Annotated in this window: 39 protein-coding genes, 1 tRNA gene and 5 pseudogenes (1 of these 45 cut by a window edge); 24 read left to right on the top strand and 21 right to left on the bottom strand. The window is 67.8% G+C overall.

The features are described 5' to 3' along the window. Positions 1 to 93 precede the first annotated feature (93 nt). Both IPL40_14280 and lexA read right to left on the bottom strand, forming a co-directional pair. Complete coding sequence (locus IPL40_14280; GenBank protein MBK8482307.1) at positions 94 to 621, bottom strand: hypothetical protein; 528 nt, start codon at positions 619 to 621, stop codon at positions 94 to 96. A gap of 12 nt (positions 622 to 633) precedes the next feature. Then, positions 634 to 1,349 (bottom strand): annotated as a pseudogene (gene lexA, locus IPL40_14275) (transcriptional repressor LexA). Positions 1,350 to 1,831: 482 nt separating this feature from the next. On the opposite strand from lexA, the gene IPL40_14270 reads away from it, so the two are divergent. The 3 genes and pseudogenes from IPL40_14270 to IPL40_14260 all read left to right on the top strand — a co-directional run bounded on the left by IPL40_14270 (position 1,832) and on the right by IPL40_14260 (position 4,496). After that, the gene (locus IPL40_14270; protein ID MBK8482306.1) at positions 1,832 to 2,380 is read left to right on the top strand and encodes a DUF2924 domain-containing protein; all 549 of its coding nucleotides are present in this window, start codon (positions 1,832 to 1,834) and stop codon (positions 2,378 to 2,380) included. Continuing rightward, positions 2,377 to 4,007, top strand: a pseudogene (locus IPL40_14265) (recombinase family protein). Before IPL40_14270 ends, IPL40_14265 begins: the two are co-directional and overlap by 4 nt. Before the next feature lie 186 nt (positions 4,008 to 4,193). Further along, the gene (locus tag IPL40_14260) at positions 4,194 to 4,496 is read left to right on the top strand and encodes a hypothetical protein (GenBank protein MBK8482305.1); all 303 of its coding nucleotides are present in this window, start codon (positions 4,194 to 4,196) and stop codon (positions 4,494 to 4,496) included. Positions 4,497 to 4,582: 86 nt separating this feature from the next. Here IPL40_14260 and IPL40_14255 read toward each other — a convergent pair whose 3' ends face one another. From IPL40_14255 to IPL40_14200, 12 genes and pseudogenes are all read right to left on the bottom strand, one after another. After that, a complete protein-coding gene (locus IPL40_14255; protein MBK8482304.1) occupies positions 4,583 to 6,001 on the bottom strand; it encodes a hypothetical protein in 1,419 nt (472 codons plus the stop codon). Positions 6,002 to 6,279: 278 nt separating this feature from the next. Continuing rightward, positions 6,280 to 6,969, bottom strand: coding sequence for a DEAD/DEAH box helicase family protein (locus tag IPL40_14250; protein MBK8482303.1), 690 nt, complete (start codon positions 6,967 to 6,969; stop codon positions 6,280 to 6,282). 44 nt (positions 6,970 to 7,013) lie between these two features. Further along, a pseudogene (locus IPL40_14245) lies at positions 7,014 to 10,372 on the bottom strand (DUF499 domain-containing protein). Between the two features lie 12 nt (positions 10,373 to 10,384). Further along, the gene (locus tag IPL40_14240; GenBank protein MBK8482302.1) at positions 10,385 to 10,822 is read right to left on the bottom strand and encodes a DUF488 domain-containing protein; all 438 of its coding nucleotides are present in this window, start codon (positions 10,820 to 10,822) and stop codon (positions 10,385 to 10,387) included. Next, complete coding sequence (locus tag IPL40_14235; protein MBK8482301.1) at positions 10,819 to 11,442, bottom strand: DUF488 family protein; 624 nt, start codon at positions 11,440 to 11,442, stop codon at positions 10,819 to 10,821. The genes IPL40_14240 and IPL40_14235 overlap by 4 nt, the downstream gene beginning before the upstream one ends. Continuing rightward, complete coding sequence (locus IPL40_14230) at positions 11,439 to 12,134, bottom strand: hypothetical protein (protein MBK8482300.1); 696 nt, start codon at positions 12,132 to 12,134, stop codon at positions 11,439 to 11,441. Before IPL40_14230 ends, IPL40_14235 begins: the two co-directional genes overlap by 4 nt. 3 nt (positions 12,135 to 12,137) lie before the next feature. Then, the gene (locus IPL40_14225; GenBank protein MBK8482299.1) at positions 12,138 to 14,957 is read right to left on the bottom strand and encodes a DUF1156 domain-containing protein; all 2,820 of its coding nucleotides are present in this window, start codon (positions 14,955 to 14,957) and stop codon (positions 12,138 to 12,140) included. Continuing rightward, the gene (locus IPL40_14220) at positions 14,954 to 16,303 is read right to left on the bottom strand and encodes a hypothetical protein (protein MBK8482298.1); all 1,350 of its coding nucleotides are present in this window, start codon (positions 16,301 to 16,303) and stop codon (positions 14,954 to 14,956) included. The genes IPL40_14225 and IPL40_14220 overlap by 4 nt, the downstream gene beginning before the upstream one ends. Continuing rightward, positions 16,300 to 17,008: pseudogene (locus IPL40_14215) on the bottom strand (hypothetical protein). Before IPL40_14215 ends, IPL40_14220 begins: the two are co-directional and overlap by 4 nt. Positions 17,009 to 17,514: 506 nt before the next feature. Continuing rightward, on the bottom strand, positions 17,515 to 18,570 hold the full coding sequence (locus tag IPL40_14210) for a hypothetical protein (protein ID MBK8482297.1): 1,056 nt from the start codon (positions 18,568 to 18,570) through the stop codon (positions 17,515 to 17,517). Positions 18,571 to 18,760: 190 nt separating this feature from the next. Beyond that, positions 18,761 to 22,284: pseudogene (locus IPL40_14205) on the bottom strand (DUF3883 domain-containing protein). After that, a complete protein-coding gene (locus tag IPL40_14200; GenBank protein ID MBK8482296.1) occupies positions 22,281 to 22,601 on the bottom strand; it encodes a helix-turn-helix domain-containing protein in 321 nt (106 codons plus the stop codon). Before IPL40_14200 ends, IPL40_14205 begins: the two are co-directional and overlap by 4 nt. Positions 22,602 to 23,051: 450 nt before the next feature. On the opposite strand from IPL40_14200, the gene IPL40_14195 reads away from it, so the two are divergent. After that, on the top strand, positions 23,052 to 25,484 hold the full coding sequence (locus tag IPL40_14195) for a hypothetical protein (GenBank protein ID MBK8482295.1): 2,433 nt from the start codon (positions 23,052 to 23,054) through the stop codon (positions 25,482 to 25,484). 30 nt (positions 25,485 to 25,514) lie between these two features. Here the strand turns inward: IPL40_14195 and IPL40_14190 are convergent. Further along, positions 25,515 to 25,590, bottom strand: a tRNA-Asn gene (locus IPL40_14190). Beyond that, positions 25,581 to 27,554, bottom strand: coding sequence for a TIGR02266 family protein (locus tag IPL40_14185; GenBank protein ID MBK8482294.1), 1,974 nt, complete (start codon positions 27,552 to 27,554; stop codon positions 25,581 to 25,583). The genes IPL40_14190 and IPL40_14185 overlap by 10 nt, the downstream gene beginning before the upstream one ends. Positions 27,555 to 27,640: 86 nt before the next feature. Between IPL40_14185 and IPL40_14180 the strand changes: the two genes are divergently transcribed. The 15 genes from IPL40_14180 (at position 27,641) to IPL40_14110 (ending at position 45,037) form a co-directional block, all read left to right on the top strand. After that, positions 27,641 to 28,420 carry a hypothetical protein gene (locus IPL40_14180; protein ID MBK8482293.1) on the top strand — a complete coding sequence of 260 codons (780 nt, stop codon included), beginning with the start codon at positions 27,641 to 27,643 and terminating at the stop codon, positions 28,418 to 28,420. 88 nt (positions 28,421 to 28,508) lie between these two features. Beyond that, entirely contained in the window at positions 28,509 to 30,098 is a 1,590-nt protein-coding gene (locus tag IPL40_14175; protein ID MBK8482292.1) for an ATP-grasp domain-containing protein, read from the top strand. Between the two features lie 76 nt (positions 30,099 to 30,174). Then, complete coding sequence (locus tag IPL40_14170; GenBank protein MBK8482291.1) at positions 30,175 to 30,993, top strand: NTP transferase domain-containing protein; 819 nt, start codon at positions 30,175 to 30,177, stop codon at positions 30,991 to 30,993. Continuing rightward, positions 30,969 to 32,645 (top strand): CTP synthase, encoded by a 1,677-nt coding sequence (locus tag IPL40_14165; protein ID MBK8482290.1) that lies wholly within the window; start codon positions 30,969 to 30,971, stop codon positions 32,643 to 32,645. Before IPL40_14170 ends, IPL40_14165 begins: the two co-directional genes overlap by 25 nt. A gap of 19 nt (positions 32,646 to 32,664) precedes the next feature. Beyond that, positions 32,665 to 33,675: a hypothetical protein gene (locus IPL40_14160; GenBank protein MBK8482289.1), complete on the top strand. Its 1,011-nt coding sequence runs from the start codon at positions 32,665 to 32,667 to the stop codon at positions 33,673 to 33,675. Between the two features lie 401 nt (positions 33,676 to 34,076). After that, a complete protein-coding gene (locus tag IPL40_14155; protein MBK8482288.1) occupies positions 34,077 to 34,595 on the top strand; it encodes a hypothetical protein in 519 nt (172 codons plus the stop codon). Continuing rightward, a complete protein-coding gene (locus IPL40_14150) occupies positions 34,592 to 35,347 on the top strand; it encodes an ATP-binding cassette domain-containing protein (protein MBK8482287.1) in 756 nt (251 codons plus the stop codon). Before IPL40_14155 ends, IPL40_14150 begins: the two co-directional genes overlap by 4 nt. 8 nt (positions 35,348 to 35,355) lie before the next feature. Continuing rightward, positions 35,356 to 36,840, top strand: coding sequence for an RNA polymerase factor sigma-54 (rpoN, locus tag IPL40_14145; protein MBK8482286.1), 1,485 nt, complete (start codon positions 35,356 to 35,358; stop codon positions 36,838 to 36,840). A 121-nt stretch (positions 36,841 to 36,961) separates the two neighbouring features. After that, positions 36,962 to 37,447, top strand: a complete 486-nt coding sequence (locus IPL40_14140) for a PTS sugar transporter subunit IIA (GenBank protein MBK8482285.1) — start codon at positions 36,962 to 36,964, stop codon at positions 37,445 to 37,447. A gap of 145 nt (positions 37,448 to 37,592) precedes the next feature. Beyond that, positions 37,593 to 38,432 (top strand): RNase adapter RapZ, encoded by an 840-nt coding sequence (gene rapZ / locus IPL40_14135; GenBank protein ID MBK8482284.1) that lies wholly within the window; start codon positions 37,593 to 37,595, stop codon positions 38,430 to 38,432. A 92-nt stretch (positions 38,433 to 38,524) separates the two neighbouring features. Then, positions 38,525 to 38,827: an HPr family phosphocarrier protein gene (locus IPL40_14130; protein MBK8482283.1), complete on the top strand. Its 303-nt coding sequence runs from the start codon at positions 38,525 to 38,527 to the stop codon at positions 38,825 to 38,827. A gap of 54 nt (positions 38,828 to 38,881) precedes the next feature. Beyond that, complete coding sequence (ptsP, locus tag IPL40_14125) at positions 38,882 to 40,648, top strand: phosphoenolpyruvate--protein phosphotransferase (protein MBK8482282.1); 1,767 nt, start codon at positions 38,882 to 38,884, stop codon at positions 40,646 to 40,648. Continuing rightward, positions 40,636 to 41,172 carry a GNAT family N-acetyltransferase gene (locus IPL40_14120; protein ID MBK8482281.1) on the top strand — a complete coding sequence of 179 codons (537 nt, stop codon included), beginning with the start codon at positions 40,636 to 40,638 and terminating at the stop codon, positions 41,170 to 41,172. The genes ptsP and IPL40_14120 overlap by 13 nt, the downstream gene beginning before the upstream one ends. Positions 41,173 to 41,209: 37 nt before the next feature. Next, positions 41,210 to 44,119 (top strand): PD40 domain-containing protein, encoded by a 2,910-nt coding sequence (locus tag IPL40_14115; GenBank protein MBK8482280.1) that lies wholly within the window; start codon positions 41,210 to 41,212, stop codon positions 44,117 to 44,119. A gap of 78 nt (positions 44,120 to 44,197) precedes the next feature. Next, on the top strand, positions 44,198 to 45,037 hold the full coding sequence (locus IPL40_14110; protein MBK8482279.1) for a hypothetical protein: 840 nt from the start codon (positions 44,198 to 44,200) through the stop codon (positions 45,035 to 45,037). Positions 45,038 to 45,072: 35 nt separating this feature from the next. On the opposite strand, the gene IPL40_14105 is transcribed toward IPL40_14110, so the two are convergent. After that, positions 45,073 to 45,630 (bottom strand): TlpA family protein disulfide reductase, encoded by a 558-nt coding sequence (locus IPL40_14105; GenBank protein ID MBK8482278.1) that lies wholly within the window; start codon positions 45,628 to 45,630, stop codon positions 45,073 to 45,075. A gap of 162 nt (positions 45,631 to 45,792) precedes the next feature. Here IPL40_14105 and IPL40_14100 point away from each other — a divergent pair, with 162 nt between their 5' ends. Beyond that, entirely contained in the window at positions 45,793 to 46,227 is a 435-nt protein-coding gene (locus tag IPL40_14100) for a CesT family type III secretion system chaperone (GenBank protein ID MBK8482277.1), read from the top strand. Here IPL40_14100 and IPL40_14095 read toward each other — a convergent pair. The 3 genes from IPL40_14095 to IPL40_14085 all read right to left on the bottom strand — a co-directional run bounded on the left by IPL40_14095 (position 46,204) and on the right by IPL40_14085 (position 50,007). Then, a complete protein-coding gene (locus IPL40_14095) occupies positions 46,204 to 47,466 on the bottom strand; it encodes a HEAT repeat domain-containing protein (GenBank protein MBK8482276.1) in 1,263 nt (420 codons plus the stop codon). The genes IPL40_14100 and IPL40_14095 overlap by 24 nt on opposite strands. Then, positions 47,454 to 49,016: an ATP-dependent helicase gene (locus IPL40_14090; protein ID MBK8482275.1), complete on the bottom strand. Its 1,563-nt coding sequence runs from the start codon at positions 49,014 to 49,016 to the stop codon at positions 47,454 to 47,456. The genes IPL40_14095 and IPL40_14090 overlap by 13 nt, the downstream gene beginning before the upstream one ends. Before the next feature lie 541 nt (positions 49,017 to 49,557). Further along, the gene (locus IPL40_14085) at positions 49,558 to 50,007 is read right to left on the bottom strand and encodes a hypothetical protein (protein ID MBK8482274.1); all 450 of its coding nucleotides are present in this window, start codon (positions 50,005 to 50,007) and stop codon (positions 49,558 to 49,560) included. A gap of 335 nt (positions 50,008 to 50,342) precedes the next feature. Here IPL40_14085 and glnD point away from each other — a divergent pair, with 335 nt between their 5' ends. Genes glnD through guaA form a run of 4 tightly spaced genes read left to right on the top strand, consistent with a single transcriptional unit; the run spans position 50,343 to position 57,392 of the window. Then, the gene (gene glnD / locus IPL40_14080) at positions 50,343 to 53,129 is read left to right on the top strand and encodes a [protein-PII] uridylyltransferase (protein MBK8482273.1); all 2,787 of its coding nucleotides are present in this window, start codon (positions 50,343 to 50,345) and stop codon (positions 53,127 to 53,129) included. A 38-nt stretch (positions 53,130 to 53,167) separates the two neighbouring features. Then, positions 53,168 to 54,385: a hypothetical protein gene (locus IPL40_14075; GenBank protein MBK8482272.1), complete on the top strand. Its 1,218-nt coding sequence runs from the start codon at positions 53,168 to 53,170 to the stop codon at positions 54,383 to 54,385. Further along, positions 54,382 to 55,842, top strand: a complete 1,461-nt coding sequence (gene guaB / locus IPL40_14070) for an IMP dehydrogenase (protein ID MBK8482271.1) — start codon at positions 54,382 to 54,384, stop codon at positions 55,840 to 55,842. Before IPL40_14075 ends, guaB begins: the two co-directional genes overlap by 4 nt. A gap of 5 nt (positions 55,843 to 55,847) precedes the next feature. Next, complete coding sequence (gene guaA, locus IPL40_14065) at positions 55,848 to 57,392, top strand: glutamine-hydrolyzing GMP synthase (GenBank protein MBK8482270.1); 1,545 nt, start codon at positions 55,848 to 55,850, stop codon at positions 57,390 to 57,392. A 98-nt stretch (positions 57,393 to 57,490) separates the two neighbouring features. Here guaA and sppA read toward each other — a convergent pair whose 3' ends face one another. Beyond that, on the bottom strand, positions 57,491 to 57,671 hold the 3' end of the coding sequence (gene sppA, locus IPL40_14060; protein ID MBK8482269.1) for a signal peptide peptidase SppA. It continues 2,375 nt past the right edge of the window; 181 of the gene's 2,556 nt are visible here — the last part of the coding sequence; the start codon falls outside the window, past its right edge; its stop codon occupies positions 57,491 to 57,493.

The following is a 57,671-nucleotide window of genomic DNA, read 5'->3' as shown; positions in this document are numbered from 1 at the left end:
GAGGCGCCCCGCGTTGGGATCGATGTACAGTCGGCTCTTGAAGCTCGTGTGGTCGATGCTCCGGTACTCCTCGGCCGAGGACCGAGAACTTGATCATGTAGAGCCGCTCGACGAAGCGGGTGAAGCACAGCTCGCGGAGCTTCTCGAGGTCGAACACCGCTTGCTCACCGCCTCCTTGGGGATCTTGAGGAACGCGGAGTTGAAGTCGTCCAGTCGCTCGTCGGTGATGCGCCGGCCACCGCCGGTCGTGGTGAAACGAAGGAGCCCGTCCTCGTAGAGGAAGTACCGGACACCGACCGTGTCGACGATGACATCCTGCCAGGTGAACCAGAGCGGTCGCCGCTCGTCGTAGTCGTAGGCGCGGACGGACAGCTCGTCCTGAAGACCGAGGACAACGTGCAGGGCGTCTCTGCCGCCCACGTCGTTGCGCGCGAAGAGGCCAAACCGGATCTGCGGCGTGAGCCACGCGCTCCTCAGCCCGGCGTTCAGCGCCTCGTAGTCGAACGGGATCGTGGTCTGGTACGACTGGATCGTGATCTCCCGCTGGTCCAGGATGCTCTCGGCACGAGGCGCGACCTCCAGATGCTGGATGTGGTCTTTGGGCTCGTACCGAGTGCTCATCGCGTCCCCCCTTTACACCGGCCTCCGAGTCGGCCTGTCCCCTGGCGGCGGTCTCCGAACGGCGACGACCTTGCCTTGGATGTGTAGGTCGTCGTCAGGGCCGATGAGGATCGGCCGGTAGCGCGGGTTTTCGGGGCGCAGCTCGATCCGCTCCTTTGATATCCGCAGCCGCTTCACAGTGGCCTCGTCGCCGAGGAGCGCGACCACGACGTCCCCGTTCTCGGCGACGGGCTGTTGCCGCACGACCACGAGGTCGCCGTCGCCGATGCCCGCGCGCATCATGCTGTCGCCCTGGACCTCCAGGGCAAAGTGTCGTCCACCGCGCACCACGTCATGTTCGACGAGCAGCTCGCCGACGATGTTCTCTTCGGCCAGGGCTGCCCGGCCGCGACCCTGCCGATGATGGGCACGGGATCGAGGCCCGCGACCTCTCGCTCGGGGTCCTCGACCACCTCCAGTGACCGCGCCTTCCTCGCCTCGCGTCGCACGTAGCCCTTGCGCACGAGCTGGCTCACCTGCTCGTACGCGCTGGCCGACGAGATGCCCAGGATGTCGCCGAGCTCCTTCGACGTGGGCGGGAACCCGCGCTTGCTGATGAAGGCTTGAATCGCCCGCAGCGTGCGCCGCTGCGGCTCCGTGATTTCCGTTGAAGCTGGGCGACCGCGCCGCTTCTCGTGCTGCCGGCCCTTGGGTTGTCTCGACACTCTGCTGAACCTCCCGGACGCCATCGAGGGGCCATCTCCCCTGAGGCGGGTGACGAATGGCGTCAGTATATATCCCTGACGTATATCAGGTCAAATAGGGCCTCCGTGAGGTCTAAGTGCCGACACCTCGAGCTTCTCGCCGGTAGGTAACCAGCGACGCGACCAGCGGAGCACGGTGATGAAGAGAGGGCACACGAACGACGAAACGGGATCAGGGGCAGGCGCCGCAGGTAGGGATTGCTGCTGCCCGCGCCGCTCGGGAGGAGGTCACCGACATCCTGGCCGAGGCTTTGTGGACGCTGATCTGCACCGGTGGCGGGCCATCGCCGGCGCCTTCGACCCGCTCCAGAGTGATGTCGCGCTCGGGCGACTCGTCGCGCCGCGAGCGGAACCGTCAACCAGTTGAAAACACTAGGAATTGAGAGTTGCTTTACCCGGCGAACAACGCCTCCATGGCTGATGAGGCCGGGCCCACCGAGCAGCCCGGCGAGCCGAGGAGGATGACGATGAACCCACGAAAGAAGGAAGCGGCGAGCAAGGCGCGCCGGGCCGTGGCCGGCGTCTCCGGGCAGCTCGCCACCCTGCGCGAGATGACAGTGGGCCAGCTCTGCGAGCGGTACCGCGAGGTGTTCGACGAGCCGACCCGCTCGCGCAACAAGGACCACCTGCGCAAGAAGATCGCCTGGCGGATCCAGGAGCTGGCCGAGGGCGGACTCTCGGACCACGCCCGGGCTCGCATCGCTGAGCTGGCGCCCGGCGCCCCGGTCCGATGGCGATCGAGCAACGGTGGCGGGCCGGTCCATCAGGCCCCCGAGCCGGACCAGGTGAAGGACCGCGACCCATGCCTTCCCCCACCAAGCACGGTGCTGGTCCGCGAGCACCAGGGCGTCGAGCACCGGGTCACCGTGCTCGAGGACGGCTTCGAGTACCGTGGCGCCCGCTATCGCAGCCTCTCGAAGATCGCCCAGGAGATCACCGGCACCAGATGGAACGGCTACCTCTTCTTCCGCCTGAAGAATCGGGCAAAGGAGCGCGGCGCCGGAGGTGAGGCATGATCAACGCGAGGCGGCGGCCAGGAGCGCCGAACGGGAAGCAGCCCGAGCCCAAGCGGCGCTGCGCCATCTACACGCGCAAGTCCACCTCCGAAGGGCTTGATCAAAACTTCAACTCGCTGGACGCCCAGCGGAGGCCTGCGAACGCTACATCGCAGCCAGAGCCTACGAGGGCTGGCAACTCCTGCCCGAGCACTACGACGACGGCGGCTTCACGGGTGCGAACATCGATCGCCCAGCCTTCCAGCGCATCCTGGCCGACATGGAGTCCGGCAAGATCGACGTGGTGGTCGTCTACAAGGTCGATCGCCTCTCTCGTTCCCTGCTCGACTTCGCCCAGGTCATGGACCGCTTCAACCGGGCGGGCGCGGCGTTCGTGAGCGTCACCCAGAACTTCTCGACCGCCGATGCCATGGGCCGTCTCACGCTCAACATGCTGATGTCGTTTGCGGAATTTGAGAGATCCATGATCGCGGAGCGGACGCGGGACAAGATCGTCGCCTCACGCCGCAAGGGCAAGTGGACCGGCGGTCCGGTGCCCATCGGCTACGACGTCGTCGATAAGCACCTGGTCATCAACGAGCTCGAGGCTGTGGTGGTGCGCGAGCTGTTCGATCTCTACGAGCAAAACCGCTCGGCGCTCGCCGTGGCCCGCCTCCTCGACAAGGCTGGGCGAACCACGAAGCGCCACCGCGCCAACAACGGCAACGTGCGCGAGGGGAAGCGATGGACCAAGGACGCGGTCCTGCGCGTGCTCCGCAACCCGGTCTTCGCGGGCTACATGCCGTGCCACGGCGAGCTGCACGAGGGGGAGCACGCGGCCATCATCGACCGCGAGCTCTGGCAGCGCGTCGCCGACCAGCTCGACGGTAAGGTGGGGCCTCGGCGACCCGGCTCCCGCAACCCGGCCTACCTGCTCCGGGGCGCGCTGCGCTGCGGCCACTGCGGCATGGCCATGACCCCGGCCTCGACCCGCAAGAAGGACGGGACCGAGTACCGCTACTACCGGTGCGTGACCCGGGACAAGGAGGGCCGTGGCGCCTGCCCGGCGAGACCGCTCCCCGCGGCGGCCATCGAGGGCTTCGTGGTCGAGCGTCTGCGCGAGGCGACCGCGAGCGGGGGGCTGGCCAAGGACGTGCACCGGAAGCTGCTGGGCAAGCTCGATTCCCGGCGCAAGGGCCTACAGACCGAGCGCCGTGACCTGCCGGCCAGGATCGCGAGCCTGTCGGCCGAGGGCCGCAACCTCGTCGAGACGCTTGGCCAGGCCAGGGGCACCGCGCACCGCCTGCTCGAGGAGCGCATCGAGGACATCGGCGGCCAGCTCGCCGCCTGCGAGCTTCGCCTCGCTGAGGTGGAGCGGGCGCTCGCCAACCTGGACCAGACCGAGGTCGAGGTCCGGTGGGTGGCCGAGACGCTCGCCCGCTTCGACGCGGTCTGGGACGTGATGACCCCGGAGAACCAGGCCCGGCTCGTCGCGGCGGTCGTCGAGCGGGTCGAGGTGGACGAGCCGAGCGGCCGCGTCACTGCTGTGCTCGCGGACCTCGACCTCGGCGACGACGAAGAGGATGACCAGGCCGACACCGCGCCCACGCCGGCCGCGGCTCAACCGACGATGGAGACGACACTATGAACGACGCCGGGCCCGGGATCTGCGGGACGAACGAGGACACTGCCGCCGAGGAGACCATGTCGCCCTCCGGCCAGCGCATCTTCACCGGCCACCTGTTCCGCGTCCGCGACGCGCCCTGGGGGCTTCAGCGAGCAGGAGCCCGCGCCACCGCCAGCCTCGGTCCGCCGCCCGGCCCGCGTGGCCCAGATGCTCGCGCTCGCCCACCGCTTCCAGGCCGCCATCGACCTCGGCGACTACCGCGACCGCGCCGATCTCGCCCGCCAGCTCGGGTTCACCCGGGCCCGCATCTCCCAGCTCCTCGACCTCCTGACGCTCGCCCCCGACCTCCAGGAGCAGATCATCGACCTCGAGGCCGTCGACGGCGTCGAGCCGCTGAGCGAGCGGGCGCTGCGAGCGGTGGTGAAGATCGAGGGATGGTCAGAACAGAGGCGAGCTTTGGAGTGCCTCGAAATCCCACTCAGCGCACCTTCAAGGTGTGCCTGTCAATGAACTGCGCAGATGTGAGACCATGATCAGACAGAAGGCGATCAACGTCCTTTGCTTGCCACTCGCCAACGGTTCGTGATGCGAGCCCGTCAAGAAAGCCCTCTACCGATTCTACGAGCCCTTGGAGCTTTTTCTGGCGTCATCACCCGACAGCCATCGGGAACGAATACGCCTGGGCCACGTTTCGCTGTGGGCGCCACGAACACCGGTGTACCGTTCCTCGTCGCGTAGTTCGCCTTGAACCACTCCATGCTGTGAAGCAGTTGTTCCGCATCCTTCTTCGGGAGCTTGTCGTAGCTCGCCTCATTCTTTGCCTCGATGACGAGGCTCAGAACCGGCCACAGGGCTAGATTGTCAGGACCCTCTGCCAGCTCCTTTTCCGGACGAGTCGAGTCTACACCAAGGAGACCGAACAACTCCTCGAGTGCTGCTTCGAAGCGCTGGGCCGGCACATCGAACGCGAGTGAAGACTTGATCGTATGGAAATGGGCCACGATCCCATTGCCGTCGGAATAGCTGCCGAGCTTCTTGATGATCGCTGCGGCGACTTCCCAGCGCCCTGGGTCTGCCGGCTTCAGGACGATTCCTGGCGGTGGTCGAAAGATGCCCACTCTGTTCTTGGTGAAAGCCGCCTTCTGCAGCTTCGCTGCGCCACCCGGATCCGACTCAACCGTGAAGTTCGCAAGTAGCTGAAGATATCCGGCCGCGACGCTCTCGCTCGGTGAGGCAGCGTCCATTGCCTTCTGGAGAAGCTCGCGACCGCTGAGAGGGTCACCGTCAACAGCCGCGCGGATCGCGTCTCGCTCTGCCCCCGCGAGCGCCACGTGGTCCAGCAGGGGTGAACTCGAGGTCAGCCCGGATACCTCTTGGCGCACACGAAGGTCATAGAAGTCCTTCCAGCCCTCGTCTCGGGTAAGGCACTTCTTGACTAGATCTCGAAATGCCGCTTCCGGAGCGGTGGCACCATCATCCCGAGCAAGATCGGCCAGTTCTTTAGCGAGTCGTAGCTGAATGCGAACATCTGGACTCATTCGGTCCTGGATCTCGCGGCGTGTGATGAAACTCGCCAACTCTGGACCCGCAAGAACGCACACAGCGTAGTCGGCATTGGAACGTACGGCCCGTCCCATCCCCTGCTCAATGCGGTTCAATGTACGGTTTCGTACGCCTCCAGGCAGTCCGGGATTCGAGCTGTCCAGACGATCGATCGCACCGCTTCCATAAGGTACGCCATCGATGACCAGTACACGGCAGGCATCGTCGGGAAGATCGATCCCGTCGTACCTCTGCGTGAAAACGACGAACTTCTGTTTGCCAGCCTTCAGTCCTTCGACCGCGATAGCGACGTCAGAGCCAAAGACGAGCGCGGCGCCATGAGCAGCCCATTCGCGCGCCTGCTTTTCCGACGAGCAGAGGACCACCACGGTGTACTTCGCGGAGGTTGCCTGGCACCACGTCATTGTCCACGCACGTTGTAGCGAAGGATCCAGCAGGAACGGTGCGAGCACCATTCGCTCCCCAAGGCCGCCCTCTGACGTTGGCACAACGGGCGTTGTCGCGGGCACTACAGCACAGCCGAGTTCACGTACCAGGACCGAGTCGTCGGTCAATGTTGCTGACATGAACAGTCGATGATCAGCACGCTCAAATGCGCGAACTCGGTCGACAAGAGGGATGAGCGGTGCGATTTCGCTCGAATCGGCAGTGACAACGCACCTGCACCACCGAAGGACATCGCGGAGATATGGCCATGTGAACCTGAACTCGTTCGTTTCTTCGAACGGGTCTAGGGCGCCGCGCACTTCATCGACGATCCCCCGCCACGACCAGTAGGGATCTCCATCACTGCATCTGGGCGGCCGGCTCGAATGTCATCCCATGTCGTGGACGAGTAGGAGCGGCCCAATGGTTCGAGCACCGATAGCAGTGCATTGTAGGGATCCGGGCTGGCACACCGGAGTGTGAATGCGTTACGGATCTCCTCAACACCAGAATGGGAGTCATCGAGTACGATAGCAGCCGGTGTGATGAGGAGCTCCGGTCGGTCGAAGGTGGTCTTTGCATTGAAGAGCTTGTCATACGTGCAGACGATTATTGCCTCACCAGCCACGCAGCGCTGATCTGGCCATCGTTCACCCCCCGGGTAGGTGCGAGCGTCGATGCCGAGACGCGCTGCTTCGGCGATTACCTGTTCCACAAGCTGGACGGTTGGGCACAGATACACGACTGGACGCCCAGTCTCAGCCATGTGCGAGAGGAGGTATAGGAGCCCGACGGCGGACTTGCCAGTGCCGGTTGGCATCTTGACAACATGGTCGTGCTCTCCGCGACGCTGATGCAGTGCACGCAAAGCTTCTTTCTGAGGCTCGCGCAGGGAGATATGCGACGTCTTGCGATCAAGCCCGCGGAAGAGGACAAGCGGATCCGCCGAGCGTTCGCCAGTCTTCTTTGGAACCAGTTTCTTGAAGTCAACCATGGTACTCGTCCAATAGGGTCAGCATAGGGCAGACCTCGATTGCCTCACTCGCTCTCGAATCCCTGAGTGGTGAACTTCAGCGTCCGGCTGTTCTCGGTTACGGTTCGCACGACGTGCTCGGGCGCGCCGCCCGGGATGTTCGCCTCGATCTCCAGGATCACCTTCACGTCTGCTCCGACGAGTCCTGCCAGATGGGTGATGACCTCGTCCGCAATCCGGCTGGCGTCCCTGCCCACGCGAGTCGGGTCGAGCACGACCGTTCCGTGGAAACGCCTCGGCTGGTTTGGCTCGACCGGTGGCATCGGTGGCTCTGGAGCGGTCGCGGTGCCGGGCGATGGCCCGACAGCGGTACCGGCGCATCCGTTCGCGGTTGCCGTCGTTTGCCCCGATGTGGTCTGGTGCGCCGGCCGTTCCGCTTCGAGTTGGACCCGAACGGCGTCGGCCCTGACGAGCACCCCACCGGTGTCACCGTCTGAAATCGCAACCTGGCGACCGAACTGCAGCCCGCGGTAGCGCTTTGCCTGCTCGTCGTAGCTGTCGGCGAAAGCAAAGGAGTCCTGCTCCCACGTCAGGAGGCCCAGACCGCTCCGGACCGCTTCGAGCAACACAGACGGGTCCTTGAGCCGCTGGAGGTAGAGGTATCGGGCGAAGTCTTCCACGAGCTGTTGGATCGACACGTGGTCCCCGCGCCACAGGGGCACGCGATCCATCTCCATGCGCAGGCGAGAAGCGGCCATGCTCGTGACCAGCAGCTCGTCGTTCCGCAGCTTCTTGCTCGCTCGAACGGCCAGCGAGTCTTGGCCGGAAAGACGGATGGCTTGCCACTCCACGGGAGCCTGCGAGTTGCTCTGGGTGGGAACGAGCAACCACTGATAGGCCTCAGGGAGTCGTGCCACGACAGCGCCGTCGGCACCACTCTGTTGGGTCTCGGCCTGCTTCACCTGGTGAGGGGAGAGGTCCAGCGTGTCCTTCTCGGCAACGATGGATTCCCAAGCGAGGTAGCGGCGAACCGCTTCGTCTAGATCCTGCAACCGAGTCTTGTCTACTGCGATGAAGACGAGGCTGTTGCGATAGAGGCGCTGCGCGCTGCCACGCAATTCGAGGATGGCCTTTGCAGCGGTCTCTGCAGGGCTATCCGGCTCCTTGCTGTATGGATGATCGACCCCGAGCACAACCAATCGCGCGTCCATGTCGTCCGGTACGTCCTGTCCCGACCTGGGCAGCGGGTGGATGCGGCTGAAGTCGCCGGTCTTGCGCAGATCGGCACGCAGTCTGCGGTCAAGCTCCTGCACCACCTTGTCGGGGTCGCGCTTGAGCTGTTCGGCACGGTCCTCGGCCAGCTTGGTAACCGTGGGCTGAGTCGAGTACCAGTAGCGCGGCCCATCCTGGTATAGGTAAGTGGCGGCGCCAGCGAGTCGCCGCAGGGCGTCCCCGAAGACGGCGGGCGACTCACCCGGCATCACGCAGCCGAGCTTCACGCGTCGGTCCTCGATGCCACGGTTGGCGGCGGTGGGGGTCGGAGCCGAACCCAGATAGATCGTGCGGGCCACGCGCCGGCAGGCGGCGAACTTGCCAAGATTCGGAACCTCGCCGTCGAGGCGTAACGGCAGCGAACTTGGGCCGTCCACGTCCTTTTCGATGACCGGCACCCAGTTGTCGGAGAGGTAGCGCGTCAGCTCGAACTGCACGCGGGGGTCGTCGATGGATATGTTCGCCGGCAGGATCAGCGGGTTCTTGTCGCCCTTCTCCCACAAGCTGTGGATCACCGCCGCCATCAGCCGCAGCACGCCGCGGGTGCGCTGGAACTTCACGAGCGTAGACCAGTCGGTGTACAGCCTATCGAACACCTCTGGATGGATGGGGTACGCAGCCTTGAGCCGCTTTTCGTAGTCAGCGTCACGGCACTCGAGCGGGAACTCCTGGTGCTGCGTGCGATAGAGGTCGTAGAACTCGCGGGCCACGGTATCGCGCGCAACGAACTGCGCCTGATCGACGAGCGGCTCGAACAGCCGTCGGCGCACGATCTCGAAACCCTCCTCGGCGCTGGCCGGCCGCCAAGACGACTCGACCCGGCCTACCACGTTCCGCAGCCGATCGAGTGCCTCGCGACCCCGCTGACCGCCGACCTCAACGTCATCTGCCTGCGTGTGCGGTGAGCCGGCGGTGTCCGATGCCGGAAGGCTGATCACCAGCAGGCAGTTCTGCACCAGCTTGGCCGACTCGGTGAGCACCTGGGCAAAGGTGAACTGCGTCTCGAAGCTCCCCGCGGGCAGGTCGCTCTGATCGTGGAGCTGGCGGGCATAGGCAACCCATTCGTCGATCAACACAAGGCAGGGTCCGTACTCCTTGAACAGCTCCCGGAGCGTATCTCCCGGGCTGGTTGCCTTCTCGTCGTCGGCGCGCACGCGATCGAACGCCTTCTTACCGCCGAGCTGCCAGGCGAGCTCACCCCAGAGGGTGCGCACAACGGTGCCGTCGGGCTTCTTGACCGGGTTGCCCGGCGAGATTTTGTTGCCGACCAGTACAACCCGACGCGCGGCGGGCAGCTTCGGAAGTGTCAGCCTCGGTCAAAACGGCGTCGACGCCCGCGAGTTCGCCGGGAGCCACCCCCGGAGAAGAGGTGGTAGAGCGCTAGCATCGAATGGGTCTTCCCGCCGCCGAAGTTCGTCTGGAGCTGCACAACCGGGTCGCCGCCATTGCTCGAAAGCCGCTGCACCGCGCGCCCACGAGGAGGCGCTTCAAGCTCTCGGTGAGGTAGGTGCGTCGGAAGAACTCGGCCGGATTCTTGTACTCGTCGGTCCCCTCGCCGACATGGACCTGCCAGAGATCAGCGGCGAACTCGGCCTGCTGGTAGCGGCCGCTGGCCACGTCCTTGTGTGGCGTGATCACTTCGCGCCATGGCTTCAGGTTGCCCGTGGCCTGGCTCTCGATGGCCGTGCCGGCGCTCTTGCGCTTCTCGGTCCGCATCTGCTCGTCGAAGCGCACCCGCAGGAGCTCCATCTTCAGCTTGTCGGCATCCTGCGACTCCGGCGCCGACACCGCGGACAGAAGCCGGCCCGTAGAATCGAGCGCTCGGTAGGCGTCGTCGCTCGAGAAGGTCTGCTGGTGCGCCCACCTGTTTCGGACATCCTGGAGCTCGCGCACCAGAGTCCGATCCGCCTTGACCGAGCGTCCGGCGGAAGACATCGTTCCACGCCTCCCACATCAGCTGAGGAGCGCGGCCGCGTCCCACTCCGGCCAACGGCTTGCCCGCGAGGAGGCGGTCCTCTCCCATGAGCCGTCTCGCCTGCGCAAGGGCATCGTTCTTGTAAACGCTCTTGAGCTCGCGCTCGATGAACGGCACCAGACCCGCGCGGAGCAGCTCCAGCCCTTTGCCCACACGTTCGTGATTTGTCATGGCCATCGGAAGCTCTCCTTACACCAGGTGGCGGATCTCGACGTCACCCCAGTGGCGTCGCAGGTACTCGGCAACAAGACGGCGGTGGCATTGGTCTGGCTTGTCCTCGCTGCAGAGCAGGCATCCATCGGATACGACCTCGCGCTTGACGGTCTCCTCCACCCTCCGCTGCTTCATCAGGTCAATGAACTGCTGCTCGTAGACCTGCCAGTCGCCCTTCCGCTTCTTGAACTCGTCCAGGATCTCCCGAGTCGGGGCGAGAGCAGGCAGCGCGACGTAGTCCATGCCGCATATTTCTTTGAGGAAGTATGCGAGGTCGTCCTTCTTCGCGAAGCCCGCAAGCTGTGACACATTGTTCAACCGGACGTCTACGACGCGTTTGGCTCCCGACTCGCGGAGCAATTCGAAGAAACGCTTCGCGCTCTTCTTCGTGAAGCCGATGGTGAAGATCCTCAAGACGCCCTCCCTTCTGCTTCGCCGGCCAGCTTCTCGTCCACGTAGGCGATGCGCTCCTCCTGGCGAGCCAATGCTTCCTCGATCAATTCGTCCTCGGAGCGAAACAGGTCCTCTCGCGGGATACCGACAACACGGAGCAGGCGGACCATCGCATCTCCATGCGACTCCACCTGCCCGCTGGCGAGGATGTGATCCACCTCAACACCGCGTGCGACGAGCGCTCGGGCTACCAGGATGGTCCGGTGGCACTCCAGCGGTTCCTTTTCCGCGCACATAATGGCAATCCTGTGCTCGCTGGCGCCGCGGATCAGGCGATCCAGGCCCTGCTGGAACAGCTCGGTCTTGGCCAGACGTGCATACTGGACGCGCCCATGCTCGTAACACGTCGGGTCGTCCGAGCGTGCCCCGAGCTCTCGTCCCAGGAACACGTACTTGATCCCGTTGGCCTTGAGGCCGCGTTGAAGCGCATCCTTGTTGAAGTGAGGAGAAAACCGGCTGTAGGGGGCGGAGCGCACGTCCGCCACCACCGAGATCTCGTGGCGTCGCAGCAGGACGACGAAGTCATCGAGTGTCTGGGTCGAGTGCCCGACAGTCCAGACGTGCGGCTTCGTCTCGGTCATGAGCCACCCCGCGAAGGGCGCTCGATGATCGCGGCGACAAGCTTGTAGCAACAGTCCTTGTACGGCTCACCCAGGCTGATCGTCAGAAAGCTCTCGCCTATCTGATGCTCTCCGTCGGGCTGGGCCAAGTACCGAACCTCGTATTGCGGATCGGTCACCCAGAGGGCGTAGCGAACGCCAGCGTGGCTAAATTTGGCTTGAACTCGCCGCTTCGAATTCCCGAAAGCTTCGCCGGGAGCAAAGACAACAAGTTGTAGAGTATCAACTCGGATGAGACGAAGTGAACTCCTGAGTGTCACTGCCTCCGACAGTGGGATCTCATCATTGATGCCGTTATATGTGCTGTGACCGTCAATCCACAGAGGACCAGTAGGTTCATCAAGCGGCTCGAGGTCCTTCCATTTGGCCCGACCGGTTTTCACCCAATAGTACTGCGCGTCGAGCAGCCAGTTCTCTTGTTGGAAGTCCTTTGGCCGCGGGCGAAGCAGCGGCACGTCGATGATGTCGCGGACCCGAGGATCGCTGCCGTCCTGGTACTGCCGCTCGTACTCCGAAACCTCCTCGTGCTCTCTGTCGCTCGCCGGACGCAGCCAACCCGCGGGTTGGCCATTGCTCAGCACACGCCCCGCGATGCAACGTCCGTTGATCTTCCGTGAGTTGGCGAGGCAGATGATGCGTTTGACTGTGCCCATTGGCTACTCCCCCTCGAACAGCGTCGCTTGCTGCCCTCGCGCTCCCTCTCGAGCCAGACGAGCGAGCTCCGGCCACCCGAGTACCAGCGCGTTGTAGGCCAGCGCCTCTTGCGAGCGCTTCTTCTTCTCGCAGACATCGAAGAGTCGGTACGCCAGGTCGCGGGCGATCTCGCCCCGCGACCCGAGCTTGCGCAGGAGCGCCGCGGTTGCTTCGTCGCCCGCCTTCTCGTGGAAGTAGATGCGCAGAAGGTGATGCGTCATCTCCCAAATGGTCAGGCGCTTGTCGGTCGTCGGATCCCATCCAATCGGAAGCTCCTCGGGGCGAAGTAGACGAACCTTCCCACCCTTCGAGTGGATGAACCCCGCCTGCTGGAGCCCCGTGACCGAGGTCACCTTTGCCTTGCTGAGCAGCTCCGCCATACCGAAGTCGCCCTCGCTGAAGCCCTGCTGCTCAAACCACGCAATGGCCCAACGCGTGTCGGCGTCGTACTCGTCCTCCTGCTCCGAGAGCACCTCAGTGAGGGTCTGGTTGATGAGCGAGAGCGCTGTCCGCACCGTCATGGCGTTCCCGCTGCTCTCGAGGATGCGCCCGTAGCGCGAGTAGATAGCCATGCCCGGTCCGATGGCGGCCTGCGCGAAGTCTACCGGCGCGATGTTGCCCTGCTGGAGGTGGCGCAGGGCGGACGGTAGCTCGCGCTTCAGCTCGGCGACGAACGAGCGTCGATCGGTCTGCGGGGCGTTCGCTGCGCGTGGCCGGCAGGCGAGCACGATGTACGAAGCAAGGGCATTTGTCCCCATAGACACCATTCGCCATTTCTGCGAGGCGCGAACCGGCCAAGTGCCCGTGATCTGGAAGCCGCTCGCGATGAGAGCATCGAGCAGCGTCTCCCATCCCGTGGTGAGGTCGACGCCGCCAATGCCCTCGCCCTCGCATTCGTCGTCGGACCCGGTTTTCTCGTCGTCCTGCTTGAAGGCATAATAGACAGTGAGCGGGAACCGCGGGTCCATCTTGTCGCGCAGAGCGGTGAAGGCCTTGCGGAACCCCGTCTCGAAGTGCTCCTTCGCTCTCTCTTTATTGCCCTCGAACCGCTCGGGCGAAGCGGTCAGTTCCGGCAGTTTTGGCACGAGCAACGTGCTCAAGAGGTTGGGGTAGAACTCACCGATGGTGCGCCGCAACCACACGTAGAAGAAGTCGGAAAGCGCGGCATATCCGATGTTGTCGTAGTAGGGAGGATCGGTGCTCACGAGCAGGTTGCGCAGACCGTCAGCGCCCCCGGCAGCGTCGATCTGGCGGCCCTGCCCGATCTTCCCAGAGTCTACGGTGATAACCTCGATGCAGTCGGCCACGTACTCGCTACATGTGCTCCATGCACCGACGGACTCACCGAGGATATTGGCTTCAGCGAAGTCCCAGACCATCGGTATGGCCTGCCGGCCGAAGAGGTTCATCACTTTCTGGTTGCTCGGGCTCCATCGGCACAGGCCATTGTTGAAGTCCGAAGAACGGTCCACCGCCAGCGCCAGGAAGGTGGTCACCGTGCTTGCGTAGGTATCGGCGTCACGATCAGGCAATCCGGCTGCAGCGGCATCGCGACGCAGGTCGACACGGATCGCCTTGACCAGATCGCTCAGCGCCACCATCGCCGTGAGCTGACGGGGAGCAAATACTGAAGTGTACGTCTTGAGCCCGACAAGCGGCGGCGAGAACCAGCGCGCGTTGTCTGGCATGTCCCCAGACTCAATGACAGGAGCGTCAACTTGCGCAACCGTAGTGTGGTCCGCGTTCGCTGGCAGGTAGATGCGGCCACGTCCCGCGCTTGCCACCACGGCCAACAGGACGAGTCCGAAGCGACCGCGCTGGCCTTCGTTGCGGACGTGGTCCTCTGATATCGGCGTCCCGGTGAGAAGACACTGGAAATTTGACCCGCGTCCCCGCTTCGTCCCCGCCCCGATCGCGGCGCGATCGTTCGGCGACCCGCGCCGCACTTCAAAGCGCCACGTGCCTGTGGCCTTGTCCACTACGGGCTCGAGCCACGCCTCCCCCCCCTTCTTGTTGGATAGCCAGTACGTGCTGATGAGCGGAACGTGCTTCCCACGCGCCGCAGGGTCTGGGCTTGCCGCAGTGCGCGCCCAGATCCAGGCGATTACGTTCGCCTCGCCGCCACCGTGCTCTTTTGGCAAACGTGCCTTCGGGTAGAGGTGACCGATCGAAGCTTGAGCTCGGTCGCGGATGAGCCGTCCGTAGTGCCGCACGTCGGCTGCGAGTCCATGCGTGCCGCGCCAGGACTGCGTGCCACCGATCCGCTTGCGGTCCTCGGGGTTGACGGGGGGGTGCCCGGCCCACCGCGGCGCGAGCTCCAGGTTGCACTTGTTGAGCAGCGCCGCCACAGGGTTGAGATCCCCGGCGTGGGCCTCGAATCCCAGCCGGTTGGCTTCGAGCGGGATGGAGCCGCCGCCGGCGAACGGGTCGAACACGGCGGGCAGCTTGCCGTCGCAGTGCTTGAGCATCTCGTCCCGTGCCTCAGCGTAGACCTCCGGGTGATCGTGCAGCTTCTTGCCCATCATCCGGCGGATAATTCCGAACAAGCGCTCGCGCTCGACGTTCTGCGCTGCCTCCGTCGGCCACTTCTCGGGATGCTCACTCGGGTCGTCCACCACGGAGGCGAAGAGAACGGCGCGCGCTGTGGGCAGCGGCAGCCGGGCCCACCAGTGATGGATGCCCTTGGGATGTGGCCCAATCCCCGGCATCTTGTCGTAGGCCGAGGCGTCGTTGATCTCGGGAAGCGGCAGTGCTACTTCGATGAGCTTTTTCCTATCGGTCATAGTTTAAACTTCCCCGTTCTCATCTCTTGCTCGAAGTAGCGGCTACTGATGATGCCCAATAGACTTCCGTCCCGCATGACACTCCCATAGAAACCGTCCGCGCCTCGGGTGTCACTCTGTCTGCCGAAGTCAACGGTGGGCAGGTCCATCATCGCTTCCGACGAGGGATTCCTGAGAGCAGCACAAATCGTGCGCAGGGTACGCACTTCGAGGCCCAAGGCGTAAACGCCGGTCACGCCGACATCCCGTAGAAACTCGAACCGATGCAGCAATGGTACATGCCACAGATCAAAAGGCCACCAGGAGAACTGTTCAAATCGGTGCCGATCAACACGCCAGCCTTGAATGCTCAAGGCGAAGTCAACACCGTTCAGCGTGGCAACAGGCAGTTCCACTTCGGCGGTGTCGATCTCTCGGCGGTCTGCCAACGCAAGACCGCTGTTTCGGAAGCCCATTCCGATCAACCACGCAGCGAAGTTCCCTCGTCTGATTTCATCAGGCCGGAACTCAACCGGTTCTATCTTGGGAGTTCCCTCGGCAGGCGGATCGACGTGCAGGATAAGCGATGGGTCGCGGCACGGATCGCTAGCCTCGCGCAGCAAGCTCCCGATGGCGATGCACTTGGCAGGAGATGGAGTGATCAACGGGGCCCACTTCGCGAGTTGATCCAGCCCGTGTTTTAGCGGGCCTTTCGCATTGGGGCGGTCGTTCCTAGGCGCTACGAAGCTTCCTTTCGCCTCCATCAAAGCCACGGTCTTGTCCGGCTTCTCAAAGACGAAATCCGGCTGAGGGTCGAATGACTGGCCAGTCAGACTCCCCGTGAACCGTGCCACCCGGACCATGTCTGCGTGGGTGATGTTCGCATTGCGGGCGGCACGCAGCCAGACGCTGGTGATCCTGTCCCAGTAGGCGTATCCCCACATCTTGGTCATGGTCAGGTAGGCAAGCGCCTCACTGATGCGGCCCGCGAGACTCTTCCCGCTGAAATCCTCTAGCCACAGGCCACTGCCATCAGCGCACCGCAGGTTGTCGGTATCCCAGACGAACCGGTCGTAGTGCTCGTGTGAGAAGACGAGCGCCAGTTCATCGGCTCGTTGCGAGGTGAATGTCCGAGTGAGTTCTGTCTTCTTGGCTGCGTGACACAGTTCCCACGCAGTAAACGCGAGAGGGTCCACACCAAACGCCCCGTAGGAGCAGTTGGCGGCTATTCGCTGCGCCTTAGGAAGAAGGATGCTCTTGTACTTGGTCTGTAACTTCGTCTTGTCGATCTCGACAAGCGGCAGCCTAGTCGTCCCGGTCGGCGGCGAGATGATCAATATACGGCCGGGCAGCACGAGATGCGTCATGAAGCCCTCCCGGCGAAGGCGGTTCGCCAATCCCGCAATGTCTCTAGATCCGTTTTCAGTTCATCTGGTGTGGGAGGGGCAACTGGAGCTTCGTTCGGTTGCGAGTGTTCATACCGGGAATACTTGATCATCATGTCATCGAAGAGCTTGCAGTCCTCTGCCGTGATGCGCGCCAGCTTGTCCAACTTGCCTTGGTATTGACGGCCCGACGGAAACGTTGGACAACATCCGCCAACAGTTCGCACTCGATCATGCGCTTGAGCAGAATCCGGAAATCGCTGCAGATAGCTTTCGCAAGCGGCACATAAGCCGTCTGGCCTTCTTCGTCATGCGCCTTCCGTGCTTTCGCCAGATTTTCGTTCAGAAGCGCATTGAGTGCCTTGTCCGGCTTCTTCGCAAACAGCGGCGTGTCGCCCGGTTCTCCAGTGCCCCAGGGTTCGCTTCTGACGCAGGTAATCTTGGGCTCGCGTCCCTCGCGCTTGCCGTACTCCTGAAGCAGAACCAGTAAAGACACGCGATGCGTGAATACAATCACCTGTCGTTCCGAAGCCAGGCGCACCAGCCGTTGCACCACAGCCTCCTCAAATCCTGATCCAGGGAGGAGATCGGATCGTCGAACACAAACGGAGCGGGCTGCTGCTTGCCCGTCACATCCGCAAGGAATGCAGCCAGAGACACCACCCGGTGCTCGCCTTCGCTCAGCACATCACGCAGCGCGCCGGATCGGGCCTTCGCCAAACGCAGCTCGTGAAGAACCCGGCCATGGTCTACCCGTTTCTTGACCAATTCCACCTTGATCCGTGAGGCGCCAAGCTCCGTCAGCTCATCGCGGAAGCGTTGCACGAAGGCGTCCGTAATCAGGGCCTCCGCGATCTCACCCTTCTTGCGCGAGAGGCCCCGCGTGTCCGTCAGGCGTTTCGCCTTTTCCAAGAGGTCAACGGCTTTCAGCCTTTCTATCTCTGCCTCAACGGCCGCGCTCTGCTCGGAGAGCCATTTCCTTGCCTTCAGCTCGCGCAGTTGACTCTGAAGCTGCGGCCGAGTATCGGACGCCGCGTCTTCCTGACACTTCTTGGCCCCATCAACGTACTCGGATGCCTGTCTTTTCGCCTCCCGCAACCATGACGTACAATCCGGAGCGGCAGGCAACGCATCGAGCGATTCGCCATCCAGCAACTTCGCTTTGCGTTGCCGAAGAGCGTCCACGGACACGACTACCGGGGCAGATCTCCTTCGTATGCCAGTCCTGCGGCATCGCATTGCGTCTTGATTGTCTGGTCGGTCGGTACGTCCCCAATAGCGGTCATCGCATCTTCGAGGGTCTTCTCCGCATGATTCGCGTCCTTCTCCGCTTGCCCTTTGACGAATTCCTCGAAGGAGGCGAGGCGCTGGCGAGCATCATCTGACAAGGGCTGGTGACAAAGAACGCATCTGGCCTCGGGTGCAAGATGCGGGAATGCTTGGGCATGGTAGGCGTGGGCTTCAGAGTAACGACGCGCATACTCCCACAGTAGTTTCCATGCGTCAGTTCCGATGCCCTCCAGAGGAGCGCCGGAGAATACCTTGGTGGCCGCGGCTTGTGCGGCTTCACGCTTGATGAGTTTTTCCTTCTTGAGCTTAATGATGCGGCGGCAGTTCTCATCGGAGAGTTGCGGAAGAAGATCCTCGAATCCCCGGATCAGACTCTCCGCATGACCCTTCTTCGCGAGTAGTTCTTTGGCCCTGTCGGCAGGGGCCTTTTCCGCTAATCGCTTCTCTAAGTCATCGACAGATGTGTCGTCCGCGGTGTCCCACCGTGTGCGTGTGGAAATCTCCCCGGGTGGAGTTGTCGCGCTCAGTGCCGTGTACCATTCGCCCGCCGCTGTGTCGGCGCAGCCCGCAGGCATCTGGGGCTTTTGCGATGCGCACCTTCCCAACTTGCCGTCAATCCGCCTCGCAACCTGCTCGCAAACAGCGATCAGGTCGGAGAAAAACAAAAGTGCCGGCGGTTCATATGTTACCTCGCTTTCGCTTTCCAAATACATGCGGCCACAATCGGCATCGAAGATATCCACGGGACGGAGGTCGGACTGAACTCCGTCGCTGGTACTCCAGGACACCTGGCGTTCTTGATTGTCGGCGCTGTACTTGATGTCTGCCGACTGCGTAGCGCCGGCGTTCTCAAAGACGTTCGGATGGAGCGTGCCGGGACTGCGCGCGCCACAGACGTGCTTCAGGATGCGGACATAGCCGGATTTGCCGGAGCCGTTACCACCGTAGACGACGGCCATGTCGTCTAGTCCGAAGTCCAGGGGGCTACGGGGCGCAAGCGCGTTGATGCCTCTGACATTGCCGATAGTGCGTAAGCGCAATGCGGATGCACTTTGGGCATGAAAAGCGTTCGCTGGGAAGGACGCAGCAGTTGTCGTGTCTCTTGAATCGTCCTCCCGAAGACATCTGTCGAGGAGGGCGGATAGGTCTTCATCCGCGAGACGACCTTTCGTCAAGAGAAGACGGGCTGCTTCCTGCATCCACTTCGGTCGCTCTTGGAACCAAGCACCGAGACCAGCGGTTGTCTGATTCTCTGTCATCTCGGCGGCTCTCCTTGTCGATCAACTCTGACAAGCTGTAGTTCACGCTCGTCACGCCGAAGTCGGGCTCACGCTGGAAGGGGCGGCGAACGTACTGCACGCGATGCGTGTCGTCTTCGAGGAACTCGACGATGGCCAGGATGAAGTCGTCGGGTTTGTTGAGGGAATAGAGGATCTCGTTTTTCGTGACAGTGACCGTCGCGGCACTCGAGACCCGGCCCTTGACTTCAATGAATCGGAGTTTGCCCGTGCCCGGCTCTCGGCTCTCGATGTCGTAGCCGAGCTTCTCGGTTTCGCGGTCGGTGGGCTCGAACCCGAGCCGTCCCTCCACCTCCATGACGATCGCGCGTGCCCGGGCTGCCGATGCTTGCGTGTCGATGGCTGATGTTGTGCTTACCACCGCCCGCCCGTCGATCTTCGCGAGCAAGCCCATGGGAACCACGACTAACCCGCCGAGGATCACCGGCGGCAGCGCCGAGATCTGCCCCTCGAGGTCGAGCTGCTCCATGCGCTTCTGGAGACGTCCTTGCAGCTCGTCGGCCCGGCGTCGCGCCTCCTGCGAGTTCAGGCGGGCGTTTGGCTTGCCCGCCTGCTCCTGGAGCTTGAGCTCCTCGGCGCGGTGGTCCCAGTACCCGATCTCCTTGGTCAGCCGATCCTTGACAGCTGCACGCGTCTTCTGGATCCACGTCAGGCGGGGGCCACGCACCTCTTGGAGGTGCTCCGGGACCACATTGGCGATTGCGTGTCCCTGCGCCTTCTGCTCGAGGTCGCGGGCGATCCAGGCGCACTCGGAACGATCCAGAATGACCTGTACGGACGGGTCTTCCTGCTGAAGCGGCCGGTAGTCGAGGTACGGCGCGTAGTGCAGGTGGCGCGCAGTGCCTGACGCGTCGAGCTCCACGTAGAGCATCCGCTTCGAGATGGTGCGGCGCTCACCACTGCGCGTGATGCTTGCGTCTTGGATGGCGTGCTCAAGGTAGAAGAGGACGCGGGGAACATCACCGGGATCGCGCTCGTCCACGAGCGCCGTGCCGCGACGAAGCAGGTCGCGGTGGCGTTCGAGCGTGAGGTCGAGCGTCGCATCGAGCAGCGGATGGCCAGGGCAGACGAAGGCCGCGAGCGGCAGGCCCTGTGGTAAAGCCCTCAAGGAAGAACGTCTCGATATAGTGGGGCTGCAGGCGTCGGGCTTCTGCCCGCTCCATGTCCTCGCGCACCCGCTGCACGCGACTTGCGTCCATCGCGTCCTGAGCCAGCGCCCGCTCTTCGAGAAGATCCTGGAGCTGCGTGCGATCGACGGCATGGGCGACGGCCTGCGTCAGGCGCGCACGTACTTCGGGGCGCTCCCCGTATCGGATGGCCTCGATAAGGAGCTGACGCAGCGGCCCCTTCGAACTGGAGCTTGCCGAGGACGTCGAATACCTGACCGCCCAGCGCCTTGCGCGCCTCCTCGAGCTTCTCGAGGAGTGTGCGATAGACGTCACCCTCGCGCGTCTCATCCGCCACGAGATTCCACAGATGGCAGACCTCGGTCTGTCCGATCCTGTGAATGCGCCCGAACCGCTGTTCGATACGGTTCGGATTCCACGGCAGATCGTAGTTGACCATCAGGTGGGCCCGCTGAAGGTTGATGCCCTCCCCGGCGGCGTCGGTGGCGACAAGAACCTGCACTTCTGGATCGTGTTTGAAAGACTCCTGCGCCTTCATGCGTTCCTGGCGACCCATGCCGCCATGAATGATGACGACGGCATCCGTTCGCCCCAGAAGCGTAGTAATCCTGTTCTCAAGGTAGCTGAGCGTGTCTCGGTGCTCCGTGAAGATCACGAGCTTCTGCCTCGGAGACGGCGTTGGCCTGGGGATCTCCTTGCCATATGGGGTGATCGGCTCGGCGACCCGATTCGCGATGGCCGTGGGCGTGAAGATCTCCGCGAGCAGGTTCGCAAGCTCACGCCACTTGCGGTCCTCTCCATCTCGGCGGACTGACGCCGCCAATGACTCCAGGCGCGCAAGTGTTGCGATCTCTGCTTTGAGCTCGTCGATGGTGCGCGCGGCGGTAGCCTGATCGAGTACCTGCTCCTCCGTGGCTTCGACCTCGTTGTCGGGCGCGTCCTCGAGATCCTCGACGTCCTCGTCGTCGAGAACGGGTATTGCACTCGCGAGAGCTGTCGCAACAGCACCGCGCTGGAGAAGCTCCAACTCGCGCAGCCGCTTCTCCAGGCGCTCGCGTCGTCGGTGCAGCGACTGGTAGATGGCCTCGGGCGACGAGGCCAGCCGCCGCTGCAGGATGGTCAGGGCGAAGCCTACCGTGCCGGCGCGCTTGTCGTTCTGGAGCGCCTCGGCACGGTTGAACTCGTCGCGCACGTAGTCGGTGACTTCCTTGTACAGCCGCGCCTCGGGGTCCGACAGCTTGTACGGCACCGTGTAGGCGATGCGCTCCGGGAAAAGCGGCGTGCTGTCGAACTTGAGCAGCCGTTCCTTCACCATGCGGCGCATGATGTCGGAGACGTCGGCCACGTGGACGCCGTCGCGAAATCGCCCCTCGAAGCGGTCACCATCGAGCAGGGCCATGAACAGCTGGAAGTCCTCTTCCTTGCCGTTGTGCGGCGTCGCCGTCATCAGCAGGAAGTGGCGCGTGATGGTCGAGAGCAGCTGTCCGAGCTGATAGCGCTTCGTGTACTTGATCTCGCCGCCGAAGAACGTGGCCGAGAGCTTGTGCGCTTCGTCGCAGACGACGAGGTCCCAGCGGCAATCCGGCGCTTGGAGCTTCTGCTGCACGTCCTCGTTGCGCGAGAGCTTGTCGAGTCGTGCGATCACGAGATTGTTCTCGAGGAACCAGTTGCCGGTGCGGGCCGCCTCCAGCTTGTCGTTGGTCAGGATGTCGAAGGGGAGATGGAAGCGGCGATAAAGCTCGTCTTGCCACTGCTCCGCGAGACTTCCCGGGCAAACGACGAGACAGCGCGTGAGGTCGCCACGCGCGATCAGCTCCTTGATGAGCAGTCCCGCCATGATCGTCTTTCCCGCGCCCGGGTCATCGGCGAGGAGAAACCGCAGCGGTTGGCGTGGCAACATCGCCTCGTAGACCGCCGTTATCTGATGGGGCAGCGGATCGACGAGCGATGTATGTACGGCGAGAACGGGGTCGAAGAGGTGCGCGAGACGGATTCTGTGTGCCTCGGACACGAGCCGGAAGAGCGCACCGTCTCCGTCGAAGCTCCAAGGCCTTCCTTGCTCTACGATCTCCAGACGCTGCTCGTCGTGGCGGTAGAGGAGCTGGTTGAACACACGACCGCCGGGGTCCTTGTAGGTGAGTTCGAGGGCCTCCGACCCGAACCACTGAACGCTGGCGACCGTCACCAGGCAGTCCGGCAGGATGCCGCGCAGGACGGTCTTGGGCTGGAGTTCTTCAAGCTTGATCATACTACCCGACCTCCGCGTCGCGTCGTGCGCGGGGCCTCGTTCTTCGACGGTGGCTGACCACTCTTGGCCACGGGCTCTCCCTTCGGCTGCTGCTCGAGCCAGAGGTCAAGGTCCGTCCGCCGTATCCGCCACTGCCCCCGGACCTTGAACGTCGGCAGCTCTCCTCGCTGGGCCATCGAGTAGACCGTCTTCTCGGCCAGCTTGAGAATCGTGGCGACCTCTTTGACCGTTAGGACCTCGTCGTTCGTCACGTACGCTCTCCAGGCCGGGCCGAAACCACTCCTTAGGCCCAGGCAAAGGAATCCAACGAAAGGCATTCTATTCCTCGGAAAGGAATCAGACAACCAGCAATTTCGGTGACCTCGGAGATGGTGCTGCGCACCGACGTCGTGACCGCCTCGCGCAATCGCGACGCCGGGTTCGCGATGGGTTCGCGGAACGGTCCGGGACCCGGTCGCTTCACTCGACGCGAGGACCGCCTCGACGCAGTCGCACCACCGCCTGTCAACCCCATCTTGATCACCTGATTGCGTCGAATTGACCCAAAGCTTTGCGATTGCGGGCGGTTGCCCGATTGCGCCCCGACCCACAGTAGGCACAAATACGATTCCGCACGAGCAGCTATGAGCCTTTGTTGGTGGGCATAGTGACAACGACGCCGATATAGCGTAGGCACAGGTATGCATCTGCGAGTCGTCAAGGCCAAAAGCGGCAAGACTGTCCGGCGATATGCACAGCTCGTTGAAAGCTACCGCCGCGACGATGGCTTGCCGGTCCATCGAGTGCTCGCGAGCCTGGGTCAGCTTTCCGATCAGGAGATCGCAAACTTCCGCCTCGCCTTGGAGGCGTCACGCAATGCCAAGAGCGTGGTGCTACCCGAGGTTCCGAAGTGGCGGGCCAAAGTGCTCGCCAATCTCGGGTACCTCGACGTCGCTGTCGCGCTCGAGATGTGGCGCGGGTGGGAGCTGTCGGAGCTGCTGCATCGGCTCATCCCCGAGCGGGACGTTGCCGTTCGCTCCGCCGAGGTGATCTGCGCGCTCACGATCCAGAGATGCGTGACGCCGAGCTCCAAGCTCTACGCGCAACGCTGGTTCCCACGTACCGCGTTGCCGGAGCTGCTCGGCGTGGCGCCGGCGCACTTCCACAACACGCGCATTCATCGCGTGCTCGACAAACTCGACCGCGTCGAGACCGAGCTTCAAGACGGGCTCGTGCGCCGGTACGAGCAGCGCGACGGCACCTTCGCGACGCTCTTCACCGACGTGACCGACGCCTGGTTTGAGGGGCGTGGTCCCGATCTCGCCCAGCGCAGCCGCACCAAGGAGGGGCTGCACAACCGCCACAAGATCGGCATCCTGCTTCTGTGCAACGAGCACGGCTACCCCCTACGCTGGAGCACCCTGCCGGGACGCACCCAGGACGGCAAAGCGCTGCATGATCTCGTGGAGACCGTCGAGGGAAAGCAGTGGGCGCAAGGAGTGCCTATCGTTTTCGATCGCGCCATGGGCTCGGCGGGCGCGGTGGCGCGGCTTTGCCAGAGTGAGCTGCGCTTTTTGACCGCCGTGCGCCGCTCCGAAATCCATAGCTACACCGACAAGCTGCCGAGCGAGAGGCTCCGCGACCTCGGCGGCAGCGAGGACGAGGTGGAGCGAAAGCGTCTCATCACCGAGGCAGGGACGCGTGTCAGCGCGGCCGGCATGCAGAAGGTCGACGAGCAGCTCTACGTGCTCGACCTCGGCATCACCTCACGTGGCCTTCGCCTGGTGTCAGAAATCGAGGAGCCCGATGTGGATGCCGAGAAGCTTGAAGGCGGCGCGCTGTGGCTCTACCGCGCTCGTGCCTACCGCACGCAGCTCGAAGAAAAGACCTTCAAGACCCAGTCGGAGATCGCCAAACACCTTGGGGTGACTCGAGCCCGCATGACCCAGATCATGACCTTGATTCGGCTCGACGAGGCGCTGCAGAAGGAGGTGCTCGCCGGCAACTACGGCTACGTCGCCGATCGCACCTTGCGCGCCATCGCGACGCTGCGAAGCAAGGCAGCACAACGGCGAGCGCTGGTGGAGCACGGACAAAGCGCCAGGCCGATGGACCCGTCGCAGAAGCCCAAGCGCTTCCAGCAGAAGAGCACGATCGATGTGTCGCTGCGGCTGGTCCTGTACTTCAACCCGCAGATGTTCGTGGACATGCGGGCGATGGGCGAGCGCCATCGCGCCGAGGTCAAGGCCTACGTACGCGACCTCAATACGCGCCTGCGCCGCAAGGGCAACAAGGCGACGCGCGAGTCGGTCTACTCCGACATCACCGGAAAGCTTGCCTCTCGCTCAATGCTGTCGATCTACAAGGTGAAGATCGACGAGAAGGACGACGATGGCCACAAGCACTTCGTCGTCTCGCTCGCCTTCGACGAAGCCGCCTGGAGCAAGCGTCGCAGCACCGACGGCTTTGTGCTGCTCGTCGCCCACGCCGACCTGCCGCAGAGCGCCACTGAAATGGTCGCGCTCTATCGCGCCAAGGACGCGGTCGAGAAGGACTTCCAGACCATCAAGAGCGACCTCGAGCTGCGCCCCGTCTTTCATCACACCGACCCGAAGGTTCGCGCGCACGTGTCGCTGTGCATGCTTGCGCTCTTGCTCGAGCGCACGCTGGAGCGACGCCTATTGAGAGCGGGAAAAACTATGACCGCCCCCCACGGCCTTCGGAGGAGCTGGCCCCAGGCCATCTCAACATGGTCGCCACTGGGCCCGACGAGTCCGTCGCCTACATCGCCACCCAGCCCAACGTCGACCAGCGAGAGCTCCTCGCTCGCCTGCACCTCGAGCACCTCGTCGACCAAGACCAGATGGCCTCCCGTATCGACCCGAGGCCAGCAGCGTAGGCCGACTTGTATCTACGGCTTGATCAGGAGTCGCATGATTCCAACTACTTGCGCGCTGGGATGGTCAAGATGGGGTCAACCAAGCCTTCCCGCTCCCGCCCGTCGAGGCCCTCGCTGTCAACCAACGCCCCGTGCTCTCTCCCCGCTCTCCGCTTCGGAGAGCACGATCGGCCCGAGACGGGTGCCCGAGGCGGTCTTCGTGATCTCTGCGAGCGCGGTGCCGAGAGCCGGCGGTGAGGCGGGAGGCGGAAAGGCCAGCGAGAACTGGCCCTTTCAAGACGAAGCCCCGGCGGTTGCCCGCCGGGGCTTCTGTAAACCATGAAGCCCACCCGAGTTGGTGGGCGACTTTGAATGGCTCCGGCAGAGGGACTCGAACCCCCGACCAGGCGGTTAACAGCCGCCTGCTCTACCGACTGAGCTATGCCGGAATGATGTGGCGCGGGTACTGCTTCGCGCTCAAACCGGACGCAGTATGCCCAGGGGGGCGTTTTGCGTCAAGTTGGGCGTCTAGTTGCCCTGGCTGGGCTACTCGCCCCAGGAGGGGGTGCGGATGACGGGCTCCTTTGGGGCCTCGGCGGCGGGCGGCGGGGCAGGGGGTGCTGCCGGGCGTACGGCGGGAGGCGGCGCGGGGGCGGCCGGCTCCGACGGGTTGACGTCCGGGGTCACGGACGCCGCGGGACGCGCTGCCGGACGGCGTCTTGCCGGCGGGGGCAGGGCGGGCGGTACGCTCGACGCGGGTCGACGGCTCGCTGCGCGCGGCCGCCGTCGCCGCGGTCTCGTCCTTGGCGCTGAGCACCAGGTCCACCTTCAGCACTTCGTTTTCGCCGTCGCGCTCCCAGTTGGCGGTGGCCAGATCGATGCGGTTGGTCACGTCGGTGAAGCCGCGCTTGCTCAGGCGTAGCTCCACGGTCTTGTCTGGCGCGCCTGGCGCCAGGGCGTGGAGGGTGGCCGTGTCCCCGATGCGCACGCCGTCGAGGAAGACGGTCGCGCCGGGCGGCGTGGAGAGGATTTGGATCGATCGCAGCGCGGAGGCGCTCAGGTCGACCGTGAGCGGCAGGCGCGGGGTCGGCTTTTGCTTGGTGCGGAAGAGCTTCTTGCCGCGCAGGTCGAGGGCGATCTCGATCTCGCGCTCGGGGTCGAGCTCGGTCAGCTCGGCGGGGGTAAGCTTGCCTGTGTCGCTGCCGTCCACCAGCACGCGGGCCCCAGCGGGGGTCGATTCGACGCCCATGCTCACACCCGCGGCGGGCGTCGGGCTGGGCGTCGCGCTGGGTTCTTGTGCTGGTGTGGCCGTGCCGCTGCTGGCAACCGAGCTGCCGAGCGGCTCGCCCTCACCGCCGACGGTGGCACCCGGTGGCGGTCGCAGCGCGTAGAACGCCAGGACGCCGGCTACGGCGAAGCCGATCAAGAGGCCGGGAACGAGCCAGCCTGGCGTCTTGCGCCGCGTCGCCCGTCGCGCTCCCGCGCCCCGCGGCGCGAACGAGGCCGCGACGGGTTCTTCGACCAGCGGCCCGGCGCCAGAGTGCGCGTCTTGCCGCGCGGGCGCCTCCTGGTCGCCAAAGACGATGTCCTCGAGGCGCTCCTGTCGCCCCGGCGCGAGGTCGCCGTTCGGCGACGCGGAGCTGCTGCTGCTCAAGAGGTCGCCGAGCTCGCGCGGCGGCGCGGCGGCGTCGCTGCCAAAGCCGAGGGCGGGGGCCACCGAGGGCACGGAGGGCGCGGCTGCCGGCACGGAAGGCGGCGCGGACTCGCCTTGCTCGGCGGCGCTCGAGAGCAGGTCAACATCGGAGCCGAAGGGCTGGAAGGGCTGGAAGGGCTGGGGGGGCTGCTCCGGCGCGCGCTCTCTGGGCCCCGCGCTGGGCGTGAGGGGCGGCAAGGCGCCCGAGGGGCCAAGACCGTAGGCGTCCCGCAGCGCGGCGGAGGAGCTGCCCACCTGCGAGGTCGGCAGGGTCTCGAACTCCGGCTCCTGCGCGGCGGCGGCCCAGGGCATCATGACCGCGGGCGTCGGCAGGTCGATGGCGTGCAGTGCGTCCTGCGACGTGTTGGAGACCCGGATCGGGGTCTGCTGGAACGCGTCGCTACGCTCCTTGCGCGCGACGACCTGCTGCAGCATCGCGCGGCTCTCCGGCGGGAGCTGGTCGAAACGCACGCCCATGCCCGGTTTCGCGGCCGCTGAAGCGGGGTTGTGCTCGCGGACCCAGACGACCGTGCCGTTTCCCGAGAGCAGCGGCGAGCCGTCTTGATACTGAAACTCGAAGGAGATGTGCGTGCCCGTGGCCAGCGGCCTGGGCGTGCGGATGAAGATGCCCGCATCGCTCACGTCGGCCGCATAGCGTTCGGCGAACTGATCGATGGTCGAGCACTTGAACTTAATCTTGACGGTAACGGGCGTACGCATCGTGTAGAAGCCTCCCGCGGGCACTCGTATCCTAGCCCAGCCAGCGCGACGTTGGCAAATCGCCGCGCGGCTGATAAGAGGGCCTAATGTGTAGTCGCGCAAGGGCTTTCTTGGCGGCGATCGCGCTCGGTGGCGCGCTTTTCGGTGGCGCGCCCTTCGGAGTCTTGGGTGCGCACCTCGGCGCGCGGGCGTGGGCGCAGGGTCTGCCGCCGGGGCTCCCGCCGATCGAGGTGCAGGTGGGGGGCACGGCGCCCGGGGTTTGGGTGCGCTACGCGCTGGTCAACCGCCGGCGAGGCGAGGTGGTGCTGCTCCGCCTCGCGGCCCTGGAGCGCGAGAGGGGCGGCCAGTGGTTCGAGTTGAGCTTCACCGATCCGCAGCGCCGCACGATGATCACGCGGCTGCTGCTGGCGGCGCCGGCGCCCGTGCCCGCGGCTGCTGGTGCGGCGGGCGACCCTGCTGCCGCGGCCGCGGGGCGCGTGTTGCGGGCGATTGTGCAGCCGCCGGGACAGGCGCCGCTAATCCTGCCGACGCAGGCCTTGGCCAGGCAACGCGTGCCCTTTGCGGCGGGGACCTTGCGCGACGCGCGCGAGGTGGGGCGCGAGGTCGTCCGCACGGCTGCCGGCAAGTTCGACACGCGGCGGCTCTTGCTTGGCGCCGGCGCGGGGCGGACGGCCGCCGGCAAGGCGTCGGGCGCGGCCTCCGCCTCGGCCGCCGGCGTGGTCTGGGTCAGCGACGCGCTGGCCGGCTGGTCGGTGGTCAAGGCGCGGCTGGGCGACCAGGAGCTGGAGTTGATCGGCCGCGGCGCGCAGGCGGTGTCAGAGCTGCGCGGCAGGCCGCTAGCGCTCGATCCGGCGCTCGTGCACTGAGACTGGGCAGCGAGTGAGGGCAGCGCGACCGCGCGCCGCGAGGGCCCGCTGGACGCCCGACCGCGGCGCGCGCTACCTTCGCCCGCGCTTGTTCAAACGCGTCCTCATCGCCAATCGCGGCGAGATTGCGGTGCGCGCGATCCGCAGCTGCCGTGAGCTCGGCATCACGACGGTGGCCGTCTACTCGGCAGTCGATCGCAGCAGTCTGCATGTGCGCCTGGCGGATGTCGCGTTGCCGATCGGGCCGGCCCCGGCTCGGGAGAGCTACCTCGACGGCGATCGGATTCTCGAGGCCGCGCGCCGCAGCGGTGCCGAGGCCATCTATCCGGGCTATGGGTTTCTCGCGGAGAACGCCGATTTCGCCGAGGCCTGCGCCGCGGCGGGGCTGGTCTTCATCGGGCCTCCGCCAGCGGCGATGCGTCAGATGGGCGACAAGATCGCCGCGCGCGAGCTGATGTCGCGGGCCGGGGTGCCGGTGGTGCCTGGCACCCATGGGGCCACCCATGGGGCGGCCGGCGGCGCTGGAGCTGGCGGGCAGGGGGGCGCGGCGGACGCGGCGGTGGGTCTGGCCGACGCGGACGCGGCGCTGTTGGCGGCGCGAGCGCTCGGCTGGCCGGTGCTGCTCAAGGCCACGGCCGGCGGCGGCGGCAAGGGCATGCGCGCGGTGCGGGGCGAGGAGGAGCTGGCGCGTGCCTTCGACGCCGCGCGTCGCGAGGCGCTGGCGGCCTTCGGCGACGGCACGCTCTACCTCGAGAAGCTGATCGAAGGGCCGCGGCACATCGAGATCCAGGTGCTCGCCGATGCGGCGGGTACCACGCTGCAGCTCTTCGAGCGCGACTGCTCGCTGCAGCGACGCCACCAAAAGGTCGTCGAGGAGACGCCGAGCCCGGTGCTCGACGAGGCCACGCGCGAGGCGATGGGGGCGCTGGCGCTGCGCGCTGCGCGCGCGGTCGGTTATGTCGGCGCCGGCACGGTCGAGCTGCTCTTCGATCGCGCGACGGGCAGCTACTACTTCCTTGAGATGAACACCCGCTTGCAGGTCGAGCATCCGATCACGGAGCTCTGCTGCGGCGTCGATCTGGTGCGCGAGCAGCTCCGCGTCGCGGCCGGCGAGCGCCTGCGTTGGACGCAGGAGGCCTTGCGCCCGCGCGGCGCGGCGATCGAGTGTCGGGTCTACGCCGAGGATCCGCTCACCTGGCTTCCCAGCCCCGGGCGCATCAGCGCGCTGCGGCAGCCAGGGGGGCCCGGGGTGCGCGACGACTCGGGCGTCTACGCCGGTGCCGAGATCTCGAGCCACTACGATCCGTTGATCTCGAAGCTCTGCGTCTGGGGCGAGGATCGCGCGCAGGCGATCGCGCGCATGCGCCGGGCGCTGGGCGAATACCGCGTCGCGGGCATCGCCACCAACTTGCCCTTCCTGCGCGCTGTGGTGGCGCAGGCCGCCTTCGCCGCCGGAGATTACGATACGGGCTCCTTGGAGCGGCACCGCGACGAGCTCTGCGCCGCTCAGGCGCAGGCCCTCGCCGAGCCCTCGCCGGCGGCGGTGGCCGCGGCCGCCCTCGAGACGGTCTGGGGGGCGCCGTCGGGCGCCGGTGGGGCGGCAGCCAGCGCCGAGGCGACGGCGGCGGGGGAGGTTCAGCCCTCCGCCTGGCGCCGCAGCCTTGGGTGGCCGCGTTGAGCGCCACGCCCCTGCATGCGGCGCTGACGACGCGCACGCGCGCCGCGTCTCGTGAGCGGTGCGGGGCGCGCGCGCCGTGATCGAGCGGCTGGCGGTGATTCCGGCGCGGCTCGGTGGGCAGCGCCTGCCGGGCAAGCCGCTGCTCGAGCTGGCTGGAGCGCCGCTGATCTGGCACGTGGCCCGTCGCGTCGCCGCCGCCGGGGTGGCCGACCGCGTGATCGTGGCTACTGACGACGCGCGGATCGGCGCCGCCGCAGCGGGCAGCGGCGCGGAGGTTGTCGTCGACGCGTCGCCCTTCGCCTGCGGCACCGACCGCGTCGCCGCCGTGGCGCGCCGGTGGGCGGCGCGCTGGGTGATCAACGTGCAGGGCGATGAAGCGCTGGTCAGCGCTGCGCACCTCCTCGGGGCGCTGGCAGCCGCCGAGCGTGGCGCGCTCGGCACGGTGGCCACCACCTGCACGCCGCCGGGATGGCTCGAGGATCCGCATGCGGTGAAGGTCGCCCTGGGCGCCGATGGGCGGGCCCTCGACTTTGGGCGCTCTGCGCCCCGGTGCGCCGACGCGCGCCTGCTCTTGCACCTGGGGGTCTATGCCTTCGCCGGCCCCACGCTGCAGCGCCTTGCGGCGCTCTCCCCGAGTGCCCGCGAGCGGGGCGAGCGCCTCGAGCAGCTCCGCGCCCTGGAGGCCGGCTGGGCGATCGCCGTGACGGCCGTAGACGTACCGGCGGGCGCGATCAATACTCCCGCCGACCTGCCCGCGGTGGAGCGAGCGTTGCGCGAGCGTGAGCCGTCGCCAGCGCCGCTCCCGGGCATGCGAGCCGCGATGGGCGGCTCGGCGCGAGCGGTCAGCGGTCTGTCCCAGGAGGCACCGGCGTGGCCAATAAGCCGACAAAAATAATCTTCGTGACGGGTGGCGTGGTCTCTTCGCTGGGCAAGGGCCTGGCGGCGGCGAGCATCGGCGCGTTGATGGAGAACCGCGGGCTCAACATCACGCTGCAGAAGCTCGACCCCTATATCAACGTCGATCCCGGCACGATGAATCCGCTGCAGCATGGCGAGGTCTTTGTCACCGACGACGGCGCCGAGACGGATCTGGATCTCGGCCACTACGAGCGCTTCACCACGGCTCGGATGAGCCGCAAGAACAACACGACCACCGGCCAGATCTACTTCGACGTGATCACGCGCGAGCGGCGCGGGGACTTCCTCGGCGCCACCGTACAGGTCATTCCGCACATCACCGACGCGATCAAGGCCAACATCCTGCGCTGCGCGGAGGATGTCGACCTGCTGATCTGCGAGGTCGGCGGCACCGTCGGCGACATCGAGAGCCTCCCCTTTCTCGAGGCCATCCGCCAGCTCCGCGTCGAGCTCGGGCCACAGAACAGCATCTGCATCCACCTGACGCTGGTGCCCTACCTCGGCGCGGCCGGCGAGCTGAAGACCAAGCCGACCCAGCACAGCGTGCAGAAGCTGCGCGAAATTGGGATCCAGCCCGAGATCTTGCTCTGCCGCACGGAGCGCGCGCTCGGTGCCGATCTCAAGCGCAAGATCGGGCTCTTCTGCAACGTCGGGCCCGATGCGGTCTTCGAGTCGCGCGACGTGCCGGTGATCTACGAGCTGCCGATCGCCTTCTATCGCGACGGCCTCGACGAGAAGATCGCCGAGCTGCTCAATATCTGGTCGCGCGGACCGCGCCTCGAGCACTGGGAGCGCATCGTCGAGACGATCCGCCGCAGCGAGCGCGAGGTGGTGATCGGTGTGGTCGGCAAGTACGTCGATCTGATCGAGTCCTACAAGAGCCTCAACGAGGCGATCACCCACGGCGGGGTCGCGAGCGGCTGCCGCGTGGTCGCGCAGTACATCGATTCCGAGCGCATCGATCGCGAGGGGCCTGACGAGCTGCTGGCGGGGCTCGATGGGATCCTCGTGCCGGGCGGCTTCGGCGAGCGGGGCACCGAGGGCAAGGTTACGGCGGTGCGTTGGGCGCGCGAGCATCAGGTGCCCTTCTTCGGCATTTGCCTCGGCATGCAGCTCGCCGTGGTCGAGTTCGCGCGCAACGTCGCGGGGATGACCGGCGCCAACTCGACCGAGTTCGATCCCGAGACGCCGCATCCGGTGATCGCGCTGATGGAGCACCAGCGCGCGGTGGCCAAGAAGGGCGGCACGATGCGCCTCGGGGCCTACCCCTGCCGCCTGGTCAAGGGCACGCAGGCGGCGCTGGCCTACGGTCAGCGCGAGATCTCAGAGCGGCACCGCCACCGCTACGAGGTCAACAACGAGCTGCGGCAGCAGCTCGAGGCCAAGGGCCTGGTCGTCTCGGGGAGCAGCCCCGATGGTGTGCTGGTGGAGATGGTCGAGCTGCCGGATCATCCCTACTTCGTCGGCTGCCAGTTTCATCCCGAGTTCAAGTCGCGCCCGACCGAGCCGCATCCGCTCTTCGCCCGCTTCGTCGGCGCGGCGCTGCAGGGGCGGATCAAGCGCGAGGCGGGCCGCGTCGCCAGCGGCGCCGAGCCGGCCCACGCCAGCGAGCCGCTGACGCTGCACTGACCGCAGCGCGCCGACGCGGATGCGGCCCCCGACCGAGCTTCAGCAGGGACGCGCGACCCAGCGCACCGACGCGCCCTCGGCGTGCCGCCAGCGCAGCCGCGCCTGGCGCCGGCGAAGCAGGCATACGGCTCTCTTCCTGCTTGGTCGCGGCGTGCTCGCGCTCTGGGGCAGACTCCCGGCGCGCTGCGCGCTCGTCGTCGGGCGCGCGATCGGGCGCCTGGCCTGCGCCCTGGCGGCTACCGAGCGGCGGCGCGCGCTGGCGCAGCTCGAGGCGGCGGGGCTTGGCGCCTCAGCCCAGGAGCGCCGGCAGGTAGTGCGGCAGATGTTCGCGCGCCTGGGCGAGTCGCTGGCGCAGTGTCTGCTCCGGCTTCGTTGGGGTGCTGAGGCGCAGGCGGCGCCGGCGCTGGGCTTGACGCCGCGGGCGCGGGCCGTGCTGGCTGACGGCCTGGCGGCCGGGCGCGGCATCGTGCTGGTCGGCGGGCACCTCGGCAACTGGGAGCTGGTGGGGGCGGCGCTGGCGCGGGTGGTCCCGCTGCAGGTGCTGGCGCGATCGAGCTACGACCCGCGCTGGACGCGGCTGATCGAGCGCTGGCGCCAGGCGGCAGGGGTCGGCACGATCTGGGTCGACCGGCCGGGCGCCCTGCGCCGCGCGTTGACGCTGCTGCGCGCGGGCGGCGCGGTGGCCCTGCTGATCGACCAGCCCCTGCGCCGCGGCGGCTGCCTCGTGCCCTTCTTTGGTCGGCTCGCCCCGACCAGCACGCTGGCCGCTGCGCTGGCCCAGGCGACGGGCGCGGCCTTGCTCGTGGCCTGGCCGCTGGCTCCGGCGGACGCTGCGCTGGGGGCGCCATCGCGGCCTTCAGCGACCACGGAAATCGATGTATTTGCGGAGATTTCTGCGCTTGAGCTGGAGCGAGGGCGTGGCGCTTTGCCCCAGGCGATGGCCCGTCTGACGGGGGCGCTGGAGGCACGGGTGCGGGCCGATCCGGCGAGCTGGCTGTGGAGCCTGGACCGCTGGCGAAGAAAAGCGTAGCGGAATGTCAAGCAAATTGCGTACCACGTTTGAAGTGAAACGCTTTACACCCGTGGTCGTCGGTGTTAGCCTCGCATTTTCTGGGGTATTGTCCGTACTTACATGTATTCCTGGAGGTCAGGACGGTCCCTCGGCCGGTCGGCCTGAAGCAGCCGCTGCCGAGCAGCAGGGGGGCGACGGTGGTGCCGCGACGGGCCTCGCCGAGGTGACCCAGCTGACGGGGCTTTGGTTGGATTTTCCGGGTGGTGGCCCACGTTTACTGGCACGGCACGCGGGCTGGATCACCACGCGGCGGGTCGTCGCCGGCGAGGGCTTTGTCCTCGAGGGCGAGGGGCTGCGGATCGAAGGGGAGCGCTTTGAGCTTTCGCTCGACGGAAGGTCGCTGGAGGCGTGGGGCGTGGTTGCCGAGCTGGCTGCTGCTGGCGGCAGCGGTGCCCGCGGCGGCACGCGCGACCACGACGGCGCAGGCGGCGCAGCCGGGGCAGCGCTCGGTGCTGGCGAGCGGCCTGCCGGAGGGAGCCGGCCTGGCCCTGAAGCTCAAGGCGAACCGGCTGGTGCTTCACCGTGATCGGGGCTGCGCGAGCGGCGAGGCCTGCGCCTCGGAGCTCGAGTTGGTCGGCGCCGTCCGCGTTCGCAGCGCATCACTGGAGCTGAGGGCTGGGCGCGTGACGGTCGACCTGGACGCGCGTGGTCGCCCCTATCGGCTGCGCGCGGGGGAGGGCGTGACCGTGCGGCTCGGCGACCGCGAGGGCAGCGCGGACGCGCTCTCGCTGCTGCTGAAGCCGCCGCGGATCACCTTGCGCGGGAACGCGCGGCTCGCGTCGCGCAAGCAAGGCCTGGCGCTGCGCGGGAGCTGGATCGAGGTCGACCTGGAGAATGGCGCCGTGGTCGTGCAACGCGCCGAGGTCGCGCTACCATGATCGCGGCCACGACGCGCCCGGCGCTGCTGCGAACCAGCGCGCTGACCTGCCGGCTGGGGCAGCGGGTGGCGGTCGATGGGGTTCGCCTCGAGGTCCAGGCCGGCGAGGTCGTGGGCGTGGTGGGGCCCAACGGAGCGGGCAAGACGACGTTGTTGCGGCTGGTGGCGGGATGCGAGCCGCTACAGGGGTCCGCCGACGCTGTTTGGCTCGATCAGACTGCGATTGGGGCGTGGCCGCTTTGGCGGCGCGCGCGCGCGGGGATCGGGTACTTGGCGCAGGGCAATAACGTGCTGCTGGGGCTCGATGCGCAGCGCAATCTGGAGCTGGTCCTGGAGCTGCGGCGCGTCAAGGAGCGGAGGTTGCGGCGCGCGCGGGCGATCGAGTTGTTGGCGCTCTTTGGGCTGGCGGCGCAGGCTCGCCAGCGCGCCGGGACGCTGAGCGGGGGCGAGCGCCGGCGGCTGGAGTTGGCGCGCATCGTGGCGCTCTCGGCGCGGGTCGTGCTCCTGGACGAGCCCTTCGCCGGGCTCGACGCGCAGGCGACCGCGACCCTGGCGCAGGCGATCGCGCTGCTGGCGGGGGGGGGCGTGGCCGTGGTGCTGGCCGACCACCGCGTCGAGGTGCTGGCGCGGCTTTGCCAGCGCTTGGTCGTGATGTTCGCCGGCCGCGTGGTGGACCAGGGACCGACCGCGCGCGTGCTGGCCGATGAAGGAATGGGGCGAATGCTCTTCAATTCGGCTGCGACCGTCGATTAGGGGAATTCATGGCACTCGAGATCAGACAGCAACTCCGCCTGACGCAACAGCTCAAGCTGACGCCGCAGCTCCAGCAGGCGATCAAGCTGCTGCAGCTCTCCCGGATGGAGCTGGTCGACATGGTGCGGCAGGAGATGGAGGAGAACCCGGTCCTCGAGGAGCAGCAGGAGACCGATCGTGAGCGCGTCGATCCGGAGCCGGGCGAGGAGGTGCGTCCGCCGGATATGGGGCTCGAGGGCGTCGACAACGAGCCCCATGAGCCCGACCGCACGCCCGATCGCACGGCCGAGGTCGATGTGGTCTCGCCCGCCGCGGGGAACGAGATCGACTGGGACGCCTACCTCGAGCACTACCAGACGGCGCCGCCGCTGCCCTCGTTTCGCGGCAACTCCGAAGAGGCCCCGTCGCTGGAGGCGACCTACACGCGCAAGGCGTCGCTCGCCGACCACCTCGCCTGGCAGCTGCGGATGCATGACCTCGACGAGGACGAGGAACGCGTCGGCATGACGATCATCGGCAACATCGACGCCTCGGGCTACCTGCGGGAGCCGACGATCGAGGAGATCGCGCGCAGCGTCGGGGTCGAGCCGATCGTCGCCGAGGACGTGCTGCTGCTGGTTCAGACCTTCGACCCGGTCGGCGTCGGCGCGCGCACCTTGGAGGAGTGCTTGCTGCTGCAGGCCAAGCACCAGGGCCAGGACGACGAGATCGTCACGCGGATGATCACGCAGCACATGGCCAACCTCGAGCGCAAGAACTACCCGGCGATCGCCAAGGCCCTCGGCGAGCCGCTCGACGAGATCGTCGAGGCGGTCAAGGTCATCGCCAGCTTCGATCCGAAGCCAGGGCGGCTCTACTCCGAGGAGGAGCCGATCTACATCGTGCCCGACGTCTATGTGCATAAGGTCGGCGACAAGTACTTCGTCGTGCCCAACGACGACGGGCTGCCGAAGCTGAAGATCTCGGGCTTCTACCGCCAGGCGATGTCGACGGGACCGCGCGAGCGCCAGTATGTGCAGGAGAAGCTGCGCTCGGCGCAGTGGTTGATCCGCAGCATCCAGCAGCGGCAGCGCACGATCATCCGCGTCACCGAGAGCATCATCAAGTTCCAGCAGGAGTTCTTCGACAAGGGCGTGGCGTTTCTGCGCCCGCTGATCCTCCGCGACGTCGCCGAGGACATCAGCATGCATGAGTCGACGATCAGCCGCGTGACGACGAGCAAGTACGTCCATACCCCGCAGGGGATCTTCGAGCTGAAGTACTTCTTCAACAGCGGCATCAATCGCGTCGCAGGCGAGGATATCGCCAGCGAGAGCGTCAAGCAGAAGATCAAGACGCTGATCAGCGCCGAAAACGCGCGCCAGCCGCTCAGCGACCAGCGCTTGGTCGAGCTGCTGCGCGAGCAGAACATCGACATCGCCCGGCGCACGGTGGCCAAGTACCGAGAGCAGTTGAATATTCTCAGCTCGTCGAAGCGGCGACAGCTGTACTGAGCGGAGCTGGCCGCGGGCGCGCTTGCATTCGCGGCGGGAAATCGGCTAGGTGGAGCCCAGTCGAGCAGGCGGTGCCCCGAGTGGCCGTAGGCAGGGCGATAGGTAGTGAGCGATGGACGACATGCGGATCGCGAACCTCATCTCCAAAGACCGAATCGTGGCCGAGCTGCGGGCGCAGACCAAGGACGAGGCTCTGCGCGAGATCTCTGGGGTGATTGGGGCCGATCTAGGCGCCGATGTCGCGCAGGATATCTGCGACGCTCTGGCGCAGCGCGAGCGTCTCGCCTCGACCGGCATCGGCGAGTTTGTGGCGATCCCGCACGGCAAGCTCGATCGCCTGCCCTCGATGGTGGCGGCGCTGGCGCGTAGTCGCGACGGCATCGACTTCGGCGCGATGGACGGACAGCCGACGCGCCTCTTCTTCGTGATCGTCGCCCCCGGTTCGGCAAACGGCCTGCATTTGCGCGCGCTGGCGCGCGTCGCGCGCTTGTGCAAGAGCGCCGACTTTCGCCAGAGCTTGCTGCGCGCCGAGGCGCCGGAGGCGATGTTCGAGATCCTCTGTTCGGCCGAGCGCGCGCTCGATCCGCAGCCGGCCGACGTTCCTTGAGGCGGTGGCCTTGAGGCGGTGGCCTTGAGGCGGTGGCCTTGAGGCGGTGGCCTTGAGGCGGTGGTGGCCCTGACGCGGTGGCGCCGCGGGCGTAGCGGGTGGGCTCGCGCGGTGGCGGCGAGTCGACGGAGTCCGGGTGGAGCAGCTGACGACGATCATCTTCACGGGGGTATCGGGTGCCGGCAAGACGACGGCGCTGCGAGCCGTGGAGGATCTCGGCTTCTACTGCGTCGACAACCTCCCGCAACCGCTGCTCGACGCCTTCCTCGACACGATGAAGCAGGAGCCGGGCGTCGACCACGTCGCGCTGGTCGCCGACGCGCGTCTGCGGCACTACATCGCCGGCTATGCTGAGTCCTACGTCGCGCTGACGGCGCGTGGTTTCGTGCTCGAGGTGGTCTACCTCGACGCCACCGATACGGAGCTGACGCGGCGCTTCTCGCAGACGCGGCGCCGCCACCCGCTCTCGAGCGATGATCTGCTGGCCGGCCTGGCCGAGGAGCGACGCCTGCTCGCGCCGATGCGGGCCCTCGCCAGCGTCTGTATCGACAGCACGACGCTGACCGTGCATCAGCTCAAGCAGCTGGTGCAGGATCGTTATCAGCGCGGCACGAGCGGGCTCGTGGTCTCGCTGCTCTCGTTCGGCTTCCGTTACGGTGTGCCCTCGCACGCTGATCTCGTCCTCGACGTGCGCTTCTTGCCCAACCCCTTCTTCATCAAGGAGCTGCAGGACCTCAGCGGCGAGGATGCGCCGGTCGCCGACTACGTGCTGAAGCAGCCCGACGCGGTCGAGTTCAACGAGCGGACGGGCGAGCTCTTGGAGTTTCTGCTGCCGCGCTATCAGGCGGAGGGCAAGGTGTACCTGACGATCGCCGTCGGTTGTACGGGGGGCCGCCACCGATCGGTGGCCATTGTCGAGGCGCTGGCGCAGCGTCTCGGCGAGAAGCGGGCGGTGCGCGTCCGTCATCGCGATGTGCAGCGCTAGGCGCGGCGTCGGATGGCCGCGCGTGTGGCGGGCCGTGGCGGCGCCGCCGGTAGGCCGAGGTGGGGCCGATGACAGAGGGTAGTGGGCAGGCGATGACGGAGTCAGTGGCGGGGGGGCCGGTGCCCTGCGAGAGACACTTCACCTTGCGCAACGAGCATGGGCTCCATGCCCGCACGGCGACGCAGTTCGTGCAGCTCGCGGCGCGCTACGGCAGCGCGATCGAGGTCGAGAAGGATGGCCGGGTGCATGACGGCAAGAGCGTCGTCGGCGTGCTGATGCTGCTGGCGGACAAGGGATCGGGCATCACGGTGCGCGCCCGAGGCGAGGACGCCGCCCAGGCGATCGCCGCGCTCGGCGAGCTGATCGAGGGACGCTTTGGCGAGCAGGTGAGCTAGGGCGCCGCGGCGCGGCGTTCGCGCGCCGGCGCCCGTTGCGGTGTAGGATACGGCGTGCGGCGCTTGCGCGGTATTGCTGGTGCGGAGGGTTTTGCGGTCGGCGAGGCCTTCCTGATCGACCGCCGACGGCTGCGCGTGTCGCAGCGCAAGCTGCCAAGCGATAACATCGAGACGGAGATCCAGCGCTTCCACGCGGCCGTCGAGGCGACGGACGACGAGCTGCAGCGGATCGGCGCGCGCCTCGCCGCGGTCGGCGGTGACACGCTGATCCTCGAGGCGCATCGCCTCATCGTCCGCGACAAGCATCTGATCGAGCGCACGACCGCGCTGATCCGCCAGAAGCGGGTCAACGCCGAGTGGGCCTTGCGCGAGGTGGCGCGCGAGATCAGGAAGGTCTTCGAGCAGGTCGACGAGCGTTACTTTCGCGAGCGGCGCAGCGATGTCGACTTCGGGGTGCGGCATCTGCTGGTGACGCTGATCGGCGAGCGCCCGACCACGGCGCCGGTGCCGGCGCGGGCGATCGTCGTGGCGCATGACCTGGCGCCGGCCGAGATCGCTCAGCTCCACCGCGCCGAGGTGCAGGGCTTTGTCACCGAGGTCGGCGGCCCGACGTCGCATTCGGCGATCATGGCGCGCGCCCTCGGGATGGTGGCGGTGATCGGCGTGCGACGCGCGACGACGCAGATCGCCAACGCTGAGACGGTGGTCGTCGATGGCAAGCACGGCGAGGTGCTCGTCGCTCCCGATTCGGCGATGGCCGAGGACTACCGCCGGCTGCAGCGCGAGCGCACCGAGCGGCTGCGCGAGCTGCTCGGTGCCCGCACCCTGCCGGCGGTCACGCTCGACGGCGTGCGTGTCACCCTGCTGGCCAATGCTGGGTCGCCCGAGGACGTGTCGCTCGCGCGCGATCAGGGCGCGGAGGGCATCGGGCTCTATCGCAGCGACTACCTCCCTCAGGGTGCAGCGGAGGACGAGGGTGAGCAGGAGCACCTGAGGCGCGCGCGCCAGGTGTTGGTGAGCTGCGGCGGGCTGCCCGTGACCTTTCGCACCTGCGACCTCGAGGTGCGCCCGGGGGCGCTCGGACTCGGGGCCGTGGAGGCCAATCCGGCGATGGGCTTGCGCGGGATCCGGCTCTCGCTGCTGCAGCCCGAGGTCTTCGCGGCGGAGCTGCGCGGGCTGCTGCGGGCCGCCGCGGGTCAAACCCTGCGGGTGATGTTCCCGATGGTCTCGAGCGTGTCCGAGCTGCGAGAGGCCAAGAGCCTGCTCTTTCGCTGTCGGGATGCGTTGGTCGGCGCGTGCCCCAGCAGCATCGAGGTCGGGATCATGGTCGAGATGCCCTCGGCCGCGCTGATCGCCGACCAGTTGGCGCGCGAGTCGGACTTCTTCGCGATCGGCACCAACGACCTGATTCAATACACGCTCGGCGTCGATCGCGTGAACGACCGGGTCAATCATCTCTTTCGGCCCTTGCATCCGGCGATTCTGCGGCTGATCGCGCGCGTAGTGCAGGCCGCGCGGAGCGCCGGGATTGGGGTCTCGGTCTGCGGCGAGATGGCGGGCGATCCCTTGCTCTCGTTGTTGCTGATGGGGTTGGGGGTGCGGGCCTTCAGCATCAATCCGCGGGCCCTGCCGCGGGTCAAGGCGGTGATCCGCAGCGGTCGCTGCAGCGACGGCGAGCGCATGGCGCAGCGCGCCCTCGGGCTCTCGACCGCGGAGGAGATCGAGGAGGAGGTGCGTGCGGGCATGGCCGAGATGTTTCCGGAGGAGACCTTCGCTGGCGCCACGGCGGGCGCGAGCGCGGACGAGCCGTGGCCGCGCTAGGGCGCCCGCGGCCGCGGCGGAGCAGCAGCGACCCCGCGCTGACGCTGCGGCGCGCGGAGCAAGTGGACTGGCCGGCGCTGCGCTCGCTCTGGCAGGAGCTCGATCGGACGCACGGCGAGCTGCAGCCGGGCTTCTTTCGCGCGCCGCCCCTGGCGCGCGCGCAGCGCGAGTTCGTCGCGCGGCTGGCGGATCCGACCCAGGCGCTGTTGGTGGCGGAGCGGGCGGGCGTGGTGCTCGGCGCGGTGCGGCTACAGGTCTTCGATACGCCGCGCAGCGGCTGGGCCCGCGCGCGGCGACGTGGCTATCTCGACGACCTGATTGTCGCGGTCGGCGCGCGACGGGCTGGCGTGGGCGAGCGCCTGTTGGCAGCGGCGATCGAGGCCTGTCGGGAGCGCGGGGCCGATCAAGTAGTGCTGACGGTCTGGCAGGGAAACGACGCGGCCGATCGCATCTACCGGCGACTGGGCTTCTCCGTGGTCAATCGCGCACTGGCGCTCGAACTGGACGCCAGCGCGGCGGAATGAGCCGATGCGGCAGCGGCAGGGCCCGCCAACGCTAGCCGTGACTTTGCCTGTCGGCGCGACCGCCCTGGCGTCGGCTTTGCTGCTCGGGTTGCTCAGCCTAGTGACGGGCGCGCGCGCCGAGGAACCCTCGCGGCGTTGGTACACGCTGACGACGGCGCACTTCTCGGTGCACTACTACGTCAGCGAACGCCACAGCGAGGCGGCGCTGGCGCGGCGCGTCGCCGGCGCGGCGGAGCGGGCGCATGCGCTGCTCGCACCCGCGCTGCGTCACCTGCCGCGCGGCCGCACGCACGTGGTCGTGACGGATAGCACCGATGGCGCCAACGGGTTGGCGTCGGTCGTGCCCTACAACGCGATTCAGGTGCTGGCGGCGGCCCCCGGCTCGCGCGACACGCTGCACGACTACGACGACTACCTCTTCTTGCTCTTGGTCCATGAGTACACGCACATCCTTCACCTCGACACGGTTCATGGCCTGCCGCGGCTGGTCAATGCCGTGCTCGGTCGGACCTGGTTTCCGAATCAGCTCCAGCCGCGCTGGTTCATCGAGGGGCTCGGGGTCTACGAGGAGACGCGGCTAACCTCGGGCGGCCGCAATCGCGCCGCGCTGCACGATATGATGCTGCGCGCCGCGGTGCTCGAAGGCCGCCTGCTAGATCTCGACCAGATCTCATCGCTGACCCGCCATTACCCGCGGGGCACGGTGCCCTACCTCTATGGTGGGCGCTTCCTCGCTTTCCTCGCCGAGCGCTACGGCGAGGCGAAGCTGACGGCGATCAGTCATGGCTACGCGGGACGCCCGCTGCCCTACGGGCTCAACAGCGCGGCCCGAGAGGTCTTCGGGCTGAGCTTCGAGCAGCTCTACGAGCAGTTCAAAGACCATCTCCGGCGGCGCTATGCGCGGCAACGGGCCGTGGTCGAGCAGCGCGGGCTGACGCCCTTTCGGCGCGTCACGGATCATGGTTGGTCGCTGAGCTCACCGCGGCTAAGCCGCGACGGGCGGGAGCTGGCCTTTATCGAAGGTGATGGCCGTCGGCACGACGTCCTCCGCATCATCGAGACCCAGCACGGCGCGACCCGAGCCCGGCTGCACCACGTCGGAGGGGAGACGGTGGCGCTGACGCCGGATGGGCGTCACGTCGTTTATGCTCAGCCGGTCAATTGGCGCACCTTCAATAGCTTTCACGATCTCTACGCCCGAAGGCGGGGTGACGGGGCGCTGCGGCGGCTGACGCGTGGTTTGCGGGCACGCGAGCCCGACGTCTCGCCAGACGGGCGCTGGGTGGTGTTTGTCACCCAGGAGCTCGGATCGGGCGCCTTGCGGCTGCTTCCCTGGGGCGGTGGCCCGCCGCGCACGCTGCTGCGGGCGGCGCCGGGCGAGCAGTTCTTCACGCCGCGCTTCAGCCCCGACGGGCGTTGGCTGGCGGTCTCGCAGCAGCGCAGCGGGGGCCGGCGTGACGTGGTGCTGGTCCGGGTGGCGGACGGGGCGCTGCGCGCGCTCACCGATGATCGCGCGCTGGATCTCGATCCGCAGTTCTCGGCCGACGGCCGCCGCGTGTACTTCAGCTCGGATCGCACGGGAATCTACAACATCTACTGCGTGGAGCTCGACGGCCTGGCGCTCTGGCAGGTGACGAACGTGCTGGGGGGGGCGTTCTCGCCGGCGGTCAGCGCCGACGAGCGACAGCTCTATTATGTCGGTTTCTCCGCCAAGGGCTACGACCTGCACGCGATGGCGCTCGAGCGCCATCGCTTCCTGCCGGCGTTGCCCTACGTCGAGGATCGGCCGCCGCCGATCGGCGCCGCGGCCTTGGCAGCGCCGCGCGACGCTTTCACCCGGCCCTATCAGCCCTGGAGCACGCTCTACCCCCGCGCCTGGGCCTTCGACGTCGCCGACGATGGGGTCGGGCTCAGCGTCGGTCTGCGCCTCGACGGCGCCGACGTGATCGGTCGTCATCGCTGGGGTCTGCGCCTCGATACCAACCTCGACCGCGGCTACGTCTCCTACGCGGCCTCCTATCGCAATCAACGCTGGTGGCCCTCGCTGGGGCTCGGGACCAGCCGCTCCGTCAGCAAGCGCGGGGGCCTGGTGCTCGACGGTGCTCAGCGCGGCTACATCGAGCAGAACTACGGCCTCTCGCTCGCGACGGCGCTGCCGCTGCTGCGCATGCCCGAGCACGCCGTCGGTCTGTCGCTGGGCTACGATCTCAACTGGCTGCGCGCGGCCGAGCCCCTACGCGCGTTGGTGCTCCCCTCGACGCTCAGTCCGCAGCTACCGGAGGTTGGCCTTCGCGCGGGGTTGAGCATCGGTCTCAGCTACGACAACGTCGAGTCCTACGCCGAGTCGATCAGCCCCGAGCGCGGTCGCCGCATCGACGTCGCGCTGCGCGTCGATGCCGGCGCCGTGGGCAGCCGCTTCGACAACACCGAGCTGACGTGGTCGTGGAGCGAGTTCGTGCCCCTGCCGTGGCTGCAGCAGCACGTGCTGGCGCTGCGCTATGGCGGTGGCGCGGCGCGCGGCGACTTCCGCCGGCGCGGCTACTTCTTTCTCGGCGGGTTCCCCGAGCAGGATCTGGTGCGCGCGGTCATCGATCTGCGACCGCTCGGCGGCTCCTATCTGCGCGGCTACGATCCGGGCGCGCTCTTCGGCGATCAATATCATCTGCTCAATCTGGAGTACCGGATGCCCCTCTTCTCGTTCGAGCGGGGGCTGTCGACGCTGCCCGTCTACGTCAACTACCTGCATCTGACGGCTTTCGGCGACGTCGGTGACGCGCTCTTTGGCGCCCTGGCCTGGGATCGACTGAAGGTCGGGGTCGGCGCCGAGCTCCTGACGGAGTGGGTCGTGGGCTACGTCTTCTCGCTGACCTTGCGCCTGGGCTACGCAAGGGGCCTGATGGATCCGGGCGGCGATCAGTTCTTCATGTTGATCGGCAACCGCTTCTGAGGCCCCGCTCCAGACGGACTGGCGGGCGGTCCGGCGGGGTCTCCCCGCGGCGGTGGTCTCGGCTATACTGCGTCACGCATGCGTTGCCCCACCTGCCGCCGCGTCTTGCCGGATTACGCCCTGCACTGCGAGCATTGCGCCGAGGCTGAGCCTGGCGAGCCCGCGGGCGGGGTCGCGGCCCTGCGGCCGCAGCCGGCGGCGCAGGGGGGCGCGACCCCCTCGCTCAGCCATCGGCTCCTTACGCGTGACGGCCCCGCGGGCGATCCGGTGATGACCTCGGCCGAGCCGCACGAGCGCGCGGAGGGGCGCCCTCCGACGGATCAGGCGACTGCGGCTGGCGGGCGCGGCGAGAAGGCGCTGGCGACCCGGGTCGTGACGCTCGATCGCGAGGGTGAGCGGGCGACGCGCATCGTCGAGGTCGAGGTGCCGGCGATGGTCAAGCGCTCGATGCGGCAGCGGGAGCGCGAGGAGGGAGCCGGACCGCCAGCGGCGCCGCGCGAGCTCGTCCTGCTCGGGGAGTTACCGGCCTGGTTCGGCGGCGTGCGGCGGCAGCTCCACGCGCGGGATCGCGCGACGCTGTGGGCCCTCGGCGGCTGCTTCCTCGGCGCCTTCCTGCCCTGGTATTACGTGCGGGTCGAGGGGCTGCGCGCCGGGGTGGAGGGCCTCGGGTGGATCAGCGCGGCGTTGGCGCTGCTGGCCGTCGTGCTGCTCGTCGCGCGCACGCTGCGGCGGCGTTGGGCGCTCGAGTTGCTGCTGGCGCAGACCGTGCTGATCGCGGGCGCCGTGGCCCTGCCGACCTACGAAGGGATCCGCGGCGCGCTCGGCGCTTACTACCTGGGCGCGGGGCTGACGATCGGCGCCGGCCTCGCGGCGCTAATCTTCAGCCTGGCCCGGCTGCGTCGCCTCGGCGGCGCCTGAGCGGGCGTTTGCGCCCCCCCCCGGCGCGGGTGCTCTCAGCGCAGGAGGGTGCGGATGCAGCTCAGCGCCTCGGGCGAACCCCAATCGCGTTGGTTGATGAAGCGGTAGCGGATCACGCCCTGCGCGTCGATGAGGTAGCTCTCCGGGTACTTCTCTGTGCCGTAGGCGTGGGGTATCTCCTGCGCCGGATCCATCAGCACGGGGAGCGCGTGGACCTTGTTCTGGCTGAAGAACTCACGAACCGTCGCCGCCTTTTCGTCTGCGCTGACGGTCACCAGCTCGAAGGCCTCGCCGGCCAAGGCGCGTTGCAAGCGGTAGAGCGAAGGTAGCTCCTCGATGCAGGGGGGGCACCAGGTGGCCCAGAAGTGCAGCAGGACGACCTTGCCGCGCCGCTGCGCGAGACGCTGCGGCTTGCCAGCGAGATCGGGCAGCGTGAAGTCCCGCGCCGCGGTCGCTGCGCGCTCGGGTTGGAGGGCCTCGCAGGCGCGCGCCGCGACGCGGCCCGTTTGTCCGAGGCCGGTGAAGAAGGAGTAGACCAAAGTGGCGGCCAGCGCCACGTAGAGGCCGTAGGCCAGCAGGCGTTTGAGCAGCATGGGGCCAAGGGCTAGCACGCCCAGCGGGCAGCGTACAGAGCGCGCGAGCCGCTGCTCGAAGTGCCCGAGGCGGGCGCGGCCTTGGCGGTCGACACGGGCCGCTAAGTGGTGAGTCAATGGGCCTCGGGATAGACTCGGCGCCGAAGGGGCATGGGGTGACGCATGAGCTTCCGCGAGCAGATTGACGGATACATCGCCCGCTTCGGCGAGCTGGTCGGGGTCAAGTTCGATCCCCTGGACGAGGACGGCTACGCCTCGATGCGCCGGGGCTCGGCGGTGATCGGTCTGAACGTGATCGAGGATCGCGGCGTGCTGATGCTGCTCGCGCCGACGATGCGGTTGCCCGAGCACGATCAGACCGGCTTCTTTCGGCGACTACTCGAGCTCAACCTGGTGGCCACCGGCGACGCCGCCTTCGCCGTCGATAGCCAGCGGGGCATCGTCTGCCTGCGGGCGCTGCGAGGGCTGCAGGGGCTCGACTTCGAGGCCTTCGTCGACCTGCTCGACGCCGTGGCGGCGACGGCGGATGAGTGGAACGCGAAGCTGCGCGAGGAGTTCGAGGGCGCCGCCGCCTCAGGGGATCAGCGCCAAGACTAGCACGGGCCTGGCGCGCGCCGGCGCGGGCTGGCCTGGTACGAGCAGGACGCGCAGGCGCTGCTGCGGCAGCTCGCGCAACCCATCGAGATGCGTGATCACGAGCTTTCCCGCCGCGCTGAGCAGGCGTAGCGCGGGTTCGTCGGCGAGCGAGATCGGGTCGAGGCGGGGCGCATCGATGCCGATGCCGAGCAGCCCCGGGGCACGTTGCAGCAGCAGGCGGACCGCGCCCTCGGTGAGTCCAGGTCCGGCGAGCGGCGCGTGCGTGGGGGCCGCCGCCTTTCGCCGAGCGGCGCGTGCCAGGCGCTTGAGGGCCCGCGGGGTTGGCGCAGGCGCAGGCGCAGGCGCGTGCTGCCAGTCGCTGCTGATTAGCAACAAGCAGCCGCTCGGCGGCAGACCCTGGCGTCGCTCGAGCGCGAGCAGCTCAGGGGCGCCGATCGCCAGGCGCGTGCCGGGATCGACGCGCAGCACGGCGGCGCAGACCTGAAGCCAGCGCGCGGGCTCTGCACCGATCAAGAGCGGGCCCCAGCGTCGGCCATCGGCGCCGCGCAGGCCGGCGAGCTCGCGCAGCTCAGTGGACCCAGCAGCTCGCGCGGCCAGCGCGCGGTAGCCCTGCTGGTTGAAGAACCGCCACCACGGCGCTGGCGCCTGTCCAAGGGCCTGGCCGAAGGCGTGAACGAGCAGGTGCATCGCCTCGGCCTTATCATGCTGCGCGCCGGTCTCGAGCTGCCACATCAGCTCGGAGACGCCGCTGCGCTGACCGAGGCGCACGAGCGCGCGGGCGATCGCGCGGCGCACGCGCGGGTGCTTCTCGCGCTCGATCGCCTGCGTCAAGGCGGGCAGGCCGGTGGGCTGGCCCAGGCGCCCGAGCGCCTCGGCGCAGGCCGCGCGGACCCAGCGATTGTCGTCGGCGCGGAGGCAGGTGAGGAGCGCGGGTAGGGCGGCACGATCGCCGCCGTCGCCGAGGACCAGCGCTGCCGTTTCGCGCAGCAGGGGGTCGCTGCCCTTCATCAGCTGCTCGGTCAGCGAGGGCGCGGGCTGCTGCTGGCGCAGGCGCGGCGCCGCTGGCCGCTGCGGTGGCCCGGCGAGCACCGTTCCGCGCGCGCCGAAGAGCAGCACCAGCAGCACCAAGAGCGCGGCTAGGCCAGTGGCGCGCGCGCGGAGGGCGCTGCGGCGCCGCGGCCCAGCCCCTGCGCGCGGCGACCGATCGCGGGATTGTGGGCGCACCCTCATGCCGGGCATGTCTCGACCTCCCAGGGTTCGTAGGGACAGGTGCCGTCATCGGTAAGCTCGGCGACGAAGCGCGAGAGCCGCAGCAAGCGACGTGGCCCCTGGTCCGACTCCTCGAAGCGCGGTTGGCAGAGATAGAGCTGATCACGGGCGCGGGTGGCGGCGACGTAGAAGAGGCGGCGCTCCTCCTCGAGCTCGCTCGGCGTGCGGACGGCCAGCGGGGCGGGGAAGCGCCCCTCGGCCAGCCCGATCAGCAGCACCACGGGCCACTCGAGGCCCTTGGCCTGATGCACCGTGCTCAGCGTGAGCGCGTCGTCGGGGGCGCTGCCGAGACCCGTGGCCTCGGCGGCGAAGCCGGCGACCAGCGACAGCTCGCTGAGGAACTGCTCGAGGGTGGCATAGCGCTGGCCGTATTCGGCGAGCTGCTGGAGATCCTCGAGCCGCGTGGCGGCGTTCGGATAGGTGCTCTCGAGGTGGTCGCGGTAGTGGGTCTCGAGCACGGTCTGAATCAGCGCTGCCACGCCGGCCTCCACCGGCATCCGGTCGAAGAGCGTGGCGAGGCGGGCGGTGGCGCGGTCGATGGCGCGCGCCGGGCTGGACTGCAACTCGGGCAGGCGCAAGAGCGCTGCCGGGCTCGCCAGGGCCTCGGCAGCGGGCAGAACGCCCTCCTTCGGCGCGAGCGGCTGGGCGGTCGAGCGACGCAGCAGCTCCGCGAGGATTCGCTCGGCGCTGCGGCGACCGACGCCCGGCCAGGTGCGCAGCACGCGCTGCCAGGCCAAGGGATCGCGGGGGTTATGGACGACGCGCAGGAAGGCGATCACGTCCTTGATGTGCGCCTGCTCGAAGAGCCGCAGCCCCGAGCGCACGACGAAGGGGATCTGCCTGCGGGTCAGCTCGAGCTGCAGCTCGAGGCTATGCGCGTGGGCGCGGTAGAGGACGACCATCTCGCGCAGCGCCAGGTCGTGCTCATGGTGCAGCTCGAGGACCCGTTGGGCGACGAAGGCCGCCTGCTGGTAGACATCGTGCAAGCGCAGCAGGATCGGTAGCGCCCCTGAAGCGCGCACCGCGTGCAGCTGCTTGGGATACTGGCGCGTGTTGTTGCGGATCGACTTGTTGGCGAGCTGGAGAATCTCCGGCACCGAGCGGTAGTTGGCTTCGAGCTTGAAAATCTGAGCCGCGGGGTGACGCTTGGGGAAGTCGAGCATGTTCTCGAGCTGCGCGCCGCGAAAGGCGTAGATGCTCTGGGCATCGTCGCCGACGACGGTCAGGTTGCCGTGAGCGCTGGCGCAGATGTCGACGATCTCGCCCTGGAGTCGATTGGTGTCCTGATACTCGTCGACGAGGACGTGATGGAAGCGCTCGATCAGCTCGGCGCGTGGCCCCGGGCATTCGACGAGCAGGCGCCACCAGAGCTGGAGCAGATCATCGTAGTCGACGAGCCCCAGCGCCTGCTTGCGCGTCGCATAGCGCAGCAGCAGCGGCGCGATCGCGTCGGTGAGCTCGTAGAACTGCGGCGCCTCCTGCCGCAGGGCGTCGTCGAGACCGATGCGGCGATTGACCATGCTCGAGGCCAGGTGCAGCAGCAGCGGCGCGCGTGGGAAGCGCCGCGCGTGCAGCGCGGGCCACCCTCGGCGAGGCAGGAGGCCATCAGATCGCGCGCATCCTCGCGGTCGAGGATGGCGTAGCTCGGCGTCAAGCCGACCTCCTCGGCGTGACGGCGCAGCGCCATGTTCGCGAGGTGGTGAAAGGTTCCGGCCCAGAGGGTGCGCAGCTCGATGCCGCTCAGCGCTTCGACGCGGCGTACCATCTCGCGCGCCGCTCGATTGGTGAAGGTGCAGAGCAGCAGGTGCCGCGGGTCGAGCCCGCTGGCCAAGAGCTGCGCCGCGCGATAGGTCAGGGTGCGGGTCTTGCCGGTGCCGGCGCCGGCCAGCACCAGCAGCGGTCCCGCCCCCGCGAGGACGACGGCGCGCTGGGTCTCATTGAGCTCGCGCGCGAGATCGAGCGGCGCGGCGGCGGCGCGCGTCTCGTGGAGGACGTAGCGCATCTAAGGCCGGCGCCGGAGCGCGCGCCCGAGGCAGACGGTCGCCCCCGCGCCCGGAGGGCCTAGGGGATGACGTGGAGCGGGACTTGGCGCTCGATGCAAGCGTTGACCACGCGCGCGAAGACGCGCCAGGTTTGACCGAGTTGCTCGTCGATCATCTCGAGGTCCGAGGGCTCGTCGCCGTCGCTGTCGCCGCTGTCCTCGACGTCGAGCTCATCGCGCAGCTCGTCGAGCGCCGCGAGCAGGGCATGCGCGCTGCCGAAGGAGCGGTCGCCGAGCTCGAAGCGACCCTCGAACTCCACCGGCAAATAGACATCGCAGGCGATGTCATGCGCCTCGAGGCGATCTTGGAAGTCCGTCAGCTGGTTTTCGCTGAGCACCTCCTCGATGTCGGCCGCGTCGTCGCCCTCAGGCAGCTCGCGGACGCCGAGTTCCTCGAGCGCCTTGCGCAGCCTTGCCAATTTTTCGTCGGATAGCGCCTCGTCGAGCGCCAGCAGTCGAAGCTCTGCCATAACCCCTTCCTTGCGCTGCTGCAGCCGGGCGAGCGCCCTGGGCTGGAATAGGTCGCGATTAGCGCGATCGGATCGGCCTGTCAACCGGGGGCGCGCGGCGCGCGCTCGCGCCGCGGTGGTCGGCGCAGCGAAGGCGCCCGGCGCTCCGCCGCCGCCCGGCCGCGCCAGCTCCACGTCACAACCCGTCCGCGCTCGCTTCCGCTCCGTTTCCGTCGCCCCAGACCACGCCCCGCGCCAGGCAGCCCTTGGCGCGTGCCGCCGTGGCGCTGGCGGCGCTTGCGTGCCCTGCGACCGCGCGGTACGGAGGCGTTGGGGAGCGGGCGAGGACGACGACGATGAGGCCGAGTGATGGACAAGCGCAGCCGCTAGCCACCCTGGCGGCGCTCGACGCCCAAGGACTGCGCGCTTATTGCGTGCGGCAGGTGGCGGAGGCCCGCGCGGCCGCGCGTCGCCACGCCGATGCCGGGCGCTTGCAGCGTCCCGGGGAGACGCTGCGCCAGCTCTCCGCGGCCTTCGATGAGCTGCTGACGACGCTCTTCGCCGCCGGCGGTGGTGCGGAGGTGCCGGTGGCCCTGGTGGCCCTCGGCGGGTACGGCCGCCGCAGTCTCTACCCCTACTCGGACATCGACCTGTTGGTCCTGCCGCATGCCGGCGGCTGGAAGCATGTCGATCGGCTGCTCGAACACGTGGTCTACCCGCTCTGGGACGCGAAGGTGGCGGTGGGCCATGCGGTGCGCAGCATCGAGGAGACGGTCGAGCTGGCGCGCACGGACCTGACGATGCGGACGGCGCTGCTCGATGCGCGGCTGGTCACCGGCGACGATGGCCTGTTCACGATGCTGCAGGAGACGGCGCGGCGCGCCTTCTTCGGGCCCGAGCACGTGGCGAGCTTCGTCGAGTCGCTGATCGAGGAGCGCCGGCAGCGGCACCCGCGCTTCGGCGACACGGTCTACCTGCTCGAGCCGAACATCAAGAGCGGATCGGGTGGCCTGCGCGACGTCAATACGGCCTTCTGGGCGACGAAGATGCGCTACGGCGTGGCGGATCTCGATCAGCTCGTCGCCGTGGGCGCGGCCTCGTCCCGCCAGCAGAGCGCCTTGCTCGAGGCCCGTCAGTTCCTGCGTCGCCTGCGCCTCGCCATGCACTTCCAGGCCGGGAGGGCGCAGGATCGCCTGCTCTTCGAGCTGCAGGAGGGCTTGGCGCCGCTGCTCTTTGCCGAGGAGGAGATCCCGGGCCGTCCGGCGGGGGCGCACGAGAAGGTCGGCGTCGCGCCGGCCGTCGAGCGCCTGATGCATGCGTATTACCGGAGCGCGCGCAGCGTCGTGCTCGAGACCGACAGCCTGCTGCAGCGCTGCGCCATCCGGCCGAGCGCGGCGCCCTTGGCCCGTGAGCTGGTCGAGGAGGACCTCTGGTCGGTGGGCGGTGAGCTCGTCAGCGCGGCACCCGAGCGCTTCTGGGACGAGCCGGCGGAGCTGATCGCGGTCTTCGAGATCGCGGGTCGCCATGGGCTGGGGATCGCCCGTGAGCTGAAGGACATGCTCGCCGAGGCGGCGGCGAGTTGCCCGGGCTTGCAGCTCTTGGGCGATGAGCGCGCGGCCGAGGCTTGGCGGCGGGTCCTCGTCAGCGACGGGCGCGCCGGCCAAGGACTCCTGCTCGAGCAGATGCACGAGGTCGGGCTGCTCAACGCCATGCTGCCCGAGTTCGAGCCCTGCACCGGGCGGGTGCAGCACGACCTCTATCACGTCTATACGGTGGATCGGCACTCCCTCTACGTCGTCGGCTTGCTCAAGGCCCTGCGCCGCGGCGAGCAGGAGGAGACCTATCCGCTGCCCGTCGCCGTGATTCGCGCGCTCGAGGATCTCGAGCCGCTCTATTTGGCCGCGTTGCTCCACGACGTCGGCAAGCCGCTGGGTCGCGGGCATGCGCGCAAGGGCGCGCGGCTGGCCGCCGGCGTCGCCGCGCGCCTCGGTCTGCGCCACGAGGCGCAGGACACCGTGGCCTTCCTCGTGCGCCATCACCTGGCGATGCAGCACATCTCGCAGCGCCGCGATCTGGGCGATCCGGCCGTGGTCGGCGCCTTCGCCGAGCTCGTGGGTAGCGCCGATCGCCTGCGGCGGCTCTACCTGTTGGCGGTCGCCGATACGGCGATGACGGCGCCGGGGAACCTGACCTTCTGGAAGGCCTCGCTGCTCGACCAGCTCTACACGAGCACGCATCGGCTGCTGACCAGCGGATCGCCGCTGGCGCCTCAGGCGATGATCGAGCAGCGTCGCGCCGAGCTGCGGGCGCTGCTGCTTGAGAGCTGGGGTGAGCTGTCGACCGCGATCGTCGATCGCTTGCCCGATGAGCTGCTCAGCGGCCAGAGCGTCGAGCTGTTGGCGCACCATGTCGGCGTCGCCCTCGACCTCGAGGCGACCCCGGCATGCCGCGTGCGGATCGGCACCCGGCAGCACGACGCTGCGACGACGGTGATCACGGTTTGCTGCCCTGATGCGCCGGGATTGCTGGCGACGATCACCGGCGTGATGCTGCTGCACCGCATCGAGGTGCTGGCGGCGCAGATCTACACGATCCCCGCGGAGGGCGACGCCGTCGGCAGCGCGCTCGACCTGTTCTGGGTCACGACGCCCGATCCGGCGGAGTTCAGGAGCTGGGTGCAGTTCTCGAGCATGCTCGAGCTGGCGCTCGGCCAGGAGTTCGAGTTGGAGCGGCTGATCCAGCAGCGGATGCGCCCCTCGCTGCTCGGCCATCGGGTGCTGCCCGCCGTGCCGACCGCGGTGATCATCGACAACGAGGGGTCCGAGCGCTGCACGATTCTCGAGCTGCACTCTGCCGATGTCTCCGGCCTGCTGCATACCGTCACGCATACCCTGAGCGAGCTCGGCCTCGGGATCGATCTGGCCAAGGTCGCCAGCGAGGCGGGCCACGTGGTCGACATCTTCTACGTCCGGGAGACCGCGAGCGGGCGCAAGCTCGAGGACGAGGCGCGGCTGACCGAGGCGCGGGAGACGTTGACGCAGGCCATCGACCGGCTGGTGGCTACTGCGCCGCGGATCGCGCCCCGGCGGCAAAGCCAGGAGCTCGAGGCGGTCGGCGCGGCCGAGCGCGCCGAGCGGCGCTAGGTGCGCCGGGTGCCCCCACACACGCGAGGCAGGTTGTCTTGACCCAGACCTTGCTCGAGCTCTTGGTAGCCGAGGGTAGGATCACGCCCGCAGCCCTCACGGCGGCCCGTTCGCGGGCGGCCCAAGCGGGCGAGCCTGCGGTGGTCGCGCTGCTGAGCGCGGGCGTGATCGAGGAGGGCGAGCTGATCAGCGCGCTGAGCCAGCGGCTGGGGTGGCCGCGCGCCAGCGACGAGCGGCTCTTGCACGCGCGGCTCGCGCCGCCCCTGCGCGAGCGGATCCCCGAGACCTTGGCGCGAGCCTGTCTCGCGCTGCCGCTGGCCTTCGATGAGCAGCGCCGGATCTTGACCGTGGCGCTCGGCGATCCGACCGAAGCGAGCGTCTGCGAGCAGCTGCGTCGTGCGGCCGACGCGGCGGAGCTGCGCCTGCTGGTGGCGCGCTGCTCGCTGCTGCAGCGCGCGGTCACGGCGTGCTACGCGGCGGAACCGGCGCCGCCCGCGCGTCCGGTGGTGTCGCCGGCGACGCGCTGGCGCGACGGCGCGCCGCAGACCGAGGCAGAGGGCGCGGTCCGCGCGCCGGGCGTCGGCGGCGCTGCGGCCCGCGCCGTGGCCGCTTCGCGTGAGCGCGCGGGACAGCGCCGGCCTCCGCCGCCGCCGGACGCGGCTGCGGGGCCCTTGCTCGAGGACGCGCTCGAGGCGGTCGGGGTGCTGGTGGCGATGCTCGAGGAGCGCGTCGATCCGCAGCGAGCCCGCTCGCGGGAGCTCGCTCGGCTGACGCGCGCCCTGCTGCGCGAGCTCGGTGGCGAGCCCGCGCTGGTGGCCCGGGCGGGGCTCGCCGCGCATCTCTTCGGGCTGGACATCACGCTGCGTCAGGAGCTCGGCGCGCGCGACCTGCCGCAGGTGGCTGAGTGCTTCGCCGCCGAGCATGCGGGGACCGGTGGCCTCGGGCCGGTCTTGCGGGCGCTCGGGCGCCAGGCGCTGGCGCGGGAAGCGGCGCTGGCCGGCGGCGATCGTCCGCTGCCGACCGTGGAGGGCGCGATCGAGGCGGTCACGCGCTTCTTGGTCCTGGGCGGCGAGGGGATCCCGGCGGCGCAGATCTTCGCGGCGTTGCGCGTGGCCACGGTCGACGCCGCGTTGATTGAAGGGCTTGCGCGCGTGACGCAACGGGCGGAGAGTCGCTCTCGGGCGGCGGCGACGGTGGCCTCCGACCCGCGCGATGGCTCGCCTCACCCCAAACCTTCGGGAGCGCACGAGCGATGACGCTGGAGACGCAGATACCCCTTTCCCTGACCTTCGACGATGTGCTCCTGGTGCCGGGTCACAGCACGGTGCTGCCTTCCGAGGTGGATCTCCGCACCGAGTTGGCTCGCGGGATCACGCTCAACATCCCGCTGGTGTCGGCGGCGATGGACTCGGTGACCGAGTCCGCGACCGCGATCTGCATGGCCCGCGAGGGCGGCATTGGCATGATCCACCGCAACCTCTCGCCCGTCGAACAGGCGCGCGAGGTGCTTCGCGTGAAGAAGGCGGAGACCGGGATGGTGGTCGACCCGCTGACGATCGATCCCGATCAGCGGCTGGGCGAAGCGATCGCCCTGATGCGCACGAATAGCTTCTCAGGGCTGCCCGTGGTCAAGGACGGCAAGCCGGTCGGCATCGTGACGAACCGCGATGTGCGCTTCGAGCGCAATCTCGATCAGCGCGTCGGGGACGTGATGACGCGTAAGCTCGTGGTGGCGCCCGAGGGCGTCGCGCTCGAGCAGGCGCAAGACCTCCTGCACCGCAACCGGATCGAGAAGCTGCTGGTGGTCGATGAGCAGGGCTATCTGCGCGGGCTGATCACGATCAAGGATCTGGAGAAGGCGGAGCGCCACCCGCGCGCGGTGAAGGATCCGCGCGGCCGCCTGCGCGTCGGCGCCGCGGTCGGGGTCGGTTCCGATCGCGACGAGCGCGTGGCGCGGCTGGTCGAGGCCGACTGCGATGTGATCGTGGTCGATACCGCGCATGGCCACTCGCAGCGGGTGCTCGATACCGTGGCCCTGGTGCGCAGCCAGCACCCCGAGCTGGTGATCGTCGCTGGCAACGTGGCCACGGCCGACGCCTGCGTCGCCTTGGCGGCGGCTGGGGCGGACGTGATCAAGGTCGGGATCGGACCCGGATCGATCTGCACGACGCGCGTGGTCACCGGGGTCGGCATGCCGCAGATCAGCGCGCTCTTCGAGTGCGCTGAGGCTGCCGAGCGCCTGGGCGTGCGGCTGATCGCCGACGGCGGCATCAAGTACTCGGGCGACGTGTCGAAGGCGCTGGCGGCGGGGGCGCATGCCGTGATGGTGGGCAGCCTCTTCGCCGGCACCGACGAGGCGCCCGGCGAGTTGGTGCTCTACCAGGGCCGCAGCTACAAGGCCTACCGCGGCATGGGCAGCCTCGGCGCGATGCGCGAGGGCAGCCGGGATCGCTATTTCCAGATGAACGTCGAGGAGTCCAAGCTGGTGCCTGAGGGCATCGAGGGCCGCGTGCCGCACCGCGGCGCGCTGGCGGACACCGTCTTCCAGCTGATCGGGGGGCTGAGCTCCGCGATGGGCTATATCGGTGCGGCCACGCTCGAGGACCTACGCGCGAAGGCGCGCTTCGTGCGGATGACCGCGGCCGGGCACCGCGAGAGCCACGTGCACGACGTGATCATCGTCAAAGAAGCGCCCAACTACCGCGTGGAATAGCCGATATGGGAATTGTCGTCATTGATTTCGGGTCGCAGTACACGCAGCTGATCGCGCGCCGCATTCGCGAGCTGCACGTCTACAGCGAGATTCACCCCTGCAGCGTCGATCTCGCCTTGCTGCGCGAGCTGCGCCCCGACGGTCTGATCCTCTCCGGGGGGCCGGCGAGCTGCTACGAGCCCGGGGCGCCACAGATCAGCGCCGAGGTGCTCGAGCTCGGCGTGCCGGTGCTCGGCATTTGCTACGGGATGCAGCTGCTCGGCAAGCTCTGTGGCGGCACGATCACGCCGGGCCAGAAGCGCGAATACGGGCGGGCTGTGGTGCAGATCATCGACACGAGCTGTCCGCTCTGGCGCGGCTTCGACCCCGCCGACGAGGTGAGTGTTTGGATGAGCCACGGCGATCGGGTCGAGGCGCTCCCTGCCGGCTTCAGCGTCGCGGCCTCGAGCGAGAACGCGCCGGTGGCGGCGGCCTGGAACCCCGAGCGCCGGGTCTACGGCGTGCAGTTCCATCCCGAGGTGGCGCATACGCCGCGCGGCGAGGCGATCCTCGCCAACTTCGTCCATGAGGTCTGCGGCTGTCAGGCGCAATGGACGATGGCCTCGTTCGTCGAGACGCAGGTGGCAGCGATCCGAGAGCGAACCGGGTCCGCGGCGCGCGTGATCTGCGGCCTCTCCGGCGGCGTGGATTCCTCGGTAGCGGCGGCCCTCGTCAGTCGCGCGATCGGCGACAGGCTGACCTGCATCTTCGTCGACAATGGCCTGCTCCGGGCGGGCGAGGCGCAGCAGGTCGAGCGCGTTTTTCGCGATGAGCTGCAGCTCCCGCTGGTGGTCGTGCCGGCCCGCGAGCGCTTCCTGCGCCGCCTGGAAGGGATCACCGACCCCGAACGCAAGCGGGTGCTGATCGGCAACGAGTTCGTCGCAGTGTTCGAGGAGGAGGCGCGCAAGCTCTCGCCAGCGGCCGGCTTCCTGGTGCAGGGCACGCTCTATCCCGATGTGATCGAGAGCGTGTCCTTCAAGGGGCCCTCGGCGACGATCAAGACGCACCATAACGTGGGCGGTTTGCCCGAGCGGATGCAGCTCAAGCTGATCGAACCGCTACGCGAGCTCTTCAAGGACGAGGTGCGGCGCCTGGGCGAGGATCTGGCGCTGCCGCATCAGCTGCTTTGGCGTCAGCCCTTCCCGGGACCGGGCCTGGCGGTCCGGATGATCGGGGAGGTGACCGAGCAGCGCCTCGACCTGCTCCGGCGGGCCGACGCGATCATCGAAGAAGAGGTGCGGGCGGCTGGCCTCTACGACAGCATCTGGCAGGCCTTCGGCGTGCTGCTGCCGATCCAGACCGTTGGGGTGATGGGGGACAGTCGGACCTACGAGGCGGTCCTCGCGGTGCGGGCCGTGCACTCGACCGACGGCATGACGGCGGACTGGTCGCGCCTGCCGCATGAGCTGCTGGCGACGATCAGCAATCGCGTGATCAACGAGGTCCGCGGAATCAACCGCGTCGTCTACGACATCTCCTCCAAGCCACCGGCGACCATCGAGTGGGAGTGAGCGCCCGTGGGTCTGAGCGTGGGCCTAGGCGTGGTGGCCTGCGCGCCCTCGGTCCGCCGCTCCATGCCTCGCTCGGTCCGCGATCGATCAACGGGCCGTTAGGGCGTGCTGACCAGCTCGTAGGGTAGGCGGGCCAGGGCCTGGCCCGAGCGGGCGTACCAGAGCGGCAGGGGCAGGTCGGCGAGGGCGGCGCTGAGCACTTGCGGTAGCAGCGTGCTGGCGTCGCTGGGCTGGTCCGGCGTCAGCAGGCGCCCGGCCCGCGCCAGCAGCCCGGCGTCG

The organism is Pseudomonadota bacterium (genome assembly GCA_016711215.1).
GTDB lineage: Bacteria > Myxococcota_A > Polyangia.
Note: the sequence above shows the minus strand (reverse complement) of the source record. Positions and strands in the feature narration are given on the sequence as shown.

Bases quoted from the DNA above. Each gene is read 5' to 3' on its own strand.
- IPL40_14280 (MBK8482307.1), bottom strand. From the start codon at position 621: ATGAGCACTCGGTACGAGCCCAAAGACCACATCCAGCATCTGGAGGTC.
- IPL40_14270 (MBK8482306.1), top strand. From the start codon at position 1,832: ATGAACCCACGAAAGAAGGAAGCGGCGAGCAAGGCGCGCCGGGCCGTG.
- IPL40_14260 (MBK8482305.1), top strand. From the start codon at position 4,194: ATGCTCGCGCTCGCCCACCGCTTCCAGGCCGCCATCGACCTCGGCGAC.
- IPL40_14250 (MBK8482303.1), bottom strand. From the start codon at position 6,969: ATGGTTGACTTCAAGAAACTGGTTCCAAAGAAGACTGGCGAACGCTCG.
- IPL40_14235 (MBK8482301.1), bottom strand. From the start codon at position 11,442: ATGACCGAGACGAAGCCGCACGTCTGGACTGTCGGGCACTCGACCCAG.
- IPL40_14230 (MBK8482300.1), bottom strand. From the start codon at position 12,134: ATGGGCACAGTCAAACGCATCATCTGCCTCGCCAACTCACGGAAGATC.
- IPL40_14225 (MBK8482299.1), bottom strand. From the start codon at position 14,957: ATGACCGATAGGAAAAAGCTCATCGAAGTAGCACTGCCGCTTCCCGAG.
- IPL40_14220 (MBK8482298.1), bottom strand. From the start codon at position 16,303: ATGACGCATCTCGTGCTGCCCGGCCGTATATTGATCATCTCGCCGCCG.
- IPL40_14210 (MBK8482297.1), bottom strand. From the start codon at position 18,570: ATGGCCGTCGTCTACGGTGGTAACGGCTCCGGCAAATCCGGCTATGTC.
- IPL40_14200 (MBK8482296.1), bottom strand. From the start codon at position 22,601: ATGCCTTTCGTTGGATTCCTTTGCCTGGGCCTAAGGAGTGGTTTCGGC.
- IPL40_14185 (MBK8482294.1), bottom strand. From the start codon at position 27,554: ATGCGTACGCCCGTTACCGTCAAGATTAAGTTCAAGTGCTCGACCATC.
- IPL40_14180 (MBK8482293.1), top strand. From the start codon at position 27,641: ATGTGTAGTCGCGCAAGGGCTTTCTTGGCGGCGATCGCGCTCGGTGGC.
- IPL40_14160 (MBK8482289.1), top strand. From the start codon at position 32,665: ATGCGGCCCCCGACCGAGCTTCAGCAGGGACGCGCGACCCAGCGCACC.
- IPL40_14150 (MBK8482287.1), top strand. From the start codon at position 34,592: ATGATCGCGGCCACGACGCGCCCGGCGCTGCTGCGAACCAGCGCGCTG.
- rpoN (MBK8482286.1), top strand. From the start codon at position 35,356: ATGGCACTCGAGATCAGACAGCAACTCCGCCTGACGCAACAGCTCAAG.
- IPL40_14140 (MBK8482285.1), top strand. From the start codon at position 36,962: ATGCGGATCGCGAACCTCATCTCCAAAGACCGAATCGTGGCCGAGCTG.
- IPL40_14130 (MBK8482283.1), top strand. From the start codon at position 38,525: ATGACGGAGTCAGTGGCGGGGGGGCCGGTGCCCTGCGAGAGACACTTC.
- IPL40_14110 (MBK8482279.1), top strand. From the start codon at position 44,198: ATGCGTTGCCCCACCTGCCGCCGCGTCTTGCCGGATTACGCCCTGCAC.
- IPL40_14105 (MBK8482278.1), bottom strand. From the start codon at position 45,630: ATGCTGCTCAAACGCCTGCTGGCCTACGGCCTCTACGTGGCGCTGGCC.
- IPL40_14100 (MBK8482277.1), top strand. From the start codon at position 45,793: ATGAGCTTCCGCGAGCAGATTGACGGATACATCGCCCGCTTCGGCGAG.
- IPL40_14095 (MBK8482276.1), bottom strand. From the start codon at position 47,466: ATGCCCGGCATGAGGGTGCGCCCACAATCCCGCGATCGGTCGCCGCGC.
- IPL40_14090 (MBK8482275.1), bottom strand. From the start codon at position 49,016: ATGGTCAATCGCCGCATCGGTCTCGACGACGCCCTGCGGCAGGAGGCG.
- IPL40_14085 (MBK8482274.1), bottom strand. From the start codon at position 50,007: ATGGCAGAGCTTCGACTGCTGGCGCTCGACGAGGCGCTATCCGACGAA.
- glnD (MBK8482273.1), top strand. From the start codon at position 50,343: ATGAGGCCGAGTGATGGACAAGCGCAGCCGCTAGCCACCCTGGCGGCG.
- guaB (MBK8482271.1), top strand. From the start codon at position 54,382: ATGACGCTGGAGACGCAGATACCCCTTTCCCTGACCTTCGACGATGTG.
- guaA (MBK8482270.1), top strand. From the start codon at position 55,848: ATGGGAATTGTCGTCATTGATTTCGGGTCGCAGTACACGCAGCTGATC.